General features: G+C 73.2%; 40 protein-coding genes. 26 read left to right on the top strand and 14 right to left on the bottom strand.

Annotation, left to right across the window (positions count from 1 at the left end; genetic code table 11):
* Positions 1 to 354, bottom strand: a 354-nt coding sequence (locus tag ABWI04_RS21990) for an MFS transporter (RefSeq protein ID WP_502913145.1), incomplete at its 3' end; no start/stop codon positions are given.
* 164 nt (positions 355 to 518) lie between these two features.
* Between ABWI04_RS21990 and ABWI04_RS21995 the strand changes: the two genes are divergently transcribed.
* Together ABWI04_RS21995 and ABWI04_RS22000 are read left to right on the top strand one after the other, a co-directional pair.
* On the top strand, positions 519 to 1,661 hold the full coding sequence (locus tag ABWI04_RS21995) for a sensor histidine kinase (protein ID WP_353833614.1): 1,143 nt from the start codon (positions 519 to 521) through the stop codon (positions 1,659 to 1,661).
* Complete coding sequence (locus tag ABWI04_RS22000; RefSeq protein ID WP_353833615.1) at positions 1,658 to 2,317, top strand: response regulator; 660 nt, start codon at positions 1,658 to 1,660, stop codon at positions 2,315 to 2,317. The genes ABWI04_RS21995 and ABWI04_RS22000 overlap by 4 nt, the downstream gene beginning before the upstream one ends.
* A 15-nt stretch (positions 2,318 to 2,332) precedes the next feature.
* Here ABWI04_RS22000 and ABWI04_RS22005 read toward each other — a convergent pair whose 3' ends face one another.
* Complete coding sequence (locus tag ABWI04_RS22005; protein WP_345171994.1) at positions 2,333 to 2,692, bottom strand: STAS domain-containing protein; 360 nt, start codon at positions 2,690 to 2,692, stop codon at positions 2,333 to 2,335.
* On the bottom strand, positions 2,689 to 4,011 hold the full coding sequence (locus ABWI04_RS22010) for a PP2C family protein-serine/threonine phosphatase (RefSeq protein WP_353833616.1): 1,323 nt from the start codon (positions 4,009 to 4,011) through the stop codon (positions 2,689 to 2,691). Before ABWI04_RS22010 ends, ABWI04_RS22005 begins: the two co-directional genes overlap by 4 nt.
* 274 nt (positions 4,012 to 4,285) lie before the next feature.
* Between ABWI04_RS22010 and ABWI04_RS22015 the strand changes: the two genes are divergently transcribed.
* The 12 genes from ABWI04_RS22015 to ABWI04_RS22070 all read left to right on the top strand — a co-directional run bounded on the left by ABWI04_RS22015 (position 4,286) and on the right by ABWI04_RS22070 (position 19,729).
* Positions 4,286 to 8,464, top strand: a complete 4,179-nt coding sequence (locus ABWI04_RS22015; protein WP_353833617.1) for a SpoIIE family protein phosphatase — start codon at positions 4,286 to 4,288, stop codon at positions 8,462 to 8,464.
* The gene (locus ABWI04_RS22020; RefSeq protein WP_345171988.1) at positions 8,461 to 8,793 is read left to right on the top strand and encodes an STAS domain-containing protein; all 333 of its coding nucleotides are present in this window, start codon (positions 8,461 to 8,463) and stop codon (positions 8,791 to 8,793) included. Before ABWI04_RS22015 ends, ABWI04_RS22020 begins: the two co-directional genes overlap by 4 nt.
* A gap of 67 nt (positions 8,794 to 8,860) precedes the next feature.
* On the top strand, positions 8,861 to 9,226 hold the full coding sequence (locus tag ABWI04_RS22025) for an STAS domain-containing protein (RefSeq protein WP_345171986.1): 366 nt from the start codon (positions 8,861 to 8,863) through the stop codon (positions 9,224 to 9,226).
* 188 nt (positions 9,227 to 9,414) lie between these two features.
* Positions 9,415 to 9,810, top strand: a complete 396-nt coding sequence (locus tag ABWI04_RS22030) for a helix-turn-helix transcriptional regulator (protein WP_353833618.1) — start codon at positions 9,415 to 9,417, stop codon at positions 9,808 to 9,810.
* 179 nt (positions 9,811 to 9,989) lie between these two features.
* Positions 9,990 to 11,267, top strand: coding sequence for a PP2C family protein-serine/threonine phosphatase (locus tag ABWI04_RS22035; protein ID WP_353833619.1), 1,278 nt, complete (start codon positions 9,990 to 9,992; stop codon positions 11,265 to 11,267).
* Positions 11,264 to 13,030 (top strand): sensor histidine kinase, encoded by a 1,767-nt coding sequence (locus ABWI04_RS22040; protein ID WP_345171979.1) that lies wholly within the window; start codon positions 11,264 to 11,266, stop codon positions 13,028 to 13,030. Before ABWI04_RS22035 ends, ABWI04_RS22040 begins: the two co-directional genes overlap by 4 nt.
* Positions 13,027 to 13,473 (top strand): response regulator, encoded by a 447-nt coding sequence (locus ABWI04_RS22045; RefSeq protein ID WP_345171976.1) that lies wholly within the window; start codon positions 13,027 to 13,029, stop codon positions 13,471 to 13,473. Before ABWI04_RS22040 ends, ABWI04_RS22045 begins: the two co-directional genes overlap by 4 nt.
* A gap of 5 nt (positions 13,474 to 13,478) precedes the next feature.
* Positions 13,479 to 14,351 carry an alpha/beta fold hydrolase gene (locus tag ABWI04_RS22050; RefSeq protein ID WP_345171974.1) on the top strand — a complete coding sequence of 291 codons (873 nt, stop codon included), beginning with the start codon at positions 13,479 to 13,481 and terminating at the stop codon, positions 14,349 to 14,351.
* A 230-nt stretch (positions 14,352 to 14,581) separates the two neighbouring features.
* The gene (locus ABWI04_RS22055; protein ID WP_345171972.1) at positions 14,582 to 14,992 is read left to right on the top strand and encodes a VOC family protein; all 411 of its coding nucleotides are present in this window, start codon (positions 14,582 to 14,584) and stop codon (positions 14,990 to 14,992) included.
* A 217-nt stretch (positions 14,993 to 15,209) separates the two neighbouring features.
* Entirely contained in the window at positions 15,210 to 15,620 is a 411-nt protein-coding gene (locus tag ABWI04_RS22060) for a ribonuclease domain-containing protein (protein ID WP_345171970.1), read from the top strand.
* A gap of 15 nt (positions 15,621 to 15,635) precedes the next feature.
* Positions 15,636 to 15,983, top strand: a complete 348-nt coding sequence (locus ABWI04_RS22065) for a barstar family protein (protein ID WP_353833620.1) — start codon at positions 15,636 to 15,638, stop codon at positions 15,981 to 15,983.
* 71 nt (positions 15,984 to 16,054) lie between these two features.
* Positions 16,055 to 19,729, top strand: coding sequence for a CHAT domain-containing protein (locus tag ABWI04_RS22070; RefSeq protein WP_353833621.1), 3,675 nt, complete (start codon positions 16,055 to 16,057; stop codon positions 19,727 to 19,729).
* A 13-nt stretch (positions 19,730 to 19,742) separates the two neighbouring features.
* On the opposite strand, the gene ABWI04_RS22075 is transcribed toward ABWI04_RS22070, so the two are convergent.
* Complete coding sequence (locus tag ABWI04_RS22075) at positions 19,743 to 20,351, bottom strand: restriction endonuclease (RefSeq protein ID WP_345171962.1); 609 nt, start codon at positions 20,349 to 20,351, stop codon at positions 19,743 to 19,745.
* Between the two features lie 17 nt (positions 20,352 to 20,368).
* Positions 20,369 to 22,684, bottom strand: coding sequence for an ATP-binding protein (locus tag ABWI04_RS22080; protein ID WP_345171960.1), 2,316 nt, complete (start codon positions 22,682 to 22,684; stop codon positions 20,369 to 20,371).
* A 434-nt stretch (positions 22,685 to 23,118) separates the two neighbouring features.
* Between ABWI04_RS22080 and ABWI04_RS22085 the strand changes: the two genes are divergently transcribed.
* Positions 23,119 to 23,970, top strand: a complete 852-nt coding sequence (locus tag ABWI04_RS22085; RefSeq protein ID WP_353833622.1) for a DUF72 domain-containing protein — start codon at positions 23,119 to 23,121, stop codon at positions 23,968 to 23,970.
* A gap of 4 nt (positions 23,971 to 23,974) precedes the next feature.
* Here the strand turns inward: ABWI04_RS22085 and ABWI04_RS22090 are convergent, their stop codons facing one another.
* Entirely contained in the window at positions 23,975 to 24,676 is a 702-nt protein-coding gene (locus ABWI04_RS22090) for a FadR/GntR family transcriptional regulator (RefSeq protein ID WP_345171956.1), read from the bottom strand.
* 138 nt (positions 24,677 to 24,814) lie between these two features.
* Here ABWI04_RS22090 and ABWI04_RS22095 point away from each other — a divergent pair, with 138 nt between their 5' ends.
* Positions 24,815 to 26,215, top strand: coding sequence for a GntP family permease (locus ABWI04_RS22095; RefSeq protein ID WP_345171954.1), 1,401 nt, complete (start codon positions 24,815 to 24,817; stop codon positions 26,213 to 26,215).
* 2 nt (positions 26,216 to 26,217) lie between these two features.
* Entirely contained in the window at positions 26,218 to 26,733 is a 516-nt protein-coding gene (locus tag ABWI04_RS22100) for a cupin domain-containing protein (protein ID WP_345171952.1), read from the top strand.
* A gap of 10 nt (positions 26,734 to 26,743) precedes the next feature.
* Here ABWI04_RS22100 and ABWI04_RS22105 read toward each other — a convergent pair whose 3' ends face one another.
* From ABWI04_RS22105 to ABWI04_RS22120, 4 genes are read right to left on the bottom strand one after another with little or no spacing between them, the layout of a single operon-like run.
* Positions 26,744 to 27,700: a glycine betaine ABC transporter substrate-binding protein gene (locus ABWI04_RS22105; protein WP_345171950.1), complete on the bottom strand. Its 957-nt coding sequence runs from the start codon at positions 27,698 to 27,700 to the stop codon at positions 26,744 to 26,746.
* A gap of 19 nt (positions 27,701 to 27,719) precedes the next feature.
* Positions 27,720 to 28,493: an ABC transporter permease gene (locus tag ABWI04_RS22110; protein ID WP_345171948.1), complete on the bottom strand. Its 774-nt coding sequence runs from the start codon at positions 28,491 to 28,493 to the stop codon at positions 27,720 to 27,722.
* Complete coding sequence (locus ABWI04_RS22115; RefSeq protein WP_345171946.1) at positions 28,490 to 29,500, bottom strand: ABC transporter ATP-binding protein; 1,011 nt, start codon at positions 29,498 to 29,500, stop codon at positions 28,490 to 28,492. Before ABWI04_RS22115 ends, ABWI04_RS22110 begins: the two co-directional genes overlap by 4 nt.
* Entirely contained in the window at positions 29,497 to 30,141 is a 645-nt protein-coding gene (locus ABWI04_RS22120) for an ABC transporter permease (RefSeq protein ID WP_345171944.1), read from the bottom strand. The genes ABWI04_RS22115 and ABWI04_RS22120 overlap by 4 nt, the downstream gene beginning before the upstream one ends.
* A 438-nt stretch (positions 30,142 to 30,579) precedes the next feature.
* Between ABWI04_RS22120 and ABWI04_RS22125 the strand changes: the two genes are divergently transcribed.
* The 3 genes from ABWI04_RS22125 (at position 30,580) to ABWI04_RS22135 (ending at position 32,489) form a co-directional block, all read left to right on the top strand.
* Complete coding sequence (locus ABWI04_RS22125; RefSeq protein WP_345171942.1) at positions 30,580 to 31,530, top strand: alpha/beta hydrolase; 951 nt, start codon at positions 30,580 to 30,582, stop codon at positions 31,528 to 31,530.
* A gap of 195 nt (positions 31,531 to 31,725) precedes the next feature.
* Positions 31,726 to 32,091 (top strand): VOC family protein, encoded by a 366-nt coding sequence (locus ABWI04_RS22130; RefSeq protein ID WP_345171940.1) that lies wholly within the window; start codon positions 31,726 to 31,728, stop codon positions 32,089 to 32,091.
* A gap of 41 nt (positions 32,092 to 32,132) precedes the next feature.
* Entirely contained in the window at positions 32,133 to 32,489 is a 357-nt protein-coding gene (locus ABWI04_RS22135) for an MmcQ/YjbR family DNA-binding protein (RefSeq protein WP_345171938.1), read from the top strand.
* 14 nt (positions 32,490 to 32,503) lie between these two features.
* Here the strand turns inward: ABWI04_RS22135 and ABWI04_RS22140 are convergent, their stop codons facing one another.
* Together ABWI04_RS22140 and ABWI04_RS22145 are read right to left on the bottom strand one after the other, a co-directional pair.
* A complete protein-coding gene (locus ABWI04_RS22140) occupies positions 32,504 to 33,415 on the bottom strand; it encodes a type IV toxin-antitoxin system AbiEi family antitoxin (RefSeq protein WP_353833623.1) in 912 nt (303 codons plus the stop codon).
* A gap of 83 nt (positions 33,416 to 33,498) precedes the next feature.
* Positions 33,499 to 34,308, bottom strand: coding sequence for an alpha/beta hydrolase (locus ABWI04_RS22145; RefSeq protein WP_378189386.1), 810 nt, complete (start codon positions 34,306 to 34,308; stop codon positions 33,499 to 33,501).
* A 436-nt stretch (positions 34,309 to 34,744) separates the two neighbouring features.
* On the opposite strand from ABWI04_RS22145, the gene ABWI04_RS22150 reads away from it, so the two are divergent.
* Together ABWI04_RS22150 and ABWI04_RS22155 are read left to right on the top strand one after the other, a co-directional pair.
* Positions 34,745 to 35,077 (top strand): hypothetical protein, encoded by a 333-nt coding sequence (locus tag ABWI04_RS22150; RefSeq protein WP_353833624.1) that lies wholly within the window; start codon positions 34,745 to 34,747, stop codon positions 35,075 to 35,077.
* A 349-nt stretch (positions 35,078 to 35,426) separates the two neighbouring features.
* Positions 35,427 to 36,332 carry an LLM class F420-dependent oxidoreductase gene (locus ABWI04_RS22155; protein ID WP_353833625.1) on the top strand — a complete coding sequence of 302 codons (906 nt, stop codon included), beginning with the start codon at positions 35,427 to 35,429 and terminating at the stop codon, positions 36,330 to 36,332.
* Here ABWI04_RS22155 and ABWI04_RS22160 read toward each other — a convergent pair.
* Together ABWI04_RS22160 and ABWI04_RS22165 are read right to left on the bottom strand one after the other, a co-directional pair.
* Entirely contained in the window at positions 36,319 to 36,696 is a 378-nt protein-coding gene (locus tag ABWI04_RS22160) for a VOC family protein (protein ID WP_345171925.1), read from the bottom strand. The genes ABWI04_RS22155 and ABWI04_RS22160 overlap by 14 nt on opposite strands.
* Positions 36,693 to 37,313, bottom strand: coding sequence for a TetR/AcrR family transcriptional regulator (locus tag ABWI04_RS22165; protein ID WP_353833626.1), 621 nt, complete (start codon positions 37,311 to 37,313; stop codon positions 36,693 to 36,695). The genes ABWI04_RS22160 and ABWI04_RS22165 overlap by 4 nt, the downstream gene beginning before the upstream one ends.
* A gap of 279 nt (positions 37,314 to 37,592) precedes the next feature.
* Between ABWI04_RS22165 and ABWI04_RS22170 the strand changes: the two genes are divergently transcribed.
* The 4 genes from ABWI04_RS22170 (at position 37,593) to ABWI04_RS22185 (ending at position 41,233) form a co-directional block, all read left to right on the top strand.
* A complete protein-coding gene (locus ABWI04_RS22170) occupies positions 37,593 to 38,510 on the top strand; it encodes an ABC transporter substrate-binding protein (RefSeq protein WP_353833627.1) in 918 nt (305 codons plus the stop codon).
* A gap of 253 nt (positions 38,511 to 38,763) precedes the next feature.
* The gene (locus ABWI04_RS22175; protein ID WP_353833631.1) at positions 38,764 to 39,783 is read left to right on the top strand and encodes a FecCD family ABC transporter permease; all 1,020 of its coding nucleotides are present in this window, start codon (positions 38,764 to 38,766) and stop codon (positions 39,781 to 39,783) included.
* Positions 39,780 to 40,550, top strand: coding sequence for an ABC transporter ATP-binding protein (locus ABWI04_RS22180; RefSeq protein WP_353833628.1), 771 nt, complete (start codon positions 39,780 to 39,782; stop codon positions 40,548 to 40,550). Before ABWI04_RS22175 ends, ABWI04_RS22180 begins: the two co-directional genes overlap by 4 nt.
* Entirely contained in the window at positions 40,547 to 41,233 is a 687-nt protein-coding gene (locus ABWI04_RS22185; RefSeq protein WP_353833629.1) for an adenosylcobinamide amidohydrolase, read from the top strand. Before ABWI04_RS22180 ends, ABWI04_RS22185 begins: the two co-directional genes overlap by 4 nt.
* Positions 41,234 to 41,583: the final 350 nt, after the last annotated feature.

Here is a 41,583-nt window from a genome sequence, read left to right on the forward strand (position 1 = left end):
CGCCGCCGCGCCGACGCCCAGGGCGGCGCGGGCGGCCACGAGATGGCCCGGCGCCTGGGCCAGGCCGCCGGCGAGGGACGCCAGGCCGAACAGGACGAGCCCGAGCAGGAGGACGGGTTTGCGGCCGTACCGGTCGGCGGCCTTGCCTCCGAGCAGGAGCAGCCCGCCGAAGGAGAGGGCGTAGGCGTGGATGACCCAGGTCACCCCGACCGCGCCGAACCCGAGGCCGGCGGCGATCCGCGGGAGCCCGACGTTCACCACCGACAGGTCCAGCGACACCATGAACTGCACGACGGCCACCGCGGCGAGCGTGAGCCCGGGGCGGATCCCGCTTCTGTCTTCGATCATGTGCATGCCTGACATCGTGGTGTTCGAGCAGGTCAGCGCACATCGAGCGGGAGATGGCCTTTTCCACTGACGCCCGGAGCGTACGTTCAGTGCTACTACACCGCGAGATGTAGTGATTTCTCCGCCGTTCCGCCGAGGAATCTGGATGGAAACGGTCTTAATCTGCACGGATGAGCTCCATGAACGGGTGGCGGCCGCTCGTCCAGGACGGCCTGCTCGCCGTGGCGATGGCCCTCTTCCTGTCGGTCGTCGTGGCCATCACCCCGCACGCGGGGGCGCTCGACCTGGCCGCGGCCCTGGCGGGCTCGCTCGCGCTCGTCGCCTGGCGGCGGGCGCCCCTGGCGGCACTCGTCGTCAGCGCGGTCTGCATGCTCGCGCTCGCCGCCCACGTCCGGCCGGGCCCGGCGGCCGCCTTCCCCGTCATCGTGGCGGTGTTCGCCGCTTTCCGGGCGGGCCACCGGGTCGCGACGGCGCTGGTGGGCACGGCCTTCCTCGGCCTCGGCCTGATGGTGCGGCTGCCCAGCGCCGACGGGTCCCTGCGCGATCTCCAGAGCCTCTCGCTGCTGGTCGGGTGGTTCGCGGCGGCCGGGGTGACCGCGACGGTGACCCGGCACCGGCAGGCCTACCTGGAGGAGGCCGAGCGGCGGGCCGCCGAGGCCGAGCGCACCCGCGAGGAGGCCGCCCGGCGCCGCGCCGGCGAGGAGCGCCTGCGCATCGCCAGGGAGCTGCACGACTCCCTCACGCACAGCATCTCGATCATCAAGGTCCAGGCGGGGGTGGCCGTCCACCTGGCGCGCAGGCGCGGCGAGGACGTGCCGCCCGCGCTGCTGGCCATCCAGGAGGCCAGCGGCGACGCCATGCGCGAGCTGCGCGCCACGCTGGAGGTGCTGCGCGACGCCGACCGCTCCGACGGCGAGTCCCTCGCCAGCGGCCTCGACCGGCTCGACGACCTGGTGGAGCGGGCCCGCTCCATCGGGCTGCCGGCCACGGTGACGATCTCCGGCACGCGGCGCGACCTGCCCGCCGAAGTGGACCGGGCGGCCTACCGGATCGTCCAGGAGGCGCTCACGAACGTCTCCAGGCACGCGGGCGGCGCCGCCGCCGCGGTGCGCGTCGACTACGCGAGCGGAGAACTGGTCGTGCAGGTCGACGACGACGGCGAGGCCGACCCGGACGCGCCGCCCGTGCCCGGCACGGGCCTGCTCGGCATGCGCGAGCGCGTCGCGGCGCTCGGCGGGCGGCTGCGGGCCGGGCCCCGGCCCGAGGGCGGGTTCACCGTGCGCGCCGAGCTTCCCCTGGGAGATCCCTCGTGATCCGCGTGCTGCTCGTGGACGACCAGGCGCTCATCCGCGGCGGCTTCCGGGCCCTGCTGGAGATCGAGGACGACATCGAGGTGGTGGCCGAGGCCGCCGACGGCGAGCGGGGCGTCGCGCTCGCCGCCGAGCACCGGCCCGACGTCGCCCTCGTCGACATCCAGATGCCGGTGATGGACGGAATCGAGGCGACCCGGCTGATCGTCGCCGACCCCCGGCTGAGCGGCGTCCATGTCGTGATCCTCACCAACTACGGCCTCGACGAGTACGTCTTCAACGCGCTGCGCGCCGGGGCCTGCGGTTTCATGGTCAAGGACACCGAGCCCGAGGACCTGGTGCAGGGCGTCCGGGTCGCGGCCCGCGGCGACGCGCTGCTGTCGCCCGCGATCACCCGCCGTCTCATCGGCGAGTACGTCGCGCGCCGCCCGGAGCCCGCCCCCGAGGGGCTCGGCATGCTCACCAGGAGGGAGCGCGAGGTCGCCGTCCTGGTGGCCCGGGGCCTGTCCAACGACGAGATCGCCGCCCACATGGTGATCAGTCCGGCCACCGCGAAGACGCACGTCAGCAGGGTGCTGGCCAAGCTGCGCGTCAGGGACCGCGCCCAGCTCGTCGTGTTCGCCTACGAGTCGGGCCTCGTCACCCCGCGGCGCGCCTGAGCCCGCCGGGCGGCCTCAGGCCCCGCGCAGGGACGTGACGGCCTCCTCGGCGGTGGGGTGGAAGGCGAAGACCTGGTCGAGCCCGGTGATCTCGAAGACCCGGGTGAGGTCGGGATTCAGCCCCGCGAGCACGATCCTGCTCCGGGCCGCCTGCGCCCGGCGGTAGCCGGCGATGAGCACGGTGATGCCGGTGGAGTCGCAGTAGTTCAGCTCCGTCACGTCGAGCACGGCGCCGCCGCCGGGGGCCAGCGGCAGGGCTTCCAGCGCCTCCCGCAGGCGGGGGGCGGTGTGGTAGTCGAGGTCTCCCGCGACGCGCAGGACCGGGACCTCGGCCTCCTCGGACGGGAGGTTGACGGTGAAGGTGTGGTCGGTCACCGAAGAGGCTCCTGTCCGGACGGTTCGGCACGGCGGGGCACGGAGAGGGCCAGCAGCGCCGTGTCGTCGCTGACTCCCGCGCCCAGTTCCGTGAGCAGTTTATGGATGTTCGCCAGCAGATTATCCGCTCCGTCGAAGGGCGTGCTGGTCAGATGCGCGGTGAGACCCTCGTCGCCGAGCATCGCCCCGTCCGGGGTTCGTGCCTCGGTGAGGCCGTCGGTGTACAGCAGGAGGGCGTCGCCCGGGGCGAGGCGCACGCCGGCCTGCGCGAAGCGCGGTTCGGGCAGTATCCCGATGAGCTGCCCGCCCGGGGTGTCGACGGCCTCGACCGTGCCGTCCGCGCGGACCGCCAGGGCGGGCGGATGGCCGCCCCCGGCCAGCGTCACGGCGAACGAGCCGTCCTGTTCGGGGTCCAGGACCCCGAACAGGGCCGTGCAGAAGCGGGGGTCGCTCTGGTACTCCCCCTTGAGGACGGAGTCGAGGTTGCCGAGCGCGGCGCAGGGGTCGGGCTCGTAGATGGCGGCGGCGCGCAGCGTGTAGCGGGTGAGGGAGGTCAGGGCGGCGGCCTCGGCGCCCTTGCCGCACACGTCGCCGAGGAAGAACGCCCAGCGGCCGTCGTCCAGGGGGAACAGGTCGTAGAAGTCGCCGCCGACCTCGTCCTGGGAGACCGGGTGGTACGCGGCGGCGGCGTCGAGGCCGGGCACCTTCGGCAGGGCGGGCGGCAGCAGGGTGCGCTGCAGGGTGCGCACCAGGCGCTCGGCCCCGGTGCGCATGGTGCGCTCGGCCGTGATGGTGCAGATCGACGACAGCCGCAGTTCCAGCTCCTGGGCGACCAGGGCCGCCAGGTCCGTCAGGATGGCCAGCTGGTCCTCGGAGGCGTCGCGGGGGCGGGTGTCCAGCACGTTGACGGTGCCGAGGCGGTGTCCGTCCGCGGTGGTGATGGGGGCCGCCGCGTAGAACCGCACGCCCATCTCGCCGTGGACGAGCGGGTTGGCGGCCGTCCTCGGGTCGGTGAGCGCGTCCCTGACGACATACGGGCCGCCGTGCAGGATGGCGGAGGCGCACAGCCCGGGGTCGCGGTCGATCTGCGAGACGCCGTGCAGGCCGTGGGCCGCCTTGAACCAGATACGGTCGCTGTCCACGATGGCCACGGTGGCGATCGGCGCGCCGCAGCTGCGTGCGGCGAGGGAGGCGATGGTGTCGAACGTGCCGTCGGGCGGGGTGTCGAGGATCCGGTAGCGGCGGACGGCCGCGAGCCGCTCCCGTTCGGCGGCGGTGGGGGCGGGCACGGGTTCGAGGTGGCGGGCGTGCTCCGTCACCGTCACCTCCTCTGGTCGGGACCGTGGCGGCAGTCCCGCCAGACAGAGGGCTTTACCCTGTTTGTACTGCTTATCACGTAAGTAATGACCTGGACGCGCGGCCGCGACGGCGGCGGCGCGCCGCGGAAAGGCGCGGCACGACGGACGTCCAGGTTCTGGCGAAACGGTTGTTGCCTCCGGGTCATCCGGGGTAAAGGCAGGGCCATGCGGGGAGCGGGCGCGGCGGGCGTCCGCCGGATGCGGTAGGTGATCGCCTTAATGGAAGAGGGGTGCGGTGGCGCTTTCGGAGGACGCCGAGCGTTCTGAGGAGGCCGGACGCGAGCCGCGGGCGGGGGCCGGCGTCTTCTCCGCCGACAGGGAGATCGGCCCCGATCTCGCCGCGGTGGACTGGACGGCGACGCCGCTCGGCCCTCCGGACGGCTGGCCGCAGAGCCTGCGGACGGCGGTCGACATCCTGCTGTCGTCCCGCTTCTCGATGTGGATGGCCTGGGGGCCGCGGCTGACGTTCTTCTGCAACGCCGCCTACCGGCGCGACACGCTCGGACGCAAGTACCCGTGGGCGCTGGGCCGGCCGGCCCGCGAGGTGTGGACCGAGATCTGGCCCGACATCGGACCGAGGATCGACACGGTGCTCGGCACGGGGAACGCCACGTGGGACGAGGCCCTGCTGCTGTTCCTCGAACGATCGGGATACCCCGAGGAGACCTACCACACCTTCTCCTACAGCCCGCTGCGCGACGACGCGGGCGACGTGGTGGGCATGCTGTGCGTGGTCAGCGAGGAGACCGAGCGGGTCATCGGCGATCGGCGGATGACGACGCTGCGCGAGCTCGGATCCGACCCCAGCGTGATCCGGACCGAGGAGGAGACGCTGGCCTTCGTCGACCGGCAGCTCGACCGCAACCGGAAGGACCTTCCCTTCACGCTGACCTACCTGTTCGAGGACGGCGGGACGGCACGGCTCGCCGGGGCGACCGGCGTCGCCCGCGACCATCCGGCCGTCCCCGCCGCGATGTCGGCGGACGAACCGGGCGGAATCTGGCCCGCGGCGGTGCTCGCGCGGGGAGAATCGGTGCTGATGAAGCTCGATGATCCTCGGTTCGGGGCCCTTCCCTCGGGGGACTGGACCCAGCCGCCCGACCAGGCCCTGGTGGTGCCGCTGCTGCGGCAGGGCCGCGCGCCGTACGGCTTCCTGGTGGCCGGGCTCAACCCCTACCGCCAGCTGGACGATGCCTACCGCGGTTTCGTGGAACTGGCGGCCGGGCACGTCGCGGCGGGCATCGGCAGCGCCCGCGGCTACCAGGCGCAGCGGCGGCGCGCCGAGGAGCTCGCCGAACTCGACCGCGCCAAGACGACGTTCTTCTCCAACATCAGCCACGAGTTCCGCACCCCGCTGACCCTGATCATGGGCCCGGTGCAGGAACTGCGCGCGAGCCTGGAGGGCGCCGGCGAGCAGGTGCACCGCGAGCTGGACGTCATCCACCGCAACGGGCTGCGCCTCGGCAGGCTCGTCAACTCGCTGCTGGACTTCTCCCGCATCGAGGCCGGCCGGATGCAGGCGCGGTACGAGCCGGTCGACCTTCCCGAGGTCACCGCCGAGCTGGCCAGCGTCTTCCGCTCCGCCGTGGACAGGGCGGGCCTGGCCTACACCGTCGAGTGCGAGCCGCTCCCCGAGCCGGTCTACGTCGACCGCGACATGTGGGAGAAGGTGATCCTGAACCTGCTGAGCAACGCGCTGAAGTTCACCTTCGACGGGGCGATCCACGTCCGGGTCGGCGTCGAGGACGGCCGGGCGCTGGTGACGGTGGCCGACACCGGGGTCGGGGTCGCCGAGGACGAGGTGCCGCGGCTGTTCGAGCGGTTCCACCGCGTCGAGAACACCCGCGCACGGTCCAACGAGGGCAGCGGCATCGGCCTGGCCCTGGTCAAGGAGCTCGTCGGCCTGCACGGCGGGACCATCGACGCCGCGAGCACCGAGGGCGAGGGCACGCGCTTCACCGTCCGGCTGCCGTTCGGGAGCGACCACCTGCCCCCCGGCGCGGTCGCCCCGCCGCGCTCCTCCACGGCCGCGTCCGTCACCGCCGACCCCTACGTGCAGGAGGCGCTGCGCTGGCTGCCCGCCGAGCATCCCGGCGGGGACCCGAACTCGACCGACCCGACGCCGCCCGAGCCGGTCCCGGTGCCCGCGCCCGAGGTCCCGGCGCGGGTGCTGGTCGCCGACGACAACGCCGACATGCGCGAGTACCTCACCCGGCTCCTGCGGGGCGCCGGCTACGAGGTGGAGACCGTCGCCGACGGCCGGGCGGCCCTGCGGGCGGTCCGCGAGGGCGGGATCGACATGGTGGTCAGCGACGTCATGATGCCGTACGTGGACGGGCTGGAGCTGGTCGCCGCCCTGCGCGGCGACCAGCGCACCGCCGCCCTGCCGGTGCTGCTGCTGTCGGCCCGCGCCGGCCAGGAGGCATCGATCGAGGGCCTTCGGGCGGGCGCCGACGACTACCTTCTCAAGCCTTTCGCCGCCGCCGAGCTCCTGGCCCGCGTGCGGGCGAACGTGGAGCTGGCCCGGCTGCGCGGTCACCACGCTCGGTGGCGCACCGCGCTGGTCGACTCCCTCCAGGAGGCGTTCTTCGTCTGCGCGGAGGACGGCGGCGTCGTCGAGTTCAACACCGCCTTCACCGACATCCTCGGCTACGAGGCCGCCGGGCTGCCCTATCCCCCGAAGCCTCCCTGGTGGCCGGACGAGAAGACCGACTTCGAAGCGCACCGGCAGGTCGCCCAGGCCTTCGAGAGCATGCTCGTGCGGGAGCGCGGCACCTTCGACGTCCCCGTCAGGCACCGTGACGGCCATCGCGTCTGGGTCAGCGTCGCCTTCAACCACGTCCGCGACCCCGAATCCGGCCGGCGGGTCATCGTCGGCACCTTCCGGGACGTCACCGCCGACCACTACGCCATCCAGCGCGAGAGCGCCCTCGCGGCCCTCAGCATGCGCCTCACCGAGGCCGTGAGCCTGCGCGACACCCTGGTCGGCGCGCTGGAGGAGCTGCGGGACCTCTGGCACGCCGAGCGGGTGATGGCGGCCGTCTTCGGCGGCGGACCGCCGGAGCTGACCTCGACCGAGCCGGGGCAGAGCTGGCAGGACCTGTCCGAGGAGCGCCGCGGGGAGCTGGCCGCGCTGCGCGAGCACCCGCCTCTCACCCCCGTCGCCGAGCACCCCACCGCGATCACGCTCGAACACCCCCGGGGCACCCTCGTCCTCTGGATCGACCTGACCGAGCGGCGCCCGTTCACCGGCCAGGACCGGCTGCTGCTGTCCCTGCTCGCCGGGCGCCTCTCCCAGGGGCTCTCCCGCGCCAACCTGATCGACCAGCAGCGCGACACCGCCCTGGCCCTGCAGCGCGCCATCCTCGGGCCGTCCGAGCTGCCCGACGGGTTCGCCGTCCGGTACGAGCCGGCGGCGCGGCCGCTGGAGGTCGGGGGCGACTGGTACGACATCTTCGCCCTTCCCGACAGCCGCATCGGGATCATCGTGGGCGACTGCGTCGGCCGCGGGCTGGAGGCCGCCACCGTCATGGGCCAGCTGCGCAGCGCCTGCCGGGCCCTCCTGCTCCAGGACGCGGGCCCCGCGGGGACGCTCACGGCCCTGGACCGCTTCGCCGCCGGCGTGCCGGGGGCCCGCTGCTCCACCGTGTTCTGCGGCGTCCTCGACCCCGCGACCGGCGACCTCACCTATTCGAGCGCCGGGCATCCGCCCGCCATCCTCGCCCGGCCCGACGGCACCACCCAGCTGCTCGAAGGCGGCAGGTCCGTCCCGATCGCCGTCGGCTCCCCGCGGCCCCGGCCGGACGCCGCGACCACCATCCCCGCCCGGGCCACCGTGCTGCTGTACACCGACGGCCTCGTCGAACGACGCCGCCGCTCCCTGAACGAGGGCATCGAGCGGGTCGGGCACGCCGTCCAGGAGGGCGGCGAGCGGGGGGTGGACGAGCTCGCCACCCACATCATGACGAGCCTGGCCCCGCCGGGCGGCTACGACGACGACGTCGCGCTGATGCTGTACCGGCACCCCGCGCCGCTGGACGTGAGCTTCCCCGCCGAGTCGGCGCAGCTCGCCCCGCTGCGGGAGGCGCTGCGCGGCTGGCTGGCCCAGTGCCAGCTCCCCCGCCGCACCGCCCAGGGCGTGCTGGTCGCCGCCGGAGAGGCGTGCGCGAACGCCGTCGAGCACGGCCGGCCCGCCGCCGGCGTGCACACCGTCCGGCTGCGGGCCGAGGCCTTCGTCGACCAGCTGCACCTGACCATCGCCGACACCGGCCGGTGGAAGCCGCCCGGAGGGCCCGACGCCGACCTCAACCGCGGCCGCGGCACCGCCCTGATGCGGGCGCTGATGAGCAAGCTCACGATCACGCCCGGCCCGGACGGCACCACCGTCCACATGCACACCTGGATTGGCTCATGAGCACACCCCTGACCCTCAGGTCCGCCCGGCGCCCGGACGGGAGGGCGCTCGTGACGGCCGTCGGCGAGATCGACATGAGCAACAGCGGGGCCCTCGCCACGGCGCTGGACACCGCCCGCGAGGACGGGGGCGAACTCGTCCTCGACCTCACCGCGGTCGAGTACCTTGATAGCGCGGGGCTGAGCGTCCTGTTCGCCCATGCCGACCATCTCGAACTGATCGCTCCGGTTCTGCTGGAACCGGTGCTGACCCTCTCCGGCCTCCCGGAGCTGGCCACCGTCCGCCTCGCCCCGCCCGACGCCGCAGCGCCCGGTACCGACCACCCCTGACGTGCCCGGCGCGCCGACGGCGCAGGGCCCCGACCCAGAGAAAGCGGAACGACGTGGAGGCAACGCCATGGCCGAGGTGACCGGCCACGCGCGGAACGGCTGGACAGTGATCACGATGACCGGGGATCTGGCACTGGACACCGCGCAGCAGGCCGAGCAGCGGATGCGCGGCCTGCGCAGCGAGCACGGCGAGCACCTGGTGCTCGACCTGAGCGGGCTGCGGTACCTGGACTCGGTGGGCCTCAGCCTGCTGATGCGGTTCTACCTGGCGGCCGAGGGACGCGGCGGCAGCGCCGTACTGGCCGGACCGCTGCAGGACGCGGTCCGGCGCGTCCTGCAGATCACGCACGTCGACGAGCGCCTGACCATCCACCCGACCCTGGACGCAGCGCTGGCCGAGTCGCTGCCGCCGGGTGCGGGGCGCAGCGGGTGAGCCCTGCGGCGCGGGCGCCGGGAACGTCTACGCATCACTTCCGTTACAGGAAATATTATTCCGCAAAGATTCCTCGTATGATGACGCTCTGAGCACGGCCTCCCCCTCCCCGGCGGCGGATCCCGCCGACCGGCGCACACCGCGCGCCCGCGGCGGGGAAGGCGGACGCGGGAAGGGGAGGCGGGCGGATGGAGAGGACGCCGAGGCGGCGCGACGACAAGCCGTGGACGTTCCTGACCAACCACGCGCGGGTTCTGATCGCCATCGCGCGCGACCCCGGCCTCCGGGTCCGCGACGTCGCCCAGGACATCGGCATCACCGAGCGCGCGGCCCAGCTGATCATCACGGATCTGGAGGAGGCGGGGTACCTCACCCGCACCCGGATCGGGCGCCGCAACCGCTACACCGTCAACGCCGACCGCCCCTTCCGGCACCCCGCCGAAGCCGACCACGACGTCCAGGTCCTCATCGAGCTGTTCGCGGGCGATGACACGGCCCCCGGCAAGGGCGGTGACACAGCGCCCGGCGCGGGCGGTGGTCCGCGCGGCGAGGCCGGCGTTCCCGCTCAGGCGCGAAGCCGGTAGAAGGTGCGCCACGGGAGGGGACCCGTCCGGACGGGTCACGGGCACCGGTGCGTTACGGTCGCGGTCGGGCAGGTCACAGACGACGCGGATGCGTCGCGCGGCGGTGCGCCGCGGATGCATATTTGCCATAAGGCAACTACTATCGGCGCGGCACCGGCGGGTCGGAGGGAGGAAGGGCGGTGGACGGACTGATGTCGCAGGGTCTTGAGGCGGCCGGCCTCGGGGCGCGCCCTTCCGCGCCGCCCGGACCGCGCATGCCGATCGCGATCACCGGCGCCGCCGACGGGGAGCCGGAGCTCGGGCCGCTGCGGGTCCTGCTGGTGGAGGACGACTCGGCCGACGCGCTGCTGGTGGAGGACACCCTCGCCGACACCGGGCTGCGGGCGTCGCTGCAGTGGGTGCGTTCGCTTCCCGAGGCGCGGGGCCCGTTGTCGGCGAACCCCATGCCCGACTGCGTGCTGCTCGACCTGCACCTGGGCGAGTCGCAGGGCCTGGCGGTGCTCCGGCAGGTGCTGGAGTGGGCGCCGGGCGCCGCGGTGGTGGTGCTGACCGGGCTCGCCGAGTCTCAGGCGGGCACCTCCGCGATGGCCGCCGGCGCGCAGGACTACCTCTCCAAGGACCAGCTGGAGGCGGATCGGCTCGGGCGGGCGATCCGGTACGCGGTGCAGCGGCGCCAGGTCCAGCAGGCGGTCGCGGCGCTCCAGGTCCAGCAGATGCGGGCCCAGGAGAACGCCCGGCTGGAGCGCGGGTTGCTGCCGCGGCCGAGGGTGTCCAATCCGCGCCTGCGGGTCGTCTCGCGGTACCGCCCCGGGCGAGCCCACTCCCTGCTGGGCGGGGACTTCTACGACGTGGTGGAGACCAGCGACGGCCTGGTGCACGCGGTGATCGGGGACGTGGCGGGGCACGGTCCCGCCTCGGCGGCCCTGGGCGTCAGCCTGCGGGTGGCGTGGCGGTCGTTCGTGCTGGCCGGAACGCGCGGAGCGCGGGTGGTCGAACTCCTGGAGGAGCTGCTGGCCGGGGAGGACGGCGGCTCCGAGATGTTCGTCACCCTCATCACGGCGACCCTGTTCCCCGACCGCTCCGTGGCGCAGGTGGTCCGCGCCGGGCACCCCGGGTTCCTGATGCACGGCAACGGCGAGGTGCGGCTGGTCGAGCCGCCGGGCGGGCTGGGCGTGGGCATGGTGCCCGGACTGGCCGGCTGGCGCGAGCACGAGATCCCCCTGCCGCCGGGCGCCTCGCTCGTCCTGTTCACCGACGGGCTGTTCGAGGGCCAGATCGACGACGAGGGCCGCCGCCTCGACCTGACCGGCCTGCTCCGGCTCGCCCAGGGCCACCGCGCGCTCTCCCCCGGCGACTTCGTCGACACACTCATCACCGACGTCGAGGCGGCCTCGCTCCAGCACGGCGGGCTGGCCGACGACGTCGCCGTCATTCACCTTGGATGGACCCCCACATGAGCACACCGCCCCTGACGGTGCGGGACGCCGAGACGGCCGAATCCGCCGATCTCGCCGCACCGCCGCCGGCGAGCGGCCCCCCGCCGCGGCGGGGACTGACCGTCCGCGCCTGGTTCATGCTGGCCGCGCTGCTGATCGTCGCGCTCACCGTCACCGGCGCCGCGGTGGTCCACAGCCTGCTGGAGGAGACCGCGCGGGCCTCGGACCGGCTGGTGGACAGGATCGCGCCGGCGCAGGTCGAGGCGAGCCGGATGCAGATGGCCATGCTCAACCAGGAGACCGGCGTCCGGGGCTACGCCCTGGCGGGGGACCGGCAGTTCCTGCAGCCCTACACCGACGGGCTGGCCACCGAGCAGCAGTCCTCCGCGCGGCTGCGCCGGCTGCTGGCCGACGAGCCCGCGCTGCGCGCCGACCTCGACGCGACCGGGCGGGCGATCGACGCGTGGCGCCGCGACTACGGCGCCGTCGTCATCGACCAGGTCCGCGAGCAGGGCTCCGGCGGCGAGGCGGCCGCCACCGCGGCCCGGGGCAAGCCCGCCTTCGACCAGGTCCGCGCCACCTGGGCGGTCCAGAACCGCCACCTGAGCCAGGTCCGCGCCGAGAGCCGCGCGGACCTGCGCCACACCCGCACGATGCGGGACTGGACGCTGACCACCCTGTTCATCGCGCTGCTGGCGACCGCGGCGCTGCTGGCCGTCCTGCTGCACCACGCCGTGGACCGGCCGCTGCGCATGCTCCGCTCCGCCTCACGCCGGGTCGCCGACGGCGACTTCACCCATGTCATCGGCGCGCACGGCCCCGCCGACGTCCGCGACGTGGCCCTCGCCGTGGAGGCGATGCGTGGCCGGATCACGATGGCTCTGGAGCAGTCCACCGAACGCGAGCGCCTGCTCCAGAGCCGCACCGCGGAGCTGGACTCGCAGACCGTGGAGCTGCGCCGCTCCAACGCCGAGCTGGAGCAGTTCGCCTACGTCGCCAGCCACGACCTGCAGGAGCCGCTGCGCAAGGTCGCCTCGTTCTGCCAGATGCTGGAGCGCCGCTGCTCCGACCAGCTCGACGACCGCGGCCGCCAGTACATCGCCTTCGCGGTGGACGGCGCCAAGCGCATGCAGGTGCTGATCAACGACCTGCTGACCTTCTCCCGGGTCGGCCGCCTGCACCAGCACCAGCGGACGCTCTCGCTGGGCGAGCCGCTCGACGAGGCGCTGGCCAACCTCGACGGCCCCCTCACGGAGTCCGGCGCCCGCGTCGAGAGGCCCGACGACCTCCCGGAGCTCACCGCGGACCCCACGCTCATGGTGATGCTGTGGCAGAACCTGATCGGCAACGCGGTCAAGTTCCGCTCCCCCGACCGCGAGGCGGTCGTCCGTGTCACCTGCGAGCGGGAGGACGGGCACTGGCACCTGACCGTCACCGACAACGGGATCGGCATCCCCGCCGAGTACGCCGACAAGATCTTCGTCATCTTCCAGCGGCTGCACAGCCGCGACGCCTACGCCGGCACCGGCATCGGCCTGGCGCTGTGCAAGAAGATCGTCGAATACCACGGCGGCCGGATCTGGCTCGACCCCGACCGCGAGGAGGGCTCCCGGTTCCACTTCACCCTCGCGGCCGACGACCCGCCCGCCGCGCCCTCCGGCGCGGAGGCCTCCGACGACGCCCCCGACGGCCGGACCGCGGACGGCGCCGGCGCGTCCGCGGACGGCACGCCCGACGCCGACGTTCCCTCCCCGACCACCGACCTCCAAGGAGCCAGTTCGTGACCAGCACCGCCGTCCAACCCATCACCGTCCTGCTGGTCGAAGACGACCCCGGCGACGAGCTGATGACCCGTGAGGCCTTCGAGCACAACAAGGTCGGCAACACCCTGCAGGTCGTCCGCGACGGCGCGGAGGCCCTGGACTTCCTCTACAAGCGGGGGGAGCACGCCGACGCGCCCCGTCCCGACCTGGTCCTCCTCGACCTGAACCTGCCCAAGCGCGACGGCCGCGAGGTCCTCGAAGAGATCAAGTCCGACCCGGAGCTGGCCTCCATCCCGGTGGTGGTGCTGACCACGTCGTCGGCGGAGGAGGACATCCTGCGCAGCTACAAGCTGCACGCCAACGCCTACGTCACCAAGCCCGTCGACTTCGACCAGTTCATCAAGGCCATACGGCAGATCGACGACTTCTTCGTCACGGTCGTCCGCCTCCCCACCCGCCACTGACCCCGGTGTACTTCGACGGCTTCACCCTGGACCGGGTAGACGTCGGCGACGCCACCCTGCGAGTGCGGCACGGTGGGACGGGACCGGCCCTCCTGCTGCTGCACGGCCATCCCCGGACGCACGCCACCTGGCACAAGGTCGCGCCGCTCCTCGCGGACCGGTTCACTGTGGTGTGCCCGGACCTGCGGGGATACGGGAAGTCGTCCAAGCCGCCGACCGACGCCGACCACGCGCCGTACTCCAAGCGCGCGATGGCCGGGGACATGGTCGCCCTCATGCGGGCCCTCGGCCACGGGTCGTTCGCCGTCGCGGGGCATGACCGCGGGGCCCTCGTGGCGTTCCGGACGGCGATGGACCATCCCGCCGCCGTCACCGCGCTGATCCCCATGGACGGGCTGCCGGTGGTCGAGCACCTGGAGCGCTGCGACGCCCGTTTCGCGGCCCGGTGGTGGCACTGGTGGTTCTTCGGGCAGACGGACAAACCGGCGGAGCGGATCATCAGCGCCGACCCCGACGCCTGGTACACCGCGACCGGCGAGCACATGGCCCCCGAGGCGTGGGCCGACTTCCGCGAGGCGATCCACGACCCGGCGACCGTGCACGGCATGCTGGAGGAGTACCGGGCCGGACTGGGCATCGACCGGAGGCACGACGAGGACGACCGCCGTGCCGGTCGCCGCGTCCAGTGCCCGGTGCTGGTGCTGTGGTCGGCCCGCGACGACCTGGAGGAGATCTACGGCGATCCGGTGCGGATCTGGCGGGCGTGGGCCGACGACGTCCGCGGCGGTCCCATCGACTCCGGCCACCACATGGCCGAGGAGGCCCCCGGGCCCGTGGCCGGCGCGATCGGCGCCTTCCTCGACCGCCACGCCCGCTAGGGCCGGACGGAGACCCCGCCGCCAGGGAGACGCCCGGCATGCCGCGTGAGCCCGGCGAGACCGGGTGGTCCGGGTGCCGACGGATTATTGCCTAGCGCAAAGATCAGGGCGATCGCCCTCCGACCCGGGATCTCCGCCGCCGGCGCATTGCGATGCCCTTGCGGCCCTTGGGCGAGACCGGTCAGGAATCGAGAAGCGCGGGTGAAGAAGCCGCGGCTAGCGTGACCGGCATGGACATCACCATTCACACGAGCTTCCTCCCGCACGACGACCCGGACGCCTCGCTGGCCTTCTACCGCGACGCGCTCGGCTTCGAGGTCCGCAACGACGTCGGCGGCGGCAGGATGCGCTGGATCACGGTGGGGCCGCCCAAGCAGCCCGACACCTCGATCCTGCTCGCGCCGCCGACCACCGATCCCGGCATCACCGACGACGAGCGCCGCACCATCGCCGAGATGATGGCCAAGGGGACCTACGGCTGGATCCTGCTCGCCTCCCCCGACCTCGACGACACCTTCGACAGGGTGCAGGCCGCGGGGGCCGAGGTCGTCCAGGAGCCGATCGAGCAGCCGTACGGGGTGCGCGACTGCGCGTTCCGCGATCCCGCGGGGAACCTGATCCGCATCCAGGAGCGGCGCTGACCCCTGGCGAACCGCGGCCTCGGCCTGGCGCGCCGTCCGGTCAATGGCACTAAGTCCCAGTCGTGGCGTCAGATCCTGTTCATAGAAACTTGGCGGCTTTGTATCGACTACGCCCCTCCGCAAGGTCATCATGACGGCTGGTCGCCCTCGATCCGGGCGCGGTCCGGGTCCGGGGGAAACGTCCCCTTCGGGACGCACTCGTTCGTAGGAGGTACCTGTGCTCAGGCAGCGCTCCCGGCCGTCCTGGACGAAACGAGCCGCCGTCACCCTGGCGGCCGCGACATGCGCGACGGGCGTCACCGCCACCGTCCCGGCAGGCGCCGCGGTCTACGGCTCCTGCACGATCTCCCGCTGCTCCGACGGCCGGTACGCCGCCTCCGTGTGGGCCGGCAAGGGCTGGCCGTCCAGCTCGGGCTGGTACTCCTGGCCTGACGGCCGGTACAACTACACTGGCGGCGTCTACCACAACTACGACGGCCAGCTCCCGGCCGGCGTGTCCTACCACGAGTACGACGTCTACTCGCGGGCGAAGGGCGCCTCGCGCGACGCCTACCGGATCGTCCACAGCAGCACCGGCACCGTCTACTTCTCGCCGGACCACTACTCCAACTTCTACAAGCTCTCCTAGGAAGGGACCCGTCCGATGACCACGCCGCCGCACTGGCTGACGCTGACCAGCGATCCGGTGCGCGCGGCCGTCGACGGGCACGCGTGCCGCACCCGCGCCGCCTTCTTCCGGGAGGCGGCGCGGGCCCTGGCCTTCCCTGACTACTTCGGCCACAACTGGGACGCGTTCCTTGACTGCCTGCGCGACCTCGACCGGCCCGCCCTCACCGTGGCCCGCGCAGATGAACTCCTGGCGGACGAGGAACCGCGGCACCTCGCGATCCTCCTCGGGATCCTGGCCGAGCGGGAGGTTCCCACGACCCTCGCCGCCGCCCCGGAGCGCATGCCCGTCCTGCGCACCCGACTGGCCGCCGCACTCCCCTGAACTCCCCGCCGCCGAACGGCTATGGTTCCTCACTGCTGCTCTTCCCCGCTGTCGGAATGGTTGGAGCGTCGGTGGTGCGAACGCGTCTGCTCGCACAGGTGCGGGATCGGGTCGACCGGTTCAACGGCGAGCGTGATGCGACCCTGGTCCTGGCCCCCCGGGCCGTCGCCGACGCGGTGGACCTGATCTGCTCGGTCCCGGACCCGGTGGACGACGTCGAGGTCGCCCAGGCGGCGGGCTGGCTGTTCTGGCTGCGCTTCGCCGCCCGCGGCTCGACCGAGGGCGAACCGGACCTCACCGTCGCCCTGGACCTGCTCAATCCGGTGCACCGGCTGGTTCCGGCCGCGGTCCCCCCGTTGATCGGCGAGCTGTTCGACCGCGATCCCCCGGACGCCCCGGACGGCGGCGGGCTGCTGGCCCGCCTCGGCCGGATGCTCTACCGGGACACGCTCGCCTCGCAGGACCCCGGCCTCCTGGACCGCGCCGTCGAGCTGTTCCGGCTGGCGGCCGACGCCACCGGGCCGGGCCACGCCGAGCACGGCCGCTGCCGGACCAACCTCAGCAGCGCGCTGCTGACCCGCTTCGAGCGGACGGGCGCGCCGTCCGACCTGGAGGAGTCGATCACCTTCGGCCGGGCGGCGGTGGAGGCCGCCGGGCCGGGCGACCCCGAACGCGCCCTCTCCCTGTCCAACCTCGGCAACGCCCTGCTGACCCGGTTCGAGCACCTCGGCGGCGAGGCGGACCTCGACGCCGCGATCGAGGCCGGGCAGGCCGCGGTCACCGGCTGGCCCGACCACCCCGACCGCGCCGCCATGGCCTCCAACCTCGACCTCGCCCTGCGGACGAGGGAGGCGCTGGCCCGCCGGGTCACCGAGCTGGACGAGCTGATCGACCTGGCGCGGGACGCGGTGATCACCACCGCCCCCGACCACCCCGCGCACGCCGGGCAGCTGTCGCAGCTCGGTCACGCGCTGCTGGCCCGGTTCGACCGCGCCGGGGACCCGGCGGACCTGGACGAGGCGGTCGAGGCCCATCGGGAGGCGGCGGCCGTCGCCGAGCCGCACGACCCCGGACGTCCCGACCACCTGTCCGACCTCAGTGACGTCCTGCGGATCCGGTCCGTCCAGACCGGAGACGAGCGCGACCTGGCCGAAGCGGTCGAGGCGGGACGTGCCGCGGTGGCGGCCACCCCCGCCGACGATCCGGATCTGTGCGGACGGCGGTCCAACCTCGCCAACGCGCTGTGCGAGCTGCACCGGCGCACCGGCGGCCGGAGGGAACTGGACGAGGCGGTCGCGCTCGCCCGGCGGGCCTCGGCCGCCACCCCGCCGGACGATCCCGACCGGCCCTCGCGCCTGTCGAACCTGTGCGACATCCTCCGCGTGCGGTTCGAGCGCACCGGAGAGGAGGCCGACATCGACGCCGCGGTCGAGGCCGGGCGCGCCGCGGTCGCCGCCGCGCCGCCCGGCCACCCGCACCTGGCGGCCTACCTCGGCAACCTCGGGGCGGCCTCGCTGTCCCGGTTCCGCGGCACCGGCGCCCAGACGGACCTGGACCAGGCGGTCGACGCGCTCCGGATGGCGGTGGCCGCCTCGCCGGACGCGAGCCCCGACCGCGGGACGATGCTGGCGAACCTGGGCGGCGCGCTGCAGATCCGGTACGACTCCCTGCGGCGCCGCGAGGACATCGACGAGGCGGTCGACGCCTGCCGGAAGGCGGTCCTCGCCACCCCGGCGGGCCACTCCAGCCGGGGCGTGCGCCTGTCCAACCTCGGCACGGCCCTGCAGGCCCGGTTCTCGATCAGCGGGGAGCGGGCCGACATCGACGAGGCGGTCGAGACCGTCCAGGCCGCCGCGGCGGCCGTCCCCGAGGGCCACCCGCGCCGTGCCGCGGTGCTGTCGAACCGCGCGCTCGTCCTGCACCGGCGGTTCGAGCGCACCGGCGAGGCCGCGGACGTGGACGCGGCGATCGGCGCCGCCCGCGCCGCGGTCAACGCCATCGACCCCGACCATCCCGACCGCGCCGGCTACCTGGCCAACCTGGGCCAGGCGCTCGGCGCCCGGTTCGCCCGCGCGGGCGCCGGACCGGACCTCGACGAGGCGCTCGCGGCATGCCGGGAGGGAGCGGCGGCCGAGGCCGCTCCGCCCCGCGTCCGCGCGGTCGCGGCCGCCCGCCGGGCCAGGCTCGCCGCCGAGGCCGGACGTTGGGAGGACGCCGTGTCCGCCTACACGACGGTCGTCGACCTGATGGGACGGACGGTCCCGCGCGGCCTCGAACGCCGCGACCAGGAGATCCTCCTCGGCGACATGGGCGGGATCGGATCGGACGCCGCCGCCTGCTGCGTGCGCGCCGGGCAGGTCGAGCACGGAGTCGCGCTGTTCGAGCAGGGACGCGGGCTGCTGCTCGGCCGGGCGCTCGACACCCGCACCGACCTCTCCGAGCTGGCCGAGCGCGACCCGGATCTGGCCGGGCGGTTCACCTCCCTGTGCGCGGAACTCGACCGTTCCGCGCCTCCGGTGGGAGTCCCCGGCAGGGGCGCCGACCCGGCGCCCCAGCCGTCGGTGGAGCGCCGCGCCGCGGCCGCGGCGTTCGACCGGCTCGTCGCGGAGATCCGGGAACTGCCCGGCCTCGACCGCTTCCTGTGCCCGCCCGCCGTCCGCGACCTCGCACCGGCCCGCGGCCACGTCGTGATCGTCAACGTGTCGGACTTCGGGTCGCACGCGCTGGTCCTCGACGCCGGCGCGGGCGTCGCGGCCGTGCCGCTGCCCGCGCTCAGCCCCGACGCGGTGACGGCGGAGGTCGGCGCGTTCCTGGCCGCGGTCGAGGAGATCGGCGCGGGGAGCGCCAGAGCGTGGGCGGCCGGGCAGCACCGGATGTCGCGGACGCTCGAATGGCTGTGGGACGCGGTGGCCGGTCCGGTGCTCGACCACCTCGGCATCGGCGGGCCGCCCCAGGACGGCGCGCCGTGGCCGAGGCTGTGGTGGTGCCTGTCAGGACTGCTGTCGTTCCTCCCGGTGCACGCGGCGGGTTACCACGGCACCGCGGCCGACGAGACCCCGGCGACGGTCGTCGACCGCGTCGTGTGCTCGACGGCCCCGACCCTCCGGGCCCTGACCCACGCGCGGCGCGACGCGGCGGACACGGCGCCGACCGACGGTGACCGGGCGGTCGCCGTCGCGATGCCCGGCACCCCCGGCGGCCGGTCCGACCTGCCGGGCGCGGAGGCCGAGGCGGCGCTGGTCGGCCGGCGCTTCCCGGGCCCGGTCGACGTCCTCACCGGGCCGGCCGCCACCCACGAGGCGGTGCTCGCGGCTCTGCCCAAGGCCCGGTGGGCGCATTTCGCCTGCCACGGGCACAGCGACCTCGCCGACCCGTCGTCCGGCCATCTGCTGCTGGCCGACCACCAGACCCGGCCGCTGACCGTGACGGACCTCGCCGGGCTCCGCATGGACGGCGCCGAACTCGCCTTCCTGTCGGCGTGCTCGACCGCCCGGCCGGGGGCGCGCCTCGCGGACGAGGCGATCCACCTGGCGTCGGCGTTCCAGCTCGCCGGCTACCGGCATGTGATCGGCACCCTGTGGCCGATCGGGGACCGGCACGCCGTCGACATCGCCGACCTCGTCTACACGGCCGTCGCGGACGGCGGCGACGTCGCCGGCGCGGTCCACGCCGCGACCCGGCGGATGCGGGACCTGTGGCCGGAGTACCCCTCGGTGTGGGCGTCGCACGTCCACGTCGGCGCCTGACCGGCCCGCCGCGCTACGGGGCGAGGCCCTCCAACGGGCGGCCCAGCAGGATCTCCGCCGCCCGCCGCGGGTAGTCGTCGTCGTCCGGCGCCATGAGCACGACCCGCGACGTGCCCGGTCCCCCGCCGGGAATGGCATGGCAGTGGACGAGGAAGGGCGGCGGGCCGGAACCGGCGGGCCCCTCGGTCGGCGCGGCGTCCCTCGTCTCGAAGAGGAATCGGCCGTCGGTAACCGTCACGAGGGCGATGCCGTGCGCCCGCGCGAAGGCCACGGCGCCGCTCTGGTACGTGGCGGTGGACACCATGACGCCCTTGTGCGCGCCGACGCTCTGGACCTTCTGGTGAAGCACCTGCACCAGCTCCCGCTTGATCGGGTTCCGGTGGTGCTTGGCCTCGACCACGACGAGGAAGTCCATGCCCGCGAAGCCGTAGCGGACGGTCGCGTCGAGGTCGTAGGTCCCGTCGGAGCCGGCCACCTTCTCGTGCAGCGTGACGCTCAGCCCGCTGACGTGCGGGGCGGCCGACCCGAGGAGCCGATCGGCGACGAACTCCTCGAACTCCGCGGGGGTGATGCCGGCCCGGGCCCCGGACGGCGGCTCCGCGCGGACCTCCTGATCGCTCACGGTCGGATCCTACGAGTTCACTGCTCCCGCCCGCTGACCCACACGGCGATCTGGGTGCGGGACGAGTAGCCGAGCTTCGCGAGGATGTGCTCGACGTGCGAGTCGGCGGTGCGTTTCGCGATCGTCAGGCGCTCGGCGATGCCGCGATTGGACAGCCCCTCGGCCACGAGTTCCGCGACCTGCCGTTCCCGCTCGGTGAGCGGGGACCCGCCGTCCGCCCCTTCCTCGCCCCCGGGAACGGGCTCGTCCAGCGCCTCCGCGATCGCGCGTGTCAGGGGAAGCCGCTCGCCCTCCTCGAACGCCGCGCGGTACCGCGCCTCGCCCAGGGCCTCCACGGTCTTGTCGATGTGCACGTCCCGGAGGACGGCGTGGTAGGGGCCGAACCAGGACGTCCGCGTGGACTCGCGCATCCGGTCCGCGGCGCCGAGCAGCCGGGCGGCCCGGACGTGGTCGCCACCGCTGCACAGGCAACCGGCGATCGCTTCGAGGCCCAGCGTGATCCCCAGCCGGTCGCCGAGGTCGCGTTTGGTCCGCAGCGACCGGCGGAGCCGCCGCATCGCCCCGTCCAGGTCGCCGGCGAGCCACAGGCTGAGCCCGCCCACCAGCATCCCGTAGGAGCGGACCCAGAACTCCCCGCGCTCCTCGCCCGCGCGGACGGCCCGGTCGGCGTGCGCGACGGCGGCGGAGAAGTCGTTCTCGAACAGGTGCGCCGTGCCGCGGAAGATCTCGACGAGCAGCCCGAGCACGTCGTCGTACCCGGTCTCCCGGTACAGCTCGTCCGCCCTGTCGAGCCGCTCCAGCGACAGGGCGAAGTCGCCCGCGAACAGGGCGAGGAGCCCCTGGCCGGTGCGGGCGTCCGCGGCGGCCGCCCGATCGCCGTCCGCCCGGGCCTGGGCCAGCGCCCGTTCCAGCAGCTCGCCGCCCCCGGCGAGGTCGTTCTGCATCGTGCTCGCCATGGCCGCCATCGTGAGCAGTCCCGACCAGCCGGGGCCCGTCGTGTCGCGGGTCGCGAGCAGCCGGTCCATCCAGTGGCGGCCCTCGCCCGGCACGCCCTTGAGCACCCAGAACCGCCCGAGGGTCTCCATGGCGCCGCGGACCGCGTCCGCGTCGGCCGTCGCGAGCACCCTGCCCAGCGCGTGGCGGACGTTGGCGCGTTCGCGGTCGAACCAGTCCAGCCACCGGACCTGCTCAGGGCCGGTGAGCTCCTCGCGGGCGCGTTCCAGCCGTCCGGCGTACCAGGCGAAGCAGCGGGACCGGAGCCGGACCTCCTCGCCGCCTCCCCGCGCGGCGAGGCGCTCGGCGCCGTACTGCCGCAGCGTGTCGAGCATCCGGTAGCGCACCCGGCTGCCGCGGTCGGCGCGCTGCACGATGGACTTCTCCAGGAGGTCCGTCAGCACCTCGGCGACGTGCTCGGCGTCCAAGCCGTCCCCGGAGCAGACGTGCTCGGCGGCGGCCAGGTCGAAGTCGGCCGCGAACACCGACAGCCGCGCCCACAGGAGCCGTTCCTCGGGCGAGCAGAGCGCGTGGCTCCAGTCGACCGTCGCCCGCAGGGTCTGGTGGCGCCGCAGGCCCGTCCGCCGCCCCCGGGCCTGGAACAGGTGGGTGCCGAGCCGGCCGAGCACCTGGTCCAGTGAGAACACCCGCAGCTGGACGGCGGCGAGCTCGATCGCGAGCGGGATGCCGTCGAGGCGGGTGCACAGGCGCACCACGGCGTCGCGGTTCGCGCCCGTGAGCGTCCATCCCTCCACGGTCGCCGCCGCGCGCTCCGCGAACAGGGTGACCGAGTCGCACTCCCGGCCGTCCGCACCGGCGTCGTGGGCGGCTCGCGGCTCGCCCAGCGGCGGAACCGTGAACGTGTGCTCGCCCATGACGTCCAGCGACTGCCGGCTGGTCGCCAGGACGCGCAGCTCCGGCGCCGACCGCAGCAGCGCCTCGCACAGCTTCGCGCACTCGTCGACCATGTGCTCGCACGTGTCGAGGACGAGCAGGATCCGCAGGTCGGCGAGATGGTCGGCGAGCAGAGCGTCGGCGGGCCCGTCGCCGCGCTCCCCCACCCCGAGCGCCTCGCAGATCGCCTGCGCGAGAAGGGAAGGCTCGCTCAGGCCCGACAGGCAGACGAAGAACACGCCGTCGCGGAAGGCGTCGCGCGCCAGGTCGGCCGCCCGGACCGCGAGCCTGGTCTTGCCCACGCCGCCCGACCCGGTCAGGGTGACCAGCCGGTGACCGTCGATCAGCCGCCGCGCCTGCTCCAGTTCCGCCTCCCGGCCGATGAAGCTGGTGAGCTCCGCGGGCAGTCGTCCCGTCTGTCGTTCCAGCGTCGCGGTCAGCGGCACGGCGTCTCCAGTCAGCTATCGCCGGGGTTACCGGCTCCAGGGGTGACCTGAATTGTAGTCATACCAATACGCACTGCTACGACTTTCCTAAAGTCCGATCGGCCCTCGAATCGGTACACGGATCGGTGTATCTACCGATGCCGGCTCCCCGGCGGCCCGGCAGGATGGTTCCCAGCCGGACTGGGGGAAGGTCCGCCTCGCGGGGGGACCCCGTCCCAGCGGACGGGAGCAGTGAGCGCGGCTCCCGCGATTCCGCGGCGGCCGGATCCCGTCCGCCGGCGTTCCGATGCGGGTTCGCCGGCCCGGCGGCCGGGGGTCTGGGGAGACCCCCGGCCGCCGGAACACGGCACGCGTCCCCTCCTCGCCACGAGCGTCCACGCCCGAGGCCCCGCCGGCCGGACCGGAGGCCCTCGGATCACCGGTAGCGTCGGAGGATGCGGCTTCACGTGGGGTGCGCGATGTGGGCTCACACGCGGTGGCAGGGGCGGTTCGTCCCGCCGTCGCTGCCTCCGGGCGAGCGGCTGCGAGCCTATGCGAGCTGGTGCAACGCGGTGGAAGGCAACACCACCTTCTACGCGACGCCGGCGCGGAGCACCGTGGAGTCGTGGGCGGAGCAGACCGGGCCCGGCTTCCGGTTCGTGACCAAACTCCCGAAGACGATCACACACGAGCGGCGGCTCGCCGGGGGCGGGGAGGAACTGCGGGCGTTCCTGCACGCCATCGAGCCGCTCGGGTCGCGGGCGCACGCGCTGTGGGTGCAGCTCCCCGGCTCCTTCGGCCCGGGTGACCTCGGAACGCTGGCGGCGTTCCTGCGCGGGCTGCCCGCTGCGCACAGGTACGCCGTCGAGGTGCGTCACCGCGCGTTCTTCGAGGACGCGGGAGCCGTGCGCGACCTTGAGCGCGTCCTGTCCCGCGCCGAGGCCGAGTGGGTCCCGTTCGACACGACCGCGTTCTTCCAGAGCCGTCCGACCAGCGACGCCGAACGCGACGCCTGGACGAAGAAGCCGCGGGTGCCGCGCAGGGCGGAGGCGCTCACGGACCGTCCCATCGTCCGCTACCTGGGACGGGACGACACCGAGCGCACCGTCGAGGGCTGGCGGTTCTGGGTCGGCCGCGTCGCGGAGTGGCTTGCCGAGGGACGCTCGCCGACCGTGTTCGTCCACACGCCCGACAACGCCGACGCGCCCGCGCTCGCCCGCCGCTTCCACGACGAGGTGAGGGCCCGCGTGCCCGGTTTGGAGCCGCTGCCCGAGCCCGTCCCGGCGGAGCCGCCGACGCTGTTCTGACCGGTCAGCCGGGCTCCAGCATCGCCCGGGTCGCCTCCTCGACGATGTCGCGCATGGCGCGTTCGGCGGCCTCGGCGTCGCCGGCCTGCACCGCCTGCGCCACCTCGGCGTGCCAGCGGATCGCGGCCGGCTCGGGGTGCGCGGGCATCAGGTCGTGGTGGGTGCGGCCGGCCAGGACCGCGGCGACCACCCCGCTCAGCGCGCCCATCATCTCGTTGCCGGACGCCTCCAGGAGCGTCCGGTGGAAGCGGATGTCCGCGGCCAGGTAGGCCTCCAGGTCACCGGACCTGCCGTGCACCGCCATCTCCATGACCGCGCCGGTCAGCGCGCCGCACTGCGCCGGCGTCGCGTTCCGCGCGGCGAGCGCGGCGGCCACCGGCTCCAGCCCGCGGCGCAGCTCGCCGAGCGAGCGCAGCTGCTCGTCCCGGCCGTCGCCGTCGAGCCTCCAGCCGATGATCTGCGGATCGAACAGGTTCCAGCCCGAGCGGTCGGCGACCGTGACGCCGACCCTCCGGCGGCTCCTGACCATGCCCATGGACTCCAGGACGCGGATCGCCTCCCGGATCACCGACCGGGAGACGGCGAACCGCGCCTCCAGCTGCTCGATCCGCAGCACCTCGCCCGCGGGCAGCGCGCCGGACGTGATCAGCATGCCGAGCCGGTCGAGCACGCTGCCGTGCAGGCCCGTCGACGGGGTCTCCACCATGCCGCTAATCATCACATGAAGCCGGACAACCTCTGACAAAGATATGATTTTACGGAGCTATCTCTTGTTAACGGCAGGTTATAGCCGCCACACTCGGGCGAGCACCCTCGTTCACTCCGGCTCCCAGGAGGATGACGCATGCACCCGATCGTGCTGGCCGCGGCGCCGGCGGCGTCGAGCGGGAGGCTCGTGCCGGCCGCGCTCGCCGGCATCGCCCTGATCGTCGTACTGATCACTTATCTCAAGGTGCACCCGTTCCTGAGCCTGACGCTCGGCTCGCTCCTGGTCGGGATCGTCGCGGGGCTTCCGGTGGCCGACACCATCGACGCCTTCACCAAAGGGTTCGGCGACACCGCCGCCGGGGTCGGCGCACTGATCGCCTTCGGCGCGATGTTCGGCAAGCTGCTCGCGGACTCCGGCGGCGCCGACCAGATCGTCGACACGATCATCGGCCGCACCGGGCGCCGGTTCCTGCCCTGGGCCATGGCCCTCGTGGGAGCGCTGATCGGGCTGCCGATGTTCTTCGAGATCGGGCTCGTCCTGCTGGTGCCGGTCATCCTGCTGGTGGCGCGGCGCGCCCAGATGTCCGTCATCGCGGTGGGGATCCCCGCGCTGGCGGGACTGTCGGCGATGCACGGTCTGGTCCCGCCGCACCCGGGGCCCCTCGTCGCGATCGACTCCCTCAAGGCCGACCTCGGTCTCACGCTCGCCCTCGGCATCGCCGTCGCGCTCCCCACCATCGCGCTGTCCGGCCCGGTGTTCGCCCGGTTCGCCTCCCGCTGGGTGGACGTCCCCGCGCCGGAGCTCTACGTCACGGCCGCGGACGGGCGGGACGCCGACGACCACGCCGCCGTGGACGCCGAGCGGCGCCGTCGCCCGTCCTTCCCCGTCACCCTGTTCACCGTGCTGCTCCCGGTCGTGCTGATGCTGGGCAAGGCCGTCGCCGACATCACCCTGGACGAGGGCGACCGGGTGCGCACCGTCCTGGACAACCTCGGCACCCCGCTGGTCGCGCTGATCATCGCGGTCGTCGTCGCCATGTTCACCTTCGGCCGCGGCTCCGGCATGGACCGGGAGGGGATCGCCTCCTCGCTGGCCGGCTCCCTGCCGCCCATCGCCGGCCCGCTGCTGATCGTGGCCGCCGGCGGCGGCTTCAAGCAGACGCTCGTCGACACCGGCATCGGCGACCTCGTCGCCGACTGGGTCAAGGACAGCGACCTCTCGGTGCTGTTCCTGGCGTGGCTGGTCGCCGTCCTCATCCGGCTCGCCACCGGCTCGGCGACCGTGGCCACGGTCACCGCGGCCGGGATCCTCGCACCGCTGGCCACCACGCTCGACAGCGGCGAGACATCGCTGCTCGTCCTCGCGATCGGGGCCGGCTCGCTGTTCTTCTCCCACGTCAACGACGCGGGCTTCTGGCTGGTGAAGGAGTATTTCGGGCTCAGCGTCGGGCAGAACATCAGGACGTGGTCGCTGATGGAGACCGTGATCTCGGTGTGCGGCCTCGTGTTCGTCCTCCTGCTGAACCTGGTGGTGTAGCCATGACCTATCCCGACGCCCGCTATCTCGGGGACGGCGGCGAGAGCAGCGGGACGCTGCGCCCCGCCGGGGCGGCGCCCGACCTGCTCATCGGTGCCGTCGACGGCGACGGCGTCCACCGCGGGACGCGCGTCCACTACCTGGGCACCGGCGGCTCCACGAACGGCGCGTTCGGCCTCTACCGCTGGGAGATGGGGCCGAAGCCCTCCGGCCCGATGCCGCACTTCCATCGGACGATCACAGAGTCGTTCTACATCCTGTCCGGAACGGTCCGGCTGCACGACGGGACGGGCTGGAAGGACACCTCGGCCGGCGACTTCCTCTTCGTCCCCGAGGGCGGCGTGCACGGGTTCCGCAACGAGTCGGGCGAGCCGGCGGCGATGCTCCTGCTCTTCACCCCGGGCGCTCCGCGCGAGGCCTACTTCGAGGAGCTCGCCGAGATCGCCGCGACCGGCCGGCGGCTCAGCGACGAGGAGTGGACGGACCTGTACCGGCGCCACGACCAGTACATGGTGTGACGCCGGGCGGCTACCCGCCGATGAAGCCCTTGGACTTCAGCCACGTCTCGGCGACCTTCGCGGGCTGCTCGCCCTTGATGTCGACCTCGCCGTTGAGTTCCTGCAGGACCGCGTCGGTGAGCGCGGCCGCGATCGGGTTCACGATCTTCTCGATGGCGGGATCGTCCCGGTGGACCGTCTCCCGGACGGTCAGGGCGGGGTTGTAGACGGGAAAGAACTTCTTGTCGTCCGGAACCGGGGTCAGGCCGAGCGCCTTGATCCGCCCATCGGTCGTGGCGACCTCCCCGAAGGCGCACGGCTTGCCCTTCCCGACGGCGTCGTAGATGGCGCCCTCGGCCAGCGTCGCCACGTCCGCCTTCGGCAGGCTGAACCCGTACGCCTTCTGCAAACCGGGCCACCCGTCGCTGCGTCCCGCGAACTCGCTCGCCACGCACGTGGACGCCTTCGACGGGTCGCTCTTCGCCAGCCGCGCGTAGCCCGACAGGTCCGCGATCCCGAGCCGGCGCATCGTCGCCGTCTTCACCGCGAGGGCATAGGTGTTGTTGGCGGGCGCCGCGGCCAGCCACTTCACCTCGTTCTTCGCGAGGTCCTGCTCCGCGACGGCCGCGTACTGCCGGGCCGGGTCGCCGATCGGCTCCGTCTGCTTGAGGTAGTTGACCCAGGCGGTGCCCGTGTACTCCCAATACATGTCGATGCTGCCGGACGTCAGCGCGGCCCGCGTGGTGTTGCTGCCCTGGAGCCCGCACTTCTCCTTCACGGTCGCGCCCGCCGAGCGCAGCGCGAGGGCGGTGACCTGGCAGAGCACGAGCTGCTCGGTGAACTCCTTCGACCCGACCGTGAGGGTGACGCCCTTCAGCGAGTTGCCCTCGGCCAGGCTCCCGGCCTTGGCGTCGGTTCCGGTGGAGCTGAAGCAGCCGGCGGTCAGGGCGACGGCGGCGAGGGACGCGGCGGCGGCGAGCTTGCGCATGGTGACTTCTCCTCGGGTTTCAGAGGCCGCGGGGGCGCAGGACGAACTCGACGATGCCGATCAGCCAGTCGGCCGCCATCGCGAGCACGGCGGTCAGGACGCTTCCGGTGAGCAGGATCGGGGTCCGGTTGAGGGAGATGCCGGTGTTGATGAGGTCGCCGAGCCCGCCGGCGTTGGTGAACGCGGCCAGCGTCGCGCTGCCCACGTTGAGGATCACCGCGACCCGGACGCTGGCGAGGATCACCGGGACGGCGAGCGGCAGCTCGACGCGGAACAGGACCGCCGCCCGGGACAGGCCGATGCCGCGCCCCGCCTCGATGAGCGACCGGTCCACGCCTTGCAGCCCCACCATCGTGTTGCGCAGCACCGGCAGGGCCGACACCAGGATGAGCGCGATCACCGCCTTCTGGAAGCCGATGCCGACCGTGACGGCGAGCAGCACGAGCACCCCGATCGACGGGACGGCCTGCCCCACGTTGGCGAGCGCCAGGAACGGCGCCGAGAACCGGCTCAGCCGCGGCCGCGTCAGCAGCACGCCGAGCGGGACCGCGATCGCGAGGACCAGCGCCGTGGACACCGCGACCAGCCTGACGTGCTGGAGGAACTGGTGGGTGATCTCGGACCGGTCGAGGGACCTGCGCTCGATCGCGTCGAGGTCGAGGCCGCGCACGTAGAGGTAGAGCGCCGCCGACACCGCGACGAGGAACACGGGGGTGGCGAGGAGCCCAGCGAGGGAGCGCCCGGCGGCCTCGTCGCCGGGCCTCGTCCGCTCCGGCACCGCCGTGACGGTCACGGCCTCGGCTCCGAGTTCTGCCGGACGATCGCCGACCACGAGACGGCGCCCGCGGCGCGCCCGTCCTCGTCCAGGACGGTGGCGGTCTCCGTCCCGGCGCGGAGCATCGCGTCGAGGGCCTCGTACAGCGACTGGTCCGCGCGGACGGTCGCGGCCGGGGCGCCTTCCCCGGCGGGCAGCAACCCGATCGAGCCGACCTCGACCAGCCGCAGCCGCCGCATCGCCGCGCCCGCCCCGACGAACTCCGCGACGAACCCGTCGGCCGGCTCGGCGAGGATCGCCGCGGGCGTGTCGTACTGCACGAGCCTCGCCCCCTGCCCGAGGATCGCGATCCGGTCGCCGAGCTTCAGCGCCTCGGTGAGATCGTGGGTGACCAGCACGATCGTCTTGCCGATCCGGGCCTGGAGCTCCAGGAACGCGTCCTGCAGCCGCTCCCGCGTGATGGGGTCGAGTGCGCCGAACGGCTCGTCCATCAGCATCGCGGGCGGGTCGGCGGCGAGGGCGCGGGCCACCCCGACGCGCTGCTGCTGCCCGCCCGACAGCTCCTTCGGATACCGGCCGCGGTACGTGCCGGGATCGAGCCCCACCATGTCGAGCAGCTCGTCGACGCGCGCGCGGACGCGCCCGCCGTCCCAGCCGAGCGTCCGCGGGATGAGCCCGACGTTCGCGGCGATCGTCATGTGCGGGAACAGCCCGACCTGCTGGATCACGTAGCCGATGCGGCGGCGCAGCCGGTCGGGGTCGGCGCGGGTGACGTCCTCCCCGTCGAGCAGGATGCGGCCCGAGGTCGGTTCGATCAGCCGGTTGATCAGACGCAGCGTGGTCGTCTTGCCGCAGCCCGACGGGCCCAGCAGCACGACGATCTCCCCGTCCCGGACGCTGAGCGTGAGGTCGCCGACGGCCGGGGCGTCCTGCCCCGGATACCGCTTGGTGACGCCCTCCAGCCGGATCATCTCCCGCCCGGCCGGGGCGGGCCGCGCGGTCTCGGTCGCGGCGGGTTCGGTCATCGCAGCCCCCTGGAGGTGGTGAGCCGGGACAGCAGGACGAACAGCGCGTCCAGGACGAGCGCCAGGACGGCGACGCCGAGCGTTCCGGCGAGGGTGTCGTTCAGCGCGTTGGCGCCGCCGATGCGCGACAGCCCCCCGAAGATCAGCTCGCCCAGCCCAGGACCGGCCACGGCGGCGGCGATCGCCGCGATCGCCACCGTCATGATCGTGGCGACCCGGACGCCGGTGAGCACGACCGGCCAGGCCAGCGGCAGCCTGACCCTCAGCATCCGGCTCAGCGGGCTCATCCCCATCCCCCGCGCCGCCTCCTCCACCGCGCCCGGCACACCGTCCAGGCCGGTGATGGTGTTGCGCAGGATCGGGAACACCGCGTACAGCGCCAGCGCGGTGATCGTGGGGGCCAGCCCCAGCCCGAACACCGGGATGAGCAGGCCGAACAGCGCGAGCGACGGGACGGTCAGCATGGTGCCGGTGACGCCGAGGGCCAGTCCCCGCGCCCTCGGCCGCCCCTCGACCACGACACCGAGCCCGATCCCGACCACGGCCGCGATCGCGACGGCGATCAGGACGACCTCGGCGTGCTCGCCCATCATCCGGGCGATCTCGGGCCAGCGTTCGGACAGGTACTCGGAGAAGCTCATCGCCGCCTCCCGTCACCGCGCGCGGCGGCGGGAGCCCGGGCAAGGACGGTGGGGTTCGCGTCTCCCATACCTCAGAGGCTGCCTACGGATGATCAGTCTGGCAATAACGGATCGGTGAGACCGAACGCTCGAACGCGTCCCCACCGCCGCACCAGAGGCCCACGAAGGCCCCCCACCACGCCCCCTCACGGCACGCACCGCACCCCGCCGTCGACACCAGCCCCAAACGGGCAGGCCCCCCACCCCACAACACCCCCCACCAGCAACAAGCGAACAACAACTGGGCAAGCCCCACAAACCGTCCGACACCGACCCCAAGACCAGCCCCGAACGGGCAGGCACCCCACCCCACAACACCCCCCACCAGCAACAAGCGATCAACAACTGGGCAAGCGCCACGAACCGTCCGACACTGGTCACGCCGAAAGGAGCCCCGAGGTGCCCTACGCCTACGATCCAGACCTCCTCCCGTGGATGGAGCGAGTCCCGCGCCTCTCGATCGCCGACATCGAGCAGACCCGCCGGGACGAGAAAGACATGTTCGCCGGTACGCCGGAATACACCCCTCCCGCACCGGTCGAGACCCGCGACCTCACCATTCCCGGCCCGCCCAACGCACCGGCCGTCCCGCTTCGCATCTACGCGCCGGCGAACCGGGCGGGAGTCCTCCCGGGGCTCGTCTACCTCCACCCGGGCGGATTCGTCCTGGGCAGCATCGACCTGTCCTCTGACGACGCGACCGCTCTCGCGATAGGGGTCGGCGCCGTGGTGGTGTCCGTTGAATACCGCCTCGCTCCCGAACACCCCTTCCCGGCCGGGCTCGAAGACTGTTATGCCGCTCTCACCTGGACGGCGGCGAACGCCGCCGACCTCAGGATCGACCCGGCCCGGCTGGCCATAGGCGGCGAGAGCGCGGGCGGCGGGCTGTCCGCGGCCGTCGCCCTCCTCGCCCGCGACCGGGGCGGCCCGCCGCTGCGCTTCCAGTTCCTCGGCGTCCCGGAGCTGGACGACCGGCTCGACACCCCGTCCATGCGCGCCTTCACCGACACACCGATCTGGCACCGCTCCAACGCCGAGCTGAGCTGGGACTACTACCTGGGCAAGGGCGTCCGCGGCACCGACGGCGTCTCCCCGTACGCGGCCCCCGCCCGCGCCGAGGACCTTTCCGGCCTACCACCCGCCTACGTCACGACGTGCGAGTTCGACCCGCTACGCGACGAGGGCCTGGCCTACGCGCAGAGGCTGATCCAGGCGGGCGTCCCGACCGAACTGCACCACTACCCCGGCACCTTCCACGGCTCCACCATGATCACAGAAGCCCCCGTGACCCAACGCATGATCGCCGACCGCACCACCGCCCTCCACCGCGCCCTCCACCCCATCCCGTGAACCCAGCAGGCCCCCAAACCGCATCCCACAAATCACCGCCTCTTGGCTGGCCTGGCCTGGCCTGGCCTGGCCTGGGTTGGGTTGGGTTGGCTTGGGTTGGGTTGGCTTGGGTTGGGCTGGTGGGGGTGGCTTTGGGGATGGGGCGCGCCTTGTTGGCTTTTTCGGGGTGTCGGGGGCGGGGGCTAGCCTCTGGGGATGGCATCGCGCTTCTATCACCTGGTCGTCGACTCTCGGGAGCCTTCCGTACTCGCCGAGTTCTGGGCGGCCGTCCTCGATCAGCCGGTGCTCTACCGCTCGGAGGACGAGGTCATCGTCGGCGCGGACCCCCACACCTATCCCGGGCTGTGCTTCCTCCGGGTCGACGGCACGAAGGCTGTGAAGAACCGGTTGCACATAGACCTCGACCCGGACGACCAGGAGGCCGAAGTCCAGCGCATCCTCGCCCTCGGTGCTCGCCGCGTCGACATCGGCCAGTCCGCGGACGTGTCGTGGGTCGTGCTCGCGGATCCCGAAGGGAACGAGTTCTGTGTGTTGCGGCCTCACGCCTCCCTCATCGAATAGCGGTCCCGCGACCATGCCGCCTGGAGAAGAAGGAATCGGCGATGGACGACTCTGATGCCCTGCTCAGGATTCGAGAGATCTGCATGTCGTTGCCAGAGGTGACGGAGAAGCCTTTCGGCGGTCATACAGCGCCCTCCTTCCGTGTGCGCGACAAGCTGTTCGCGATGACCTCCGAGGACGGCCTGTCTCTGACGTTCAAGGCCGGACCCGGTGTGCAGGAAGCTCTGATCGCGGAGGCGCCCGAGCGTTTCTTCGTCCCGAAGTACGTGGGCGCCAAGGGCTGGGTCGGCGCGCGGCTCGACGCCGACCACGACTGGGATGAGATGGCCGAGCTGATCGAGGACAGTTACCGGCTCATCGCCCCCAAACGGCTGGTCGATCTCCTCGACCGCGGGTAGCCGGCCCTTGGCGTTCAGCGTGGTCGGCGTTCCAGACGTGCGAGGCGTGCGGCTATGTGGTCCATCGTGGCGTTGTCGGGTTGCCAGCCGCGCTGGAGCAGCGCCGTCAGGAGAGCGCCCAGGTAAGGGGCGGGACGAGTCAAGAAGTTCTTGGTGACGGGGATGACGTCCCAGCCCATCTCCTTGTCGAGCCAGCCTCGGCGCCGTGCGTCGTGGCTTCTGGCCTCTCGGCCGGTGTGGTGGCGTTCGCCGTCGTATTCGAGGCCGACGCGGAACTCGCGGTAGCCGAGGTCGATATAGAACCAGTTGCCTTTCGCGCTTCGCACGGGGATCTGCGTCTCAGGGCGCGGGAAGCCGGTGTCCACGACGGCGACGCGGATCCAGCTCTCGCTGGGGGAGGCCGCGCCGCGGTCGGCGAGCCTGAGGATCTGGCGCAGCCGTTGGTTCCCGCGGTATCCCCGCAGCGTGCGGGCCATCGCGGCGAGTTCCTCCACGGCCACGTCTCGGCGCAGGAACTGGTCCAGCGCCGCGACCGCCTCGTAGCGGGGAAGCCAGCGGGCGCAGTCGAGGGCGGTGCGGGTCGGGCAGGTGAGGCGTACATCGGATTCCTTCACTACGTGTTCGGGCGGGAGGTCGACGCTGTCGGCGGTGATCGGGACCGGGGCCGGTGGGGCCTCAGGGGGTCGGGGAGTGACGAGTTCGACGTCCCAGTCGAGCTCGCTCACTCCCGGAGGTAAGACGTCCAGGCCCCAGATCCATGCGGCGGTGCGCCGGGCGATGACGGCTTCCGGGGGCAGGATGCTGCTCAACGCCGCGGCGCGCGCGGCGAGGCCGGTCCCTTTGACGGGGACGAAGTAGGCGTCCGGCCCGACGGGGATGATCGAGTCGGCGGCCGTCCGCTTCCAGGTGAGGGTGAATCCGTCCATGGGATTGAGGATGCCTTGTCCGGCGGTGCCGGGCAGGGGGTGGCGAGAATGTGGATAACTTTGAGTTATCCGAGGTCAGTGCGCTAGTCGCGAGTTCGGCCTTGTGGCGGCTCTGCGCCTGGGACGGGCGTCGCGGAGACCACTCTCGTCGCCCATGCGGCCATGCGGTCGATCAACTCAGGGGCGGCGGCCACCTCGGCGTGGCCGAAGGACGGTTCTATCCACAGTTCCTTCGGGTCGGACGCCGCCTCGTAGAGCTGATGGCCGTGTTCGACGGGGAAGAACGCGTCCGCTGCCCCGTGGACGACCAGCAGCGGCACCGGCGCGATCCGTCCGGCGACCTCGTGCGGCGCCTCCGGAACGGGATCCCAGCCCTTGGGCGCGATGCGCGTGCCCCGCGCCAGCCGGACGGCCATCCGCCCCGCGCGCCGTTCGATCACCCAGTGCACGCGCCGCATCGGCACCGTTCCGCGGTAGTACCAGCGTGCCGGCGCGCTGACGGAGATCACGGCGTCCACGCCACCGTGCAGCGCCGCGTGCCTGACGACGATGGCGCCGCCCATGGAGAAGCCCGCCAGGACGATCCGCCCGTATCCCCGTCGCCTGGCCGCCGCGACCGCCGCGTCGATGTCGAGCACCTCGCGGTCTCCGACCGTGGAGTGGCCGCCGGACCGTCCGTGGCCGCGGAAGTCGAGCCCGATCACGCCGCCGTGCCGGCCGAGGGCCGCGGCGATCCGGCGCAGCGCGGGCCGGCGCCACGAGCAGGTGAAGCCGTGCGCCAGGACGAAGCAGACCTCCCCGTCGGAAGGCGTGTGACCTGCGTCGATTCGGACACCGTCGGCGGTGTAGAGGGTGAGCGGTTCGGGAGTCGCCACGCTTCCATGGTCGCTCATCGGCCGCGATGGTCGAAGAACCACCCGCCTCGACACGTCGGCGAGGCGGCCCGTCACGGTTGTGGATGGGAAGAAGTGGCCGTCGCACGTCCGCTGCTATGGCGCGGCGACGCCGGATACGTCTCTGTCTCAGGCTGTGGGGACCGGCACCATGCGCACGAACGAACAAGGAATCCGCCATTACCTGGGCCAGCGATTACTTCCCGCACCAAGAACAATTCCCTTCCTCCCCTCCTCACGGTCACAAGGAAGCCGCGCAGGTCAACACCATTGATACCGGCACCCCGAGCCTCCGCGACCCCATGGCCGCCCATAGGGAAATGACGGATTAAGTATGTGTCCGCCAGAGTGGGCTGAAAGGACACGGTGCTGGGTACTAATCAATCGTGTCTTGTGGGCTGGTTGGTCGACGGGCTTTGGCGTCGGATTGGCTGCTATGGACAGCGAAGATCGCACGCTTCGGGTGAGGGCGCGCCGTACGCGGCGAGCCGGCGAGCGCGGCGCGACGACGCGGGCGCCGGACGTTCCCGAAGCCTCCGCGACGGCTTCGGAGTACAGGCGCGCGGCCGAGGAGTACGCGCAGCAGGCGATGGTCTCCTCGGCGCGAGCCCACGACCGCGCCGCGTCGCTTCTGGAGGACATGGCCACCGTCCACCCCGAAGAGGCCGAACTGCACCTCCAGTCGGCCGCCCGCCACCGCCGATGGGCCGACAACGACAGAAGGCTGGCCCAGGAACACTCCCCCCACGGCGCACTCGACGGCGCCTGACGGCAGATCCTCACGACGGCACGACGCCGGCGGCCAGGGTCCAGCACCCCTGAACCGCGGGCAGCGGGACGTCCTGCTGCTGCCCGCGTCGGGCGACCTGTCCCCGGCCGAGATCGACGCGGCCCTCGGCATCGCCACCGGCACCGTCCATTCCCGGCTCAGCCGCGCCCGCGCCAGGGATGCGCGAGGCGCCCGGCGGGACCGACCCCCTCGACATGGGAAAGGCCCGGCGTCTCCCGCGATGCCGGGCCCTTTCGGCTCGCCGGGTGTCCGCCTTGTGGCCGCCGGGGCGGGGCGCTTAGGTAGGGAGAGGTCAGGTAAGGATCTGGTTATCTCACTGGGAGGTCCTGTGCGGGTCGGGGTGCTGCTCAACGAGCGGGGCGGGGTCGAGGCGCTGGGGAAGCTGGCGGACGACGTGCGGCGCGCGGCGGACGACGGGTTCTCCTCGGCGTGGATGTCGCAGATCTTCGGGGTGGACGCGCTGACCGCGCTGGCGGTGGCGGGCAGCGGGGTGTCCGGGATCGAGCTGGGGACGGCGGTGGTGCCGACGTATCCGCGGCATCCGGCCGTGCTGGCGCAGCAGGCGAGGACGACCGCGCTGGCGCTGCGGGGACGGTTCACTCTCGGCGTCGGCCTGTCCCACAAGATCGTCATCGAGGACATGTACGGGTACGACTTCGGCAGGCCGCTGCGGCACATGGACGAGTACCTGTCGGTGCTGGCGCCGCTGCTCGAAGGGGAGAACGCCTCCTTCGACGGCGAGACGCTACGGGGCAACATCGGGTTGAACGTGCCGAACGAGGGGCGGGTGCCGCTACTGCTCGCGGCGCTCGGCCCGAAGATGCTGAAGCTGGCGGCGGAGCGGGCGGACGGGACGGTGCTGTGGATGACCGGCCCCGTCACCGTCCGCGAGCACATCGCGCCGACCATCACGGCGGCGGCCGAGGCGGCCGGACGGGAGGCGCCGCGCGTCGTGTGCGTCCTGCCCGTGTGCGTCACCGGTGACGTGGAGCGCGCGCGGGAGCAGGCCGGGGAGACGTTCGAGGTGTACGGGGTGCTGCCGTCCTACCGGGCGATGATGGACCGGGAGGGCGTGGAGGGCCCGAAGGACCTGGCGGTCGTCGGGGACGAGGACGCGGTCGCGGCGAAGCTGGAGGAGCTGTCGGAGGCGGGCGTCACCGACTTCGTCGCCGCCGAGTACATGCCGGGCGACCGGCGCACCCGGGAGTTCCTGAAGACGGTCACGGCGAAATGAGTTCGTAGAGGTTGCCGCTGGCGTCGGAGAAGTAGAGGCCGCGGCCGCCGAGCGGGTGGTCCTCGTCCACGCGGCCGTTGTCGGCGTGGGCGGGGTCGTCGCCGTAGGGGATCTCGCGGGCTTCGAGGCGGTCCACGGCCGCGTCGAACGTGACCGCGTCCACGTCGAAGGCCAGGTGGTGGCCCTGCGGGTAGGCGACGGTCATGAAGTCGAGGGTGAGGCCCTCGTTCACGCGGATCGGGACGAAGTGCCGCGCGTGCGGGTGGGGGCCGGTGTACTCCAGGCCCAGGACGGCGGCGAAGAAGCGGGCCGCCTCGTCGTTGTCGGCGGCCGTCACGATCGCGTGGTTCAGGCTGATCGTCATGCGGTGGTTCCTTCCTTGAGAGCGCCGTGCAGGAAGACGTCCAGGTACTCCTCGACGGAGAGGGGCTGCGCGTCGGGGCCGGCGGCGGGCCGGGCCCGGCTGAACACGAAGCCCAGGAACAGGCCGGCGATCTGGTCGAGGGGCAGGCGCAGCCGGTCCCGTTCGGGTTCGAAGAGCTCGGCGAGCGCCTCGCGGGTGCGGGTCATGGCGGCCGCGCGGTCGGGGCCGGGCTCGCCGGCGCCGGGCTCGGGGCGCGCGCGCCGGCCGGAGGCGTGCAGCGCGCCGATCACCAGGCCCATGCGGGCGAGGTAGGCGTCGATCGCGGCGGCGGCCTCGGCGAGCCGCGCGGGCAGCGGCTGGTCGAGCGGGATCGCACCGATCTCGGCGAGGACGTGGTCGGTCCGCAGCGCCTCGGCGACGCAGGCGTCCAGCAGTTCGTCCTTGTCGGCGAAGACGCGGAAGATCGTCGCCTCGCCGATGCCGGCGGCGCGGGCGATCTGCGCCGTGGTGACGGCCGTGCCGCGCTCGGCGACGAGCGGCAGCGCCGTCCGGATGATCATTTCGCGCCGCTGCTCCGGGCTCATCCCGGGAGCGCGGCGCCGGCTCTTCTCCTCCATGCCCGCGACAGTACGGAGTGAGTGCTCACTCCGTCAAGAGCGAAGTGAGTACTCACTCCGCACAACCCGACAGATCAGCATTCGGTGGCTGATACCGTTGCGATGCTGCGCGCCAGGAGCGAAGTCCGGTGGAAAATCCGGCGCTGTCCCGCAACTGTGGTGCCCCTCTCGAAGTGGCCGAGCCAGGTCGCCTCCTCGCGCGCCGACGATTGTCGACCTCGTGGAAGGGCGATCCGTCATGACGGGCCGCGGCTTCCCTGCACCACCCAGGAGGCACCTGTGAGACCCGTACGCACCTTGGGCGCGGTGATGGCGATCGGCGTCGTCACGCTCGCCGCCGCATGCGGCGGCGACGACGGCGAGTCCGGCGGTGCGCCGGACGGTAAGGCCGTCACCGTCCAGGCCGCCAACGGGGCCGTGTCCGTCCCGGCCAAGCCGAAGCGCATCGTCTCCCTCTCCCCCACGCACACCGAGACGCTCTTCGCCATCGGCGCCGGGCCGCAGGTGGTCGCGGTGGACGACTACTCCAACTATCCGGCCGGCACCCCGCGGACGAAGCTGTCGGGCTTCAAGCCGAACGCCGAGGCGATCATCGCCCACAAGCCGGACCTCGTCGTGCTGTCCGACGACATGGACGGCATCGTCAAGGCGCTGGAGAAGGTGAAGGTCCCGGTCCTGCTGGAGCCGGCGGCGAAGAACCTGGACGAGGCCTACGACGAGATCGGCGACCTCGGGCAGGCCACCGGGCACGAGGCCGAGGCCAAGAAGGTCACCGACGGCATGCGCGCGGACATCCAGAAGACGGTGGCCGCGTCGTCCAAGGCCAAGGGCCTCACGTACTACCACGAGCTCGACAACCAGCTCCACTCGGTGACGTCGAAGACCTTCGTGGGCCAGGTGTACGGGATGTTCGGCCTGCAGAACATCGCCGACAAGGCGGACAAGGCCTCCGGCGACTACCCGCAGCTGTCCCGCGAGTACCTGCTCAAGCAGGACCCCGACCTGATCCTCCTGGCCGACACCAAGTGCTGCGGGCAGAACGCCGCCGCGCTCACCAAGCGCCCGGGCTGGTCGGACCTGGACGCGGTCGGGCACGGCGGCGTGGTGGAGCTCGACGACGACATCGCCTCCCGCTGGGGGCCGCGCCTGGCGGAGTTCGTCAAGGCGATCGGCGACGCGGTCCAGAAGGTTCAGTGACCGCTGCCGCCGAGGACGCCCGCCCGTGAGCAGGCGTCGACCGCACACCGGGGACGTCCCGGCCGACGCCGACGACGCGGCCGGGACGTCTTCGGACGTCCGCGCGGGTCCCGAGGACGTCTCCGATCGGGAGCGGGCGCCCGAGGTCTCCGACGGCCGCGGCGACGCGCCGCCCGAGACGGAAGAGCGCTCCGGCGGCCTCGCGGGTCCGGGCCCTGGCGGCTCGTCGCCCGGCCCGCGGAGTCAGGCCAGGCTGCGGCCGCTGCCGTTGGCGGCGGCGGTCGGGCTGCTGCTCGCGACGCTGCTGGCCGGGGTGCTGGTGGGGTCGGCCGGGCTGCCCGTGGGCGGGGTCCTGAAGGCGCTGGCCGACCGGATCCCGTTCGTGCACGCCGACAGCGGGTTCGGCGTCATCGACGAGAACGTGCTGTTCCAGCTGCGCGTGCCGAGGGCGCTGATGGCGGCGCTGGTCGGCGGGATGCTCGCCGTCGCGGGCGCCGGGTACCAGGGAGTGTTCCGCAACCCGCTCGCCGACCCGTACCTGCTGGGCGCGGCGGCGGGCGCGGGGGTCGGGGCGACGCTGGTCATCGCGCTGGTGCCGGGCGACCCCGGATACGCGGTCCCGCTCGCGGCGTTCGTCGGCGCGATCGGCGGGGTGGCCCTCGCCTACCTGCTGGGCAGCGCCGCGACGGGGCGCGGGAACGGGACGGCGACGCTGGTGCTGGCCGGCGTCGCGGTGTCGTCCTTTCTCGCCGCGGTGCAGACGCTGATCCAGCAGATGAGGGCGGAGGAGCTCCAGCGGATCTACTCGTGGATCCTCGGCGGGGTCGGGTCGGCCGACTGGCACCAGCTGGCGCTCGTCTTCCCGTACGCGCTGGTCTCCACCGCGGTGCTGCTCGCCCACGGCCGGCTCCTGGACGTGCTCAGCGTCGGCGACGAGGAGGCGGCCTCGCTCGGCCTGTCGGCGGCGCGGGTCCGGCTGACGGTGGTGGCGGCGGCGTCGCTGGCGACGGCGTCGGCGGTCGCGGTGAGCGGGCTGATCGCGTTCGTCGGCATCGTCGTCCCGCACGTGGTGCGGCGGCTGGCGGGGGGGTCGTACCGGATCGTGCTGCCGCTGTCGCTGCTGGGCGGCGCGGCGTTCCTGGAGGTGGCCGACCTCGTGGCGCGGACGGTGATCAGGCCCGGGGAGCTGCCGCTGGGCGTGGTGACGGCGTTCGTCGGCGGGCCGTTCTTCGTCGTGGTGCTCCGCGCGTCCCGGCGGCAGGTGGAGACGTGACCGTCGCGGTGCGCGGCCTGGACGTCGCGCTCGGCGGGCGGCCGGTGCTGAAGGACGTGTCGCTGGAGGCGCCGGCGGGGTCGTGGACAGCGGTCATCGGGCCGAACGGCGCGGGGAAGTCGACGCTGCTGCGCGCGATCCTCGGCCTGGTCCCGTCCCATGGCGAGATCACCCTCGCGGGCACGGACCTGCAGGCGCTCAAGCCGAGGCGGCGCGCCCGGCTCGTCGCCTACGCCCCGCAGAGCCCGAACCTTCCGGTGGGCATGACGGTGTTCGACTACACCCTGCTGGGGCGGTCCCCCTACGTCCCGCATCTGGGCCGGGAGAGCGCCCGCGACCGGGCCGTCACCGCGGAGGTCCTCGACCGGCTGGACCTCACCCCCTTCGCGGCCCGCCCCCTGGACCACCTGTCCGGCGGGGAGCGGCAGCGCGTGGTGCTGGCCCGCGCCCTCGCGCAGCAGACCTCGGTGCTGCTGCTGGACGAGCCGACGACCGCGCTCGACATCGGCCACCAGCAGCAGGTGATGGAGCTGATCGACCGGCTGCGGCTGTCGGACGGGCTGACGGTGGTGACCACGATCCACGACCTGACGCTCGCCGGGCAGTACGCCGACGGGCTCGTCCTCCTCTCCGGCGGGCGGGTGGCCGCGTCGGGCCCGCCGGACCTGGTCCTCACCCGCGACGCCGTCGAGGAGCACTTCGGCGCCCGCGTGAGCGTCGCCCCCGGGCCGGGCGGCCGGCCGATCCTGTCGCTGGAGCGTCCGTGAACCTCGAGACGGCGTGGCGGACGGAGGACGGCGAACGGCTGGCCTCGACGGTGTGGCGGGCCGGCCGCGGCCATCGGATGATCTCCTCGGCGATGCTGGGCGGCGGCATCGGCCCGGCCAGCTGGGTGCTGAACGCCCAGGTGCCGGGCGCCTACGCGCGCACCGACCCGGTCGCGCACCTCGCCGAGCTCGCGGCGGCGGCCGGGCCGGAGGGCCCCGGCGTCGGGATGCTCACGGCGGCCCCGGTCGCGCGCACGGTGCGGCGGGACGGCGAGGGCGTGCGCGTGTCGGCGACGGTGGGGCTGCGCGTCCCGACCTGGGCGGCCGCCCCCGCCGGGACGCCCGATCCCGAGCTGGCCCCGCTGGAGGGGGACGGGACGCCCGCCTGGAAACCAGGGACGATCAACATCGTGGTCGCCGTCCCCGTCGGGATGAGCGACCCGGCGCTGGTGAACGCGGTCGTCACCGCGACCGAGGCCAAGACGCAGGCGCTGCTCGAAGCGGGCTTCCCGTGCACGGGCACGGCGTCCGACGCGATCTGCGTCGCGGCCGCGACCGGCGGAACGCCGGAGGTCTTCGCCGGGCCCCGCTCCACCTGGGGCGCGAGGATCGCGCGGACGGTGCACGCCGCCGTCCGCGCCGGGGCCCTGGACTACGCGGCCCGGCTGGAGGCACGCGGCTAGCACCGGCCGCCGTACCACCCCGGTGCGGTACGGCGGCCGGTCTCAGGGCCAGTGCAGTGTGGGGTTCGGGCCTCACCTCCTCCCTGTGCGACGCGCGGCCGGCATGACGGTCAGCCGGCGTGGGGAAGGCGATGCCCGTTGTGCCCGCCGTGGCCGTGGCGGCGCAGCGGGTCGGTGGCGAGCGGGTCGCCGCCGTCCAGCAGGGACCCGTTCATCGGCGGCAGGGAGTGCACCCCGGTCGGCGGCTCCCGGTCGACGGCCGGCCGCGGCCCGGCGCGCCCGCGAAGAGGTTGGCCAGCGTGTCCTGGAGGGCGAGGGCGACCGCGAGACCGCCGACGCCGAGGGCGCCG

Source organism: Actinomadura sp. NPDC000929, from assembly GCF_040492065.1.
In the GTDB taxonomy this organism is placed as follows: Bacteria; Actinomycetota; Actinomycetes; order Streptosporangiales; family Streptosporangiaceae; genus Spirillospora; species Spirillospora verrucosospora.

Coding starts and splice junctions, on each gene's coding strand:
- ABWI04_RS21995 (WP_353833614.1), top strand. CDS start 519: ATGAGCTCCATGAACGGGTGGCGGCCGCTCGTCCAGGACGGCCTGCTC.
- ABWI04_RS22020 (WP_345171988.1), top strand. CDS start 8,461: ATGAGCACACCCCTGACCCTCAGGTCCGCCCGGCGCCCGGACGGGAGG.
- ABWI04_RS22025 (WP_345171986.1), top strand. CDS start 8,861: ATGGCCGAGGTGACCGGCCACGCGCGGAACGGCTGGACAGTGATCACG.
- ABWI04_RS22030 (WP_353833618.1), top strand. CDS start 9,415: ATGGAGAGGACGCCGAGGCGGCGCGACGACAAGCCGTGGACGTTCCTG.
- ABWI04_RS22040 (WP_345171979.1), top strand. CDS start 11,264: ATGAGCACACCGCCCCTGACGGTGCGGGACGCCGAGACGGCCGAATCC.
- ABWI04_RS22055 (WP_345171972.1), top strand. CDS start 14,582: ATGGACATCACCATTCACACGAGCTTCCTCCCGCACGACGACCCGGAC.
- ABWI04_RS22065 (WP_353833620.1), top strand. CDS start 15,636: ATGACCACGCCGCCGCACTGGCTGACGCTGACCAGCGATCCGGTGCGC.
- ABWI04_RS22085 (WP_353833622.1), top strand. CDS start 23,119: ATGCGGCTTCACGTGGGGTGCGCGATGTGGGCTCACACGCGGTGGCAG.
- ABWI04_RS22090 (WP_345171956.1), bottom strand. CDS start 24,676: ATGGTGGAGACCCCGTCGACGGGCCTGCACGGCAGCGTGCTCGACCGG.
- ABWI04_RS22095 (WP_345171954.1), top strand. CDS start 24,815: ATGCACCCGATCGTGCTGGCCGCGGCGCCGGCGGCGTCGAGCGGGAGG.
- ABWI04_RS22100 (WP_345171952.1), top strand. CDS start 26,218: ATGACCTATCCCGACGCCCGCTATCTCGGGGACGGCGGCGAGAGCAGC.
- ABWI04_RS22105 (WP_345171950.1), bottom strand. CDS start 27,700: ATGCGCAAGCTCGCCGCCGCCGCGTCCCTCGCCGCCGTCGCCCTGACC.
- ABWI04_RS22115 (WP_345171946.1), bottom strand. CDS start 29,500: ATGACCGAACCCGCCGCGACCGAGACCGCGCGGCCCGCCCCGGCCGGG.
- ABWI04_RS22120 (WP_345171944.1), bottom strand. CDS start 30,141: ATGAGCTTCTCCGAGTACCTGTCCGAACGCTGGCCCGAGATCGCCCGG.
- ABWI04_RS22130 (WP_345171940.1), top strand. CDS start 31,726: ATGGCATCGCGCTTCTATCACCTGGTCGTCGACTCTCGGGAGCCTTCC.
- ABWI04_RS22135 (WP_345171938.1), top strand. CDS start 32,133: ATGGACGACTCTGATGCCCTGCTCAGGATTCGAGAGATCTGCATGTCG.
- ABWI04_RS22140 (WP_353833623.1), bottom strand. CDS start 33,415: ATGGACGGATTCACCCTCACCTGGAAGCGGACGGCCGCCGACTCGATC.
- ABWI04_RS22145 (WP_378189386.1), bottom strand. CDS start 34,308: ATGAGCGACCATGGAAGCGTGGCGACTCCCGAACCGCTCACCCTCTAC.
- ABWI04_RS22150 (WP_353833624.1), top strand. CDS start 34,745: ATGGACAGCGAAGATCGCACGCTTCGGGTGAGGGCGCGCCGTACGCGG.
- ABWI04_RS22160 (WP_345171925.1), bottom strand. CDS start 36,696: ATGACGATCAGCCTGAACCACGCGATCGTGACGGCCGCCGACAACGAC.
- ABWI04_RS22165 (WP_353833626.1), bottom strand. CDS start 37,313: ATGGAGGAGAAGAGCCGGCGCCGCGCTCCCGGGATGAGCCCGGAGCAG.